The sequence below is a fragment of the Paenibacillus tengchongensis genome (assembly GCF_008973665.1).
Classification (GTDB): domain Bacteria; phylum Bacillota; class Bacilli; order Paenibacillales; family Paenibacillaceae; genus Paenibacillus_AQ; species Paenibacillus_AQ tengchongensis.
The window spans coordinates 71,423-129,093 of sequence record NZ_WACP01000008.1 but is presented as its reverse complement, the minus strand read 5'-3'; the positions used below and the strand labels follow the sequence as shown (position 1 = coordinate 129,093).

Genomic DNA, 57,671 nt, shown 5'->3' with positions numbered 1-57,671 from the left:
CCGGCGATATCCGCGAGGAGACGGAGAAGCGCTGGGAGGAACGCCTGCGGGCGGCCGCCCCATCCATTCCCTGGTCGGTCAAGAACCAGGCCAGAATGCATACCGTCAATGATGTGGCCCCCTATACCTCTTCTACAGACGGCATGTCCAAATTCCCTGAAACGGCAACCGCCCTCGGCTTGTCTCTGGACTCCAGCGGACAGCTTGTGCTGGCAGCTCCGCACGGGGCCAAGGATTGCATCGAAATACGGGTAAGCCCGACGCCCGTAGTCCTGGCAAGCCGGAAGATGCATCCGGTCTATGAAATGCGTGTCGCCAAGAAAAACTGGCCGGCCATTTGGCCGCAGTTGAAAGTGATCCCTATTTCCGGCTCTTCTGCCGACAATATCTGACTCTTGCGGGTGGATCTCTCCACCCGCGAAATCCAACTAACACACGGGTTAGCTTTACTCTAAATGACAGTGTCAGCTTACAAATGAACATCGGCAAAAAATGACTTTTAAATTTCACAAACTCGCTGCAACTAACCCCTTTTTCGACAAAATACTGCTAAACCTCTCATTTTATATTTTACCCCTCTGTCTTATACTTTGTATTGCTCCCTAATAACAAGACTTGATTTGAGGTGAGAATGCCGGCTGCTGATCCATGTGAGAAGTTCAATGCCTATTTTAGCCACCAGGAAGGATGAACCCATTTGATTGAATTGATGAACCAAGCGATGGAGAGGTATGATGATGCTTTCTTCAAAATTGATAAAGTCGAGCAAACAGAGAATGATCTTTCTGTTACTTTATCTTTGTATAAGGATGTGCGCGGGATAACTGCCGGAAGATACCATCAATGGCTGATTACCTGCAGAGGTGTACAGGAGAGCAGCCTCAATCTCCAAAATACATTTTTTTATGTGAAGCAGCTCCAGGATCATCCGGTATTGTTTAAATACCACAAGCCTTTCTTTATGATTGAGGGTCCCATACAGGCTTACAAAAATTCATCCGTTTATGGTAAACTGCTGATCGAATTGCAAACGTTTGCGCAAAACTACGGTTCGAGCGCGTTCGCCGCTGAATTTCTGCCTGACCTGGAAACCTACACCGACGAGTGGGTCTACCTCACCAATGGCCCTCAAGAGATCCTGGATATCTACACCCAGGTATTTGAGACCGAATCAATGAAGGTGACCGCCTCCCCTTATGGATGCTTCTACAGCGATACCGGGCAGGAGCAGATTCTGTTATTCGGCCCGTCACATTACGTTGTAGCAGAGAGATTCGAAGTAAATCTATTGGAACTGTAACAGCAACAATAACACTAAGAACAGGAGATTTCGCATGCTTAAGAGAAGAGCAGTTCAAATTGTATCCGGCGTGTTAGCGTTTATCTTCTTCTTCAACCTCAGTTTTACGACATTTGCCGAAGGGACGGCAGGCGGTGCCGATTCCGGAGTTCCGCTTAACATTGAATATCCGGCGGGGTTTAAATTTTTCGCACCGGAAGAGGGCTTCAGCGCGGATCTGGAGGAAAGTGTACCTTCAGCTGCAGAAATCGATCTCCAGAACAAGGAGATATATAACAGCCTGTCCCCGGAGGCACAGAATGTCTTTGTAAACTACATAGCCGAACAGGATAGCGAACTGTCAGCTTATCAAGAGGGAACTATTGCCCCCGGAAGCCTCTCAGGATACGTATCCAGCGACTATTCTGTATCCGCTTCCATAACTGCTGCACTGGATGTTCTTTCCGTCTCCCTCAAGAAGCTTAAGATCCCCAAGTTAGCCCGTTACGCCTTTATGGCCATCGGATCTTCTATGGCGGTGGCGAGCGCCGACGGACCGCTTCCCGTAGGAGATATTATTGCTGTAGTCATCGATATAGGTGCGTCCATTGTCATTAGCTACTATTGGAATGATATTAAGGCTCAATGGCCCGGAATTGTCGATGCATTTAAGAAAGCATTTGTCAGCTTCTCCTCAGCAATCACAGGAGCCTTTGGTGATATTAAGCTGCAGGTGGAAACCGGCAAAATACTTAAAAAGCTTAATAAATGGAAAAAAGCTTCCCGCACTCTTGCACATGTGTCTGCCACCGTTATCGCAAGTTGCATCGGAAAAAAAGATCCTTTAGAAATGTATAGTTCTTCTGAACATAATGATTTAATGTTTATCTATAAATTTGAGCCTAACCAAACCGGAGCAATCTCGAATACGCTCGACAAATATAATGAATTCAGTTATGTTACCAAGCAATTGGGAGGGCGCTATCTGATCGTACTCTATGATCTTAACCGCAACGTCCTATACCACGCCCATGTCAGGCAAACCAAAGACCTGGCGAAAGACAGGGAAAAAATGCGCTATCAGAAACAATTAAACATTAGGATTCTGCCTTCGCCAGGCAGGGATGACCGGTATCTGAATAATAAAATTGAGATCAATGTAGGCACCACAACACAATAACAAGACTTCAAAGGTTTATATAATGGTCAAGAAAGGAATCCGGTATGCACATTAGACGAATAGGCATAGTTATTCTTGCACTTTTATTTTCACAGATCGGTATACTGCAGAATTTGGCGTATGCTGAGACAAACCCGGAGATTCTTCAGCAGGTTACCGATTCAGCCGCCGCTGTAAGCAAGAAGTACATCGTTAAATATAAGAATTATGAACTGTCTGCGCCGTCCAAATCGAACGCAATGAGAGGTGCGGCTGTAGAGGCAACCTACGGGTGGGATGAGGCTCCAACAGCGTTTATGAACAGGATCGGAGCCGTCGCGCTGGAACTTACAGATTCGGAAGCAGCCCAGTTACAGTCCTCCGGCGATGTAGAGTACATTGAAGAGGACACCTCCTTCACAACGGACTTTGCCCCGACACAAGAAACCGATTCCTACCGCTACATGAATCTGGACAGTCAGAATCATCCGTGGGGCTTCAACGCAATCGGGGGAAATACGGCAGCTCCCGCCGGTTACAAGGGAGCCGGCATCAAAATTGCGGTTCTGGATACAGGCATCTCCCCCCATCCCGATTTATCCATTGCAGGCGGGGTCTCCTTTGTTGAAGGCACTTCCAGCTATGCGGATGACTATGGCCACGGGACCCATGTTGCCGGAACCATCGCTGCCCTCGATAACACCATCGGCACCATAGGCGTCGCTTCGCAAGCAAGCATTTATGCCGTAAAGGTGCTTGACCAAAATGGAAACGGTTACGCCAGCGGAATTATTCAAGGCATAGAATGGGCTATCCAGAATAACATGAATATTATTTCGATGAGCTTCGGAGCCTCGAACTATAATCAGGCCTTGCATGAGGCCGTTCAAGATGCAGCAGCTCACGGGATCCTGCTTATCGCCTCTGCAGGGAATCGCGGAATGGGCGATGAAACAGAGAACTATCCGGCCCGATATCCGGAAGTTATCTCCGTGGGTGCGGTAAATAAAAATCATCAGCGCGCCGCATTCTCCAGCACCGGCAGTGAATTGGATCTCGTTGCTCCGGGAACGGATATTGTCAGTACTACCAACACCAATAATTATGGTGCAGCTTCCGGCACGTCCATGGCTGCCCCACACGTAACCGGAGCAGCCGCCGTGATCTGGGCCCGCAACCGTCAGCTAAGTGCCGCTCAAGTTAAAGATGCGCTGCAGCTTTCGGCCACCTCCCTGGGAGCACTCAAGGAATACGGTTCCGGAATCGTCAATTTGCCGAAATCGCTGGGATTAAGCCAGAGCAGCATACCGCCCATCGGAGAAGTGGATATGAACAATACTTCTCCGCTGATCGATCCCCTGACCGGAGATACCTATTCAGTCTCTTTAACCTTGGCAGGAGCCGTTGCCGATCTGACAACGCCTGTACCTACTCCGAATCCTGCTAACGGTAACTGGAGAAAAGTATGCACAGCCGTCACGGATCCCAATAACAGTGATATCTATTTACCAAATAACTGTCAATTACATGACGGTTCCACAGTCAATCTGAAACAAAACTCGAGTTTCACCTATAAATGGTCGATTCCGTCAAGCGCAGTCCTGGGTACCTATAAGGTCAGATACACCTTCTGTACTGCCAGTGAGTGTTCCCGTAATGTAGGCCCCAATACCTTTACAGTGACGGTACCCCAGCCGGATAATGTGAAGGCCGTACTGAATCAGAATCAAATCAAGGTTTCATGGACCCCCTTGGATTCAAAATACGGAGTCATGTATTATAACGTCAACGTCAATGGCAGTACAACCAAAGTGCCTCAATCGGAGTACACGTTCACCGGTGACCCCGGAAACAAATACACGATATCGGTGGCAGGGCGCAAAGACAATGTGGATGGCACGTACTCTAGCCCTGTAGCGGTTACCGTCCCGTCGGCGCCGGCCAAACCGAACAGTCCGGGGAATTTATCCAGAAGCAGTTATACACCAACCAGTATTACGCTTAGCTGGAGTAATGTTACCGGGGCCACAGCCTACCTGGTGCGCAAGAATGGACAAGAAGTCGCCCAGGTTCAGCCGAATGCCGGCGGAACTACTACTTATCAATTTACCGGTCTGGAAGAGGCCACTTCCTACAATTTTTCTGTAGCCAGTTACAGCAGCGCTACGCAAACCAGCAGTGATTATTCGCCGATCACCTCTTCGACCGCCGATTATGGAAGTACGCCGGCCACAGCCTTCCTGGTAGAAGGGCTGAGTCTTGGAAGCAGCATCAGCTGGGGAGGGAAGATCCAAAGCTCAGGGGATTATGATCTGTTCCGGTTCAGACCCAGAGAATCCGGGAAATACGAATTCACAACCTCCGGTTCACTGGATGCCTTCGGCGCTTTGTACAACGCATCCTACCAGTTGCTTGAGGAAAATGACGACAGTGGAGACGCCAATATCAGGCTGCTCTACGATCTGCAGGCCGGCACAGATTATTATCTCGAAATTTCAAGCTTCAACGATATTTCTATTGGCTCTTACCGTATCAATGTCTATTCCTACATCGACGATTACAGAGGCTATGCCGACGCTTCTGCAGCCCAATTGCCCCTGAATACAACGAAAACAGGATTGATTAATTATTCAGGCGATACCGACATGTTCCGTTTCACCGCAAGCCAGACCGGAATCTACCGGTTCACCAGCGCAGGTTCAACAGACGTTGTGGGCACGCTGCTGGACCAGGAAGGCATTTTCATTGAACAAAACGACGATGCCAATGGAACGCTGAACTTCCAAATCGAAGCCCGGATTTCCCAGGGTGAAACCGTTTATTTAAAGGTCAAACATTACTATCCGCAATCCACCGGAGCCTATAGTGTCAGTGCGGCACTGCTGAATTCATTAACCGATACAACGCCTCCCGCTGCTCCTGCGTTCTCATTATCAGCAGATAAGGTACTCACCATTAATTATTCGGCCGATTCAGCAATCCGTTTGTACAGCGTAGGCGAGTCCGGAGAATTTTTTGACTACAGTGCGCCATTCTCTTTGGCGATTGATACGAAGGTGTACACTATCGCTATCGACAATTCCGGCAACGCCACCGAGACTGTGTATCCGGGTTATGCTAAGGATACTGTTAAGCCTACTGTTCCCGGAGGCCTTTCCGTGGTCTCCAAGACGCCTACTTCGGTAACTATAAAATGGAGTCCGTCCACGGACAATGTGGCTGTGACCGGGTACGGGGTCTATAATGGCTCCACTTTAGTGACTACAGTCAACGCTCTCAGCACAACGATAAGCGGATTGGTTCCGAATACTGCGTATTCATTCAAGGTTAACGCCAAGGATGCCGAGAATAACACCTCGGACTTCAGCACGCCGTTAAGCGTGACTACCGAGCGGGATGTGACGCCTCCGTCCGCCCCTTCCATCAGCCTGAGCCATACCCAGCTGACGAATTCCGATGTGACGGTAACCATCGCTGCGGGAACCGACAGTGAATCAGCCATTGCCAGAACAGAATATAAATTAGGCACAGCCGGAACGTGGCAAACGTATAGCAAACCGTTTATCATCAGCCAAAACGGAAACCTGGTTGTATTTGCCCGGACTATCGATCAGGCCGGGAATATCAGCGCCGAAAGCTCGGCAACCGTAAAAATTGATAAGGTCGCCCCTGCTCTCCCGACGGTTAATCCCATATACTATCCTTCCACCATGGTTACCGGGACAGCAGAAAGCGGTACAGCTGTATACGTTAAATCGTCAACAACTACTTATGGTTCTGCCATAGCATCTTCAGGCACTTTCACTGTCAAAATTCCCCCTCTGTCCAGCGGCACAGAGCTATTCGTCAGTGCCACGGATGCTGCGGGGAACTCAAGCGCTTCTCAGAAGATCACAGTCGCTACGGATACCGTCGCGCCGTCCATACCGGGGGGATTAACGGCTTCTTCCATTACTTGTTCGACTGCCGTGCTGACATGGACCCCTTCCACGGATAACGCCGGTGTTCAGAGCTATGAAATTTATAGCGGGACAACGCTCTTAACGAAGGCTACAGGCAGCACTGTAAACGTGACAGGCTTAAAGCCGCTGACTTCCTATACGCTTACTGTAAAAGCGAAGGATGCCGCAGGCAACCTTTCCTCGTCCAGCAACAGCGTTACAGTCACGACGCTCAAAGATACACAGGCTCCTTCCGCGCCAACCGGCTTATCTTTAATCAGTAAAGGCACCAGCCATATCGTTCTCAGCTGGACGCCTTCAACAGATGACAGCGGAATCAAAGAATACCAAGTCTGGCGTTACTTTGGAAACAGCGGCAAATTGGCAGGTACGGCTTCAATCAGCAATCTCTTTTTATCGGATATTGGATCGTATCCCAGTTCCCAGACCTTTTTTGTCAAAGCCGTTGACTGGGGAGGAAATATCTCTAACGCGAGCGATTTCTTCAGCGTAACCATTGACACGACTGCGCCTACCGCTCCTACCGGCCTAATCTTATCCAGTCTGGCAACACCGACAGCAGTATTAAGCTGGAATCCGGCTGCTGATGCCAGCGGAATCGAGAGATACAATATTACCAGCAATGGAGCATCGGTCGGTTCGACAACCGGAACAAGCGTGACCTTAACGGGCCTTAAGCCAGCAACTACTTATAAATTTGTTGTAAGGGCAACCGATACATGGGGGAATTATGCGGAATCCAGCTACACGGTTACAACGTACGATACGGTCCCGCCAACGCCTCCCGGTAATATAACCGTGGCTTCAAAGACTTCGGACAGCGTAACCTTGAATTGGACGGCTTCCACCGATAATGTCCGGATTCTTTATTACGACATTCTGGTGGATGGCGTTTATAAAGGAACCTCTACCACTACCACGTATACTGTAACGGGTCTTGCTCTGAACAAAGCTTACAAAATTACGGTAAAGGCCAATGATGGATCGGGCAATACAGCTTCCGCCGATATTTCCGTCACACTTACTCCTTAATCCGAAACAAAAATAAAAGGCGTCCCCTTCTCGAGAGGGGACGCCTTTTGACATTATTAAGGGGTCTCTACACCGCCAAATCAATTCCCACTACGCCGACCACCTCTCCGCGGCTGTCGCGGATCGCCCGCGACAGCGTGATGCAGGAGCGCTTGGTGATGGCCGAGACATAAGGCTGCGACACATACTGCCCCTGGCTCATCGCTCCGCTCCACCAGTCCCGCCGCTTGGCGTTCAGCAGCCCGGCCGCCGGCTCGGAGAAGATAAACGTGCCGTCCGTGCGGTTGGACCAGATGGCCTGCACATCCGGCGTCTGCTGCAGGCAGGCGGTCAGTACGCGGCCGTGTCCGGCGCTGTCCGGATTCACCAGCTCTTCGCTGGCGGCAATCTCAGCCAGAAGCCCCTGCATTTCGTCAAGCCGGGCGGCGTACCGCTCCAGATTGACGGCTTCCCGCCCGGCAATGCTGTTTACCGATTGCTGCAGCGCCTGCGATTCCTCCAGCATGCTCGCGCTGATTCCGTTCAGCTCGCCGATCTGCGCCCGCTGCCGGGTCACCTGCTCCAGCGTGGAATCGACATTGGCAATCGTCTCATTGACGATCGCCACCGCACCGCGCAGCTCGCCCGTCACTTCACCGATCAGCGCGCTCTGGCGCGCAGCGGCGTCTACGGTATCGGCTACAGCTGCGCCCACCTCTTCGATCCGGCCGGAAATGTCGGCCAGCCGCTGCTTCACCGTAGCTACCTCGCCGACCCCCTGCTGCACGGCCGCCTGCTCTTTGGCTACAGACTCCAGCACCTGGCGGACTCCTGCATTAATATCGAGCAGGACGCCAGAGGAACGCTCGACAGAGCTGCGGCTCTGGTCAGCCAGCTGTCTGATCCGGCCGGCCACCACGGCAAAGCCCCTTCCCTGCTCTCCGGCTCTGGCCGCTTCAATAGATGCATTCAGCGCAAGCAGGGAGGTTTCGTTGACGATCCCCACCAGCAGCGAGTTGATCTCCTCAACCATGGCTATACGCCCACTCAGCACCGCGAACTTACTCTGCATATCCCCGCTCTGCTCCTGAAGCTCCGCCATGACCGCATCGGTATTCTTAAGGGAAGCTAGCATATCATCCATCCCCTGCCGGGTCGCTGACATAGTCCAGCCAAGCCGCTTTGTCAGCTCTTCAATATGTCTTGTTACAGCAGACACACCCTCCATCGCTCCAAAGGCATCCTCGATGTTAGCCTTTGCTTCATTGCTGCGGGCCTGCAGACCGACTTCATAAGCATGGGAGTAGTCCGCTGTCTGCTGCAGACTCTCCGTGTGGCGGTTGATCTCCTCCAGCGCCCCATGCAGCCGGTCCGAGGTGACTACCATCTCGTTGCCGAGCCGCTGCACCTTATCCTCCGCTTCCGCCAGCGCAAGCTCCCTCCGCTCTCCTCTGCGGTACGCAGCGTAAGCTGTCCCTGCAAGGCCGAGCATTAAGAGCAAATACACCAGCTTATGGAGAAGCAGCATATCAATCCACCATCCATACAGACCCAGCAGCAGCAACAGCACGATCCAGACAGCCTTCCCCCGGCGAACACGCATTTTCGTCCACTCCACTCTATCACGTTATAATTCCTAACATTATATCAGCCGATTTCGATAAAGGAAATGATATCCTGCGCAAAAAATGACGAAAAAAAGAACTGTCCGCACCAAATTTGGCACTTTGACAGTTCTCTTGTCATATTTATTCCCGGCAGCTCTTAGTGTACAGCAACCTGGCCGGCCACACGCTCGGCCATCTTACGCGCAACCCAGACCCCGGCCGCTCCCGCCTGGGCCAGCCCGCGGGTAATGCCTGCGCCGTCCCCGCCGCAGTACAGGCCGGAAATTTCCGTCTCCAGCGTCTCGGCCAGCTTCGGACGGGCGGAATAGAATTTCGCTTCTACACCGTAGAAAAGCGTGTGCTCAGAGGCAATGCCCGGTGTCACCTTCTCCAGCGCTTCCACCATCTCGATCAGACTCTTCATGGTGATATAAGGCAGGACAAGACCCAGATCTCCGGGGACCGCCTCTTTCAGTGTCGGCTCCAGGAAGCCTTCCTTGATCCGCGTCTCCGTGGAGCGTCTGCCGCGCAGAATATCGCCGTACTTCTGCACAATGACGCCGCCGCTGGACAAGTCGTTGGCCCGTTTGCAGATCTCACGGGCGTATTCATTGGGCTTGTCGAACGGCTCGGTGAACGTATGCGAGACCAGAAGCGCAAAGTTGGTGTTCTTCGACCCGAGCGCAGGGTCTTTATAGGAATGGCCGTTGGCCGCCATAATGCCGCTGTGGTTCTCGACGACGACATGTCCCGAAGGATTGCTGCAGAAGGTACGCACTCTGGTGCCGACAGATGTATTGAAGATGAACTTGCCTTCATAAAGATGCTCGTTGATTTCACGCATGACGACATCCGAGGTCTCGACTCTTACGCCGACATCCACCTGGTTGTTGTACATTTTGAGGCGCCGCTTCTTCAGCACCTCGGTCAGCCACGCCGAACCGTCACGCCCCGGAGCGATCATCACCATTTCCGCCTCATGGCTGTCCCCGTTCTTCAGCGTAATTCCTGTAATCCGGTGCTTGCCGTCCTCTTTGACGGTGATGATATCGGCAACCTCACTCTTGAACAGCATGTCGATGCGGGTCCGCAGGTGTTCATATATCGATTTGAGAATCTCCAGGTTCTGCTCCGTGCCGAGATGGCGCACTTGCGCCCGCAGCAGCTTCAGCCCGGCAGCATATCCGCGCTGCTCAATATCGCGGATACGGCCCGTGGTCGGATCGGTGATGACCGGTGTTGCTCCGTGCTCCAGGTTGATGGAGTCGACGTATTCAATCAGCTCCAGCACCTTGGAAGGAGCCAGATAATCGTTCAACCAGCCGCCGAATTCCGTAGTTATATTAAATTTGCCATCACTGTAGGCCCCGGCGCCGCCGAAGCCGGCGGTAATGGAGCAGGCGGGCAGACAGCCGGCAAATTCCTTGCGCCCGGATGCGGGCGGGCATAGTTTGATTTTTTCTTCCAGAATCGGGCAGCTGCGGCGGTAGATACCATGACCCTTGTCCACCAGCAGCACCTTCAGTTCCGGTGCTTTGCGGCTCAGTTCATAGCAGGCGAAGATTCCGGCCGGCCCGGCACCAACGACAATCACATCATATTTGCTCATAGCTTCTCTGTTCCTCCCGTTAGGTAACCCCACAAGGCGGGGGCCTGTTTATGGATAAGTATTTATACCTGGTCTCGACACGACACAAAAAAATCCCGGCTGCTTCATAGGTATGCAAAATGCACCCTATCCGTAGCCAGGAATTTACGGTTCCCTGTAGAAACCCCCAAACCTTATCTTTGAGGATATACGAACAGTTTCATCTGTTTGATTGAGCCAATAAGAATAATATCGAAGGTTGACGAATATGTCAATAAAATCGTTATTAATAATTCGTATTTTAGAGAAAAAGGATATCTTTTCGCCAATTTTTGATTATTTTCATCACCAAAACACGAACATTAACCCAAAGGCTCGCTCTAGCAGGGAATAAAGACCCATTGTCGAATATATTAGGACATACAAAGATCTATCGCCACTCTGAAAAGAGGAAAGCTCATGCACCCACCACCGTTGACTCCCCGCCAAACCTATTGGAACCGCGTGCTGCTCAATGCCTTCTGGACCGTTCTGCTGGTTTATCTGGCAAGCCAGCTGTTCGTCTCCCTCTCCATGTGGGGACAGCTCGCCCAGTTCTCCGGAAGCCGGTACTTCATCTACCATGTCCTGATACCGGACTCGCTGATCGGTTTGCTGATTCTGGCTCTGGAGCTTATTCACAAGTATTTACCGCAGCATGCGGAATTTGCTATTATTGTCGCCAGCCATGTGTACGCCTTCTTAATGATCGGAAATCTCAGCGGGGATTATCATGTGAAGCCGCTGATTATGCTGCTTCCGCTGCTGGTCGCCATGATTTATGTGAATAAATCCTACATGACGGCCTCATCCCTGGTTTGTCTGCTTTACCTTATCCTTTTGTTCATAAATACCTCGCGCTATGACTATGCGCTGCGCATTGAACATATCATCACTGCTGTTATCTTTGCCGGCACGGCATTGGCGGGCTTCGGCATCATCGCCCGGGGACGGGATCTCATGCAGTCGCTGGCCAGCTCGGTCAAAGCCGAGCAGGAACTGAGGATACAGAATATTATTATGGACCGCCTGTCCAAAATCGACCCGCTGACCGATTTGTATAATCATAAGACCTTTCACGAATATCTCGGCTGGCTGATCGAGCATCAGCAGGGCAATCCGTTTCCCATGCAGCTGGCGGTGCTCGATATCGACAATTTCAAGCAGGTCAACGACCGTTACGGGCACTGGGTAGGAGATATCGTCCTTAAGCAGGTGGCTGCCGTTCTTCTGAAGCAGATCGGCACCGATGATTTCGCCGCGCGCTATGGCGGAGAGGAGTTTGTAGTCATCCTGACCGCCAAGACACTGAAGGAATCCCGGGAGATGATGCAGCGGGTACTTGAAGGCATCGCTCAGGCTCCCGTAGCCGAAATGGACGGCCGTTCCGTCACGGTAAGCATAGGGATGCATAATTATGACGGAGCCGATTCCAAGAGCTCCACGTTTCAGCGGGCCGACGATGCCCTGTATGAAGCCAAGAAGACCGGGAAGAATAAAATCGTCATTCTGTAGCTTTATCATTGCTCAGCAAATAACAGCAAGCGGGCCCGGAGAACTTCAAGTTCCCGGGCCCGCTTGCTGTTATTTGGAATGAATATCGCCTTAAGCTTCGAAATCCCCGGATAGCCCGTAGCGTGTGCGGGCTTCCAGCAGCCCGGTCACCTCACGCTGCGGCACCGGGCGGCTGACGAAATAACCCTGCACCTTATCGCAGCCCGCCTCCTTGAGGAAAGCCCACTGATCGGCACTCTCCACCCCTTCGGCTACGACGTCCAGCCCGATTTTGTGGCCGAGCAGAATAATCGTCTGAATGAACGATTGGCTGAACTCCTTGTCCTCCAGCGAGTCGATAAAAATCTTGTCCATCTTGAGCGTGGAAATCGGCAGCTGCTGTAAATAACTAAGCGAGGAATAGCCGGTGCCGAAATCATCCAGCGCGATGCGGATTCCCCGGGACCTGAGAAACTCCAGCTTGATCGCCGTGGTCTCGAAGGACTCCATGAAGATGGACTCCGTTATCTCCAGTTCAAGACAATTCGGTGCAAGCCCGCTCTCCTCAAGGCTGTCCAGCACCATATCTACGAAGTCCTCCTGCAGCAGCTGAATGATAGAAATGTTCACCGATATTTTATAAGGGATACCGGTAAGGTCATGAATGCTCTTCATAAAGCTGACCGATTCCCGCAGCACCCATTCCCCGATATAGATAATCAGCCGCGAATCCTCTGCGATCTTAATGAAGGACAACGGTGACACAAAACCCAGCACCGGACTGTTCCAGCGGATCAGCGCTTCGAATCCGGAGATCAGGCCGGTGGACATATCCACCTGCGGCTGGTAATGCAGCTCGAATTCATTGTTGTTCATCGCGCTGCGTAAATGCTTTTCAATGTTCATCCGTTCGTTAAAAGGGGCGTGCATCGATTTGTCGTATACGATATAAGTGCTCTTGCCCTCTTCTTTGGCCCGGTACATCGCCACGTCGGCATTCTTCAGCATTTCCTCTGTCGTCTCGCCGTCTTCGGGATAGAAGGAAATGCCGATGCTGACCGACACATACAGATAGCTCTCCCCGATCAGGAAGGACTTGCGGAACGCCCGCATAATGTTATCGGCAAGGCTCAGCACATCCTTGCGGTTATGGGCGTCCTTAACGAAGACAACAAATTCGTCCCCGCCCAGGCGGGACAGCATCGCTCCCTCGCCGACCAGCGACTGCAGCCGCTCACTGGCCTTGCGGATCAGGATATCGCCTGATTTATGTCCGAGCGTGTCGTTAATATACTTGAAGTTGTCGGTGTCGACGAACAGCAGCGCCGCTTTGGCGCCCGGCTTCCGGAAATACTGCTCCATAGCTTCCAGCAGACAGATCCGGTTCGGGAGGTTACTCAGAGAATCCATATAGGCCAGGCGGTGCATATTCTTCTGGCTCTCCAGCAGCATTTCGTACTGCTCCACAAGCTCCTGCTGTGTCGCCGTTAATTGCTCGTAGGTGGCCTCCAGTTCCTGATAGCTGTTATTCAGCTTGACCTCGGCCTGCTTGCGCGTACTGATATCAATCAGCGAGCCCAGAAACAGGGTGGCCTTGGTCCTGGAATTCACGGTGGCCTTGCCTCTGACTTCAAACCATATGTAGCGGTGATCCTTGGTGCGCATGCGGTATTCGGTCTCGTAAATCGGAACCAGGCCGGCCAGATGTTCCCTTCTTGCAATACTAGCCTGCTCCTGATCGTCCGGATGAATGATGCTGAGCACACCGCCTTCAAAAGAGTTGATCTCCTCTTCCGTATACCCCATCACTTCATACCAGCGGTCGGAGAGCTTATACAAGCCGGTTTCCCAGTCCAGCTCCCACATATATGCCCCGGAGCCTTCGGAAGCCAGCCGGAAGCGCCGCTCGCTGATTTCCAACTTGGCCAGCTGATCCTGCAGCTCAACCTCCGCCGCAGACAGCTCTTCATAGGTGGCTTCCAGTTCCTCATAGCTCTGCTGCAGCTTCAGCTCATTCTGCTTGCGTTCATCGATATCCGTTCCCAGCAGCACATAAATATCTTCAGCCCGGGAGTCCATCCCTTTGATAAGGGTCGTGCGGAAGGAGAAATACCGTGCTCCCGGGGCCTGCTCCGGAAGCCTCAGCTCCACATTGGCGGTATAGTCCTGATAAATGGCCCGCTTCAGCAAATCCCTGAGCGCAGCGGCGCTGCCCTCAAGCTCCGGCAAATCGTCGAGGCTGCGGCCGAGCACCTCTTTCTCCTTCAGCCCGGTGACAGTCTCGGCATAACGGTTGAAGCGGATAACCCGCATGTCTCCCGTTACCGCCCAGACAATCATTCCGGTATGCCCGATGACATCCACGAAGAACTCCTGCTCCGCATGAATGACCCGGCGCAGGCGCCGGATATACATCCGCGCCGAAACGATGCCGAATACCGCCAGACAGAGAACGATTCCGGCCCCGTACATGATTCTGTTGCGCCTCATCGACGAGTAGTAATCGGAATGCGTGAAGAAATATTTCTGATACAGCTCCTCAAAAGCTCCCGACCGCTGAAGCCGGTTCAGCCGGGCATTAATATATGTAACCAGCTCCGGCGATGATTTACTGATGCCGAATGCCGCATTTTCCGGGAATAGATTGCCCATCTTGCGGACAATCGTACCGGTGAGCCCCTGCTCCACAATCAGGTGATCGACCACACCCTGATTCTCGAACAGCAGATCGATCTCGCCCAGCTGCAGGGCTCTCAGCGCCTCCGGCACCGTAGCATACTCTATGTATTGTGTGATTCCGGCTTTGTTCCGGAGCACACTTTCCGTATATTGGCCTTTGCCGACGCCGATGGTGTAATCCTTCAGGGTGTGCAGCTTGACTTCCTCTTTAAGCGCCTGCCGGGAATAGACCGAGATGTAATCCTTGAATACCGGCTTGGAGAAGAGGACTTCGCGTTTGCGCTCCTCGGTAACCACCATCAGACCGGCTGTGTCGATTTCACCTTTCAGCAGACGGTCGTACGTATTCTCCCAGTCACCGGTGCTGTACTGGATGCTATAGTCCTGTTTCTCAAAGATCAGGCTCGTCAGATCAATGTCAAACCCCGTCAGATATCCGTTCTGCATATATTTATAAGGCGGATAGTCCAGCTCTGCCTGGTAGTCAATCTCCTGTCTTTCAGCATAAGCGGCGGCAGGAAATGCAAGCGTACAAATAACGCCGATCAGAAGCAAAAGTTTACACCGCTGCATCGTAATTCTCCTTTTTCTCTGCAAAGCACCCTGCAAAGTGTGGCTGTCGCCTGACCTTTCCGGTACTTTGCGGGGACCCGATTTATACTTATGGTGCTGTGAAAAATCGGACTTGAGCTTATTTTACAGGTTTATTCGACAAAATATGGTAAGGTTCCTGCTTATCCTCCCGGTAATTGCGGCAAAATGTAGAACTATCCGGCTAGATGCGGGAAGAAAAAAAGTAAGAACCTTTAATTATATCTTGCTTTTTGCCAGTAAAATGTGGATAATAACAATAACGATAACAACTGATAATGATTATCATTATTGAGATAAAGGAGAATGAACAACCATGAACCCTGCCACTACCCGTACCGCGCTGCAGGTTGACGATTATCTGGATCTGCTCAATCTCGCTGTAAAAGTTGGAGATCTGAAATGGCAAAAAGAAATTAAATCGCGACTGCAATACATTCTCTGCCTGCAAACGCGCTAACCAAAATACAGTCATACCGCTCCATAATGAAGCCGTGCTCCTCAAAGAGGAACGCGGCTTTTTGTTTCTTGAGATGCATACGAAAGCTGCATTTTCGGATACCGTAAGGTTTAATGGTATAGTATAACTAAATCCTGATCCGGCTGATCCGGATCTTTCGGGCCATTTCCCAAGATTGGAGCGTGCCGCTTTGAGAAAATATTTCAGCCTGTTTCTGTTGCTCAGTCTCTTATGGATCCCGGCAGCCTATGCCGCAGACATTCCCGCCCGGCAAGGCTTAATAACCGACACTGCAGGGATGCTCACCCGCCAGGAAAGGACGGCTCTCGAAGCCGCAGCCTCCGGCGAACATTACACCGTTCATGTTCTCACCGTCGACAGTCTGAACGGGAGGTCCCCCGCAGATTATGCCGGTGATGCCGCCGAAGCCTGGAACCTCGGCGGGCGGGATGTACTCCTGCTTATCTCGGCCGGCGACAGCTCGGTGGAGCTGAATGTCGACAACAATTCGCTACTTCAGTCCGGAATTAATGCCTGGGCGCGGGCCAACGGCGGAACCGCGGGAAGCGACGCCATTACCCGGCTGCTCGATACGTATTTCATTCCTTATGCCCGGGAAGGAGACTTCGCCGGAGGCATCTCTTCGCTTATGGAGAAGCTGCAGACGTTTGGCAGCGGAAACCAAAGCAGCCCGGGCACAAGCACCGGAACTGCCAACGGGAGCAGCTCAAGGGGCGGCTCCGCGCTGCCGATGCTCGGGATAGGAGCAGGCGTCCTGATACTCGGCGGAGTGCTGTTCATTGCAATCACCGGCCTGCGCCGGCGCAAGGAGCTTGACGCCAAGCAGGAGCAGTTGGGCGACCTGCTGGTACGTGTGAACCGGGCGCTGGAATCGCTGCAGCCGTTCCAGGGCATTGTACAGGGCGAGACCGGGAAGCGGGTCGAGCAGATTTCCGGCCGGCTGTCGGCACAGCTGGTAGAGATTTCGGCGCTGCAGGGCCAGGCCGTGCGGCCGCAGTTCTACCAGCTCGGTGCACTGAAGACAGCCATAGCAGAGCTTGAGCAGACCGAAAGCGGGCACCGCTCGCGGATAGAAGAGGAGGAACGGCAAATCGCCGTTATCAGTGAAGCTGACCGCAACGTGAAGCAGCGGATCACCGAGCTGAAGCAGGATGCTCCTGAACTGGACAGCGGCTTGCAGGCTGCAGTTAAAGAGACCGGCTATGAGCTGCAGGACATTGCCGAGGATCTGCAGGAACTCGCCGCAGAGACGGCCAAAGCGGATCAGCTCGAGCTGTTCGACCCCATTGCCGCGCAGGAGGTTACCGCCGGGGCACAGGCGCTGCAGGAGCGGATTGAGCAGGATCTGCGCGATGTTGAGCCGTATGCCGACAAGCTGGCTGCGTTCCCCGGCACACTTGAGGCCGCCCGCAGCCGGATCGCCGGCATTATTGAGCAGAATTCCCTGCACAATATGAAGGCCGACCCGTATGCGCTGCTGGAGCAGGCCCGGGCGGCGGCTGGCGGCCTGCAGGCGCCGCTGCGCAGCGGCGACATGGATGAAGTGCGCGGCATCGCCGCACAGACGGATACGCTGCTGGCCGAAGCCGTAGCGCTGGCCGAGCGCCAGGCCCAGATCCGCCAGAGCAACCGGCGGGATCTGGAGGCGGTGCGCGGAGCCTGGGGCGCGCTGCAGGAGCGCCGGTCCGGGCTGCAGGGCCGGATAGACGCGGCGAGGGGGCGCTTCGCGGCAGCGCATTTAAGCCCGCTGCAGGCGAAGCTTGAAGCAGCGGAGACCGCGCTGCGGCAGGGCGCGGCTGAAGTGCCGCAGCTGGAGGCCTGGAGCAGCGACGAGCGGGGCGAATACGAGAAGGCGCGCAGCGGGCTCGACCGGCTGCTGACGCTGCAGGAGGACGCTTCGCGGCAATTCGCAGAGACCGCCGAGGCGCTGGACGGGCTGGAGGAGCGCCTACAGCGGGTGAAGCACCTGTTCACCGCCGGGCAGGAACAGGCGTATTCGGCCCAGCAGCTGCTGAGGAGCCGCGGCCTGTCCGCCGGCCGCTTCGAGCCGGCCGCACTGCCGGAGCACGCCCAGCTCGAGCAGCGGCTGGCTGCCCCTCCCTACAGCCTGGATGAGCTGGAGAGCATCGGGCGCTCCTACAGTGCGCAGATCGCCGCCTTCGCGGATGAAGCCGCCCGGCTGATCCGCCAGAAGGAGGAGGCGGAACGCCAGGCGCAGCTGGCGATGCTGCGCGAGCAGCAGCGGCGCGAAGCCGCGCGCCGGCGCAATTCCGGCGGCGGCCCCGGCGGCTTCGGCGGCGGGGGCTTCGGCGGGGGCGGCCGGCCTGGCGGGGGTGGACGCTCCTCCGGCGGATCGTCCTGGGGCGGCGGCGGGCGCTCCTCCGGCGGGTCCTCCTGGGGCGGCGGAGGCAAGTCCGGCCGCAATTCCGGCGGCTCCAAATGGTAGCCGCCACACCACGCAAAGACTCCTTGTCCGGACCGGACAAGGAGTCTTTGTTGTAGAACCTATCCCGTAGCCCTGCTTAGCACCTGACCAACCGGCGCCCCTAAGGCCCGGCTACTCAGGTGCTTTGCCGGCTACGGCTCCAGCATCTCAGCGATGAATGCACTGAGCGCACGGGTCAGCTTGCGTTCCTTGCGGTAAATGAGCTGGATATAGAAATTCTCCCTCCCGCTGGCGAACGGTATGCCGGTAAGACTGCCGCTTGCCAGCTCCTCCTCTACAGCATACCTGGGCAAGAATGCAGCGCCCCACCGATGCTTCACCGCCTGCTTAATACCCTCCAGATTGCCGAATTCCATATCAATTCTGGGAGCGATGCCATGGCGCTTCAGTTCCTGCAGCAGCAATTGCCTGTAAGTGCAACTCTCTTCCGTCAGTACAAGTGCTTCGCCCGCCAGAAGCGATGGCGTAATATCCGGCATCTGAGCCAGAGGATGCTCCGGGTGAAGTATGACCAGCAGCGGCTCCTCCCGCAGCTGAATGACTTCCAGCTCCTCATCGGTGTACGGGCTATCAAAGATCAGCCCGAAATCGGCGTCCTTGCTCTTTACCGCCGCTATAATCCGGGTTTCGGAACCGGGGGTTACCTTCAGCTGCATCTGCGGATAACGCTGCCTGTAGCGGTGCAGCCGGTGAGGGAGATAATAGGCAGCCAGCGTCTCGATCGAGCCGATATTCAGGATGCCCTGCTCACCCCCGGACACTACCGCCTTCGCCTCCTCGCTGAGCGCCAGCATCTGCCGGGCATACGGCAGCAGGTTCTTCCCGGCAAAGGTGACGCTCATTCCCCGCCCCGACCGCTCCAGCAGAACCGCCCCGTACATCTCCTCCAGCCTGGATATCTGCGCCGTGACACTGGACTGGGAGTACCCCAGCCGCTCCGCCGCCCGCGTATAACTCCCGCTGGCGACGACTTCGCAGAAGGTTTTCAAGTAGGTCAACTCCATATCCGCTCTCCCGTAATATCAAAAATTTCGATATTTATTATGAATAACTATAGATAACTATAATTATACCGGTGTTTTATACTGATACCAACCCGAATCCATTCCCACCCGTCCAAGGAGGAGTATCGATGAAAAGCCAGCCCAAATCACAAGTTCTGTCAACGCCCGCTGCCGCACCCGCCGCTGCGGCGGCCTATTTCGCAGCCAAAGGCGCTTATGAAACCGACGTAGCCGATGTCGCCTATGATCTGCAGGCAGGATTATCAGGTTTCCTGCTTGTCGACGTACGCGATGCCCGCGCCTATGAAGAAGCGCATCTGCCCGGAGCAGTCTCGCTGCCCGGGGGCCGGCTTAGCGCCACCCTTCCGGAGGCGCTTGCGCCTGGCACGGTGCTGGTGCTGTACTGCTGGGGGCCCGCCTGCAACGGCGCCACTAAAGCGGCAGCCAGACTAGCTGCCCGGGGCTATACAGTGAAGGAGATGCTCGGCGGCATTGAATACTGGCGCAAGGAAGGCGGCGCCCTGGAAGGGACGCTGCGCGAGGCCGCCCCGCTGTACTGGAGCATGTGCTGAGGGGCCTGTCTCCTGACCAGGCCAGACTAAAGCCTTCACGCGCAAAGGCAATTTTTAATTACAGTAAAGTATATCTCCACTTTCTGCTCACACGTTATATGCAGCGTTAAGTTATACAGCGGTCAGCTGACCTCAATGCAACCAAGGTGCCAGTTGGATTTTCGCCGCTTATTTGCGCACACACTGTACCATACTTCGACTTTAGATGGATTTCCGCCATCTATTTTGACGAAAATACGCTCCCGTCATCACTTCTCCAACAATTAAGTGGCGATTGTCGAACTAGACTACAGCTAACCAGGACAAGGGGACGATTGAAGTGGCGGAAATCCACTAACCCTAAACGAAAAATACACCGCTTCCGTGAGGAAGCGGTGCAGAGCTGTAGGCCCGGCTCCGGGCATGCCCGCCGCAGGCCGAGCACACACGATCAATGCTCCCCGTCATCGAGGAACGGCTTGTTGACATAGTAATACATGACGCCCATTAGCACGCCTCCGCCGATCAGATTGCCGAGGGTCACCGGCACCAGATTGTGCACCACCCCGCCCCACGAGATCGTACCGGGATGATCCAGCACCAGCGCGATGGCAAAGGTACACATATTGGCGATACTGTGCTCATAGCCGGAGATAAAAAAGCAGAAGACGAACAGCATCATGGCGAACATTTTAGCGCCGTCGCCTTTCATGGACATGGGTACGAAAAAGGCCAGACATACGAGCCAGTTACAGAGAATCGCCCGGAAGAACAGCTCCATGGCGGGAGCCTCCATCTTGTGGGCCACTACATTAAGCAGAAACCCGTTGACGCTGGAGTCATAGAACAGACCCGTCAGGAAGATCAGCAGCGCAAACGCCGATGCTCCGAGAATGTTGCCGATGTAGCTGACACCCCACATTTTGACCACTTCAAGCCACCGCAGCTTCTTCCGCAAGGCCGCATAGGAATAATAGAAAGTATCCCCTGTAAAAAGATCGCCCCCGCCATAGGAGATCAGGATAATCGCCGCGCCGAAAGTAATGGCCGCCATCGGGTAGGTCAGCGGCGACTGCTCCATATAGAAGAAATTGCCCGTCTTGAACGCCACTATAACCCCGAAGCCGATAAACATGCTGGCCAGCATAGCTCTGGCAATATAACGGAAGATGCTTTGCCGGTAAATCTTCTGTTTCTTTAGCGCTAATTTCTCTACCTGCAGCAGTGCCTCGTTCTCCATATGACCTCCGTCTTTCGCTCCTCATGCCCAGCGATTGTTATAGGAATAATAAACCTTGTATATTCCGGTTATTATACCCAATAAACCGCCGCTAATTGCTTGAACCACAGAGTATCGTCAATTTATGGGCTATTCCCTCTCCACGGGCACCTTAGAACGCACCCGTTCTTCTTCACAGCTGGACCGCTCAGCCAGCCCGGCAAGATCTTCAGCCCTGCCAAGGCTGGCGGCAATAATCAGCGCTGCGATCAGGCATCCGACAATCATCCCGCGCTCCCCCGCCTCCCGATATGCCGTCAGTTGTTATGACCACATATATGAGAGAGAGGCTGCAGATATGACCCGGTTCAGCCCAGCCTGCCCAGCTCCCTGCAGATTCCGGCGATCTCTTCTTTGCTGTTCCGGCGGTCGGTGAGGATTTGGAAGCAAGACCGGCCTGCGGCATCGATAGCCGCCAGCAGCTCGCTGATGGCCTGGTTAGCCGCCTCCAGCGAGGCGGCAGGCTTGGCTAGCAGCGCCTCCGCCCGCTCGGGCGCCCCCGCCAGCAGCCGTGCGTTCTCTATGACCGCACCGCTTGCGTCCTCAGGTACCCAATGACCATGCTCCCGGTCGGCCAGGGACATGGCGATCATTGCGGACAAGGTGACGAGGCCGGAGGTTTTGTCAATTACGTTGTTAACCGAATCAAGCAGCCTTTCTCCGTCTGCTTCGATTTGCTCCGCAGCAGCGTTTACCCGCCGGAGCAGGGCCGCTTGCTCCTCCAGCGCCTGAATCCGCGCCGCAGTCTTGCCGTACTCATGCTCCAAAGCATCCTTGTGCAGCGGACTATCGGGTCTGGCCAGCTCGTTCTCACAGATTTGCAGCAGGTTGCGGCCGAAGGTGATTCCGGCCTCCAGACGCCCGATCTCCTCGCGCACGGTCTCATTCAGCCGGCGGATTCCCACAGCGCCCGTCTCCAGCTTCTCGCGTTCTTCACGCAGTTGAGTCACAGTGTCGTCGATGCTGCAGCGCACCCTATGGTAGGCATTCACATAGTGCTTCAGCGGATTGCGGCGCAGAATCCGGCCCATCAGCCCGATATGCTGGCTTTGGCTCAGCATGCCGCATTCCGCGCGCAGCTTGAGCGTCAACTCGGGCAATTCAGCCCACTGCTCCGGCAATTCACCGGAAATATGCTCAAACGGTCCGAGGAGCACCTCCGCCCCTTGCGCAGATGCCTCCGGCTTAACAGTCTCCTCCATCCAGTCTTTAAGTGCCGATCCGCCCGACTGCAGGCTTCTCTCCAGCCACAGCTTGGCATTGCCGGCCGCTCTCTGTTCATCTTCCAGATTGAGCTCACTTACCTGCATGGACATGTTTCTCCTCCTGTAATTTGCGGACTGCCGTAACGCTGAACCATACAACCCGGCGGGAAGGGACCGTAACCGGTTTCGGCGTACCTAACAGACGCGCTCCTATTCAAACTTACGTTTCTCTACAGTTCTCTATTTATATTATGACGCGGATTTTCACAAAAAGTTGTTCACCCGTTTCTGGACCCCTGCGTTTCCAATAAACGAAAAGCCGCCCCAAAGGGGCGGCCCGCAAACAAAAACATGAACGGTCAGGCTTGTCTGTCCGCTTCTTTCTTGCGCTTCGCCGAGCTGTACAGCATCGTTCCGGCGAATACGGCAATCAGCACCGTAAAGAAGATGGCGTGCGGCAGCTCGTAGCCGAAAGCACCGGCCAGCATTTTGCCCGCAATAAGCGCAATCAGGATAAAGGCGGCCTGCTCCAGCTCGGGGAATCTGCCGATTAGCTTGAGGAAGACCTGCGCCACCCCGCGCATCATCAGCACGCCGAGGATGCCCCCGAGGAACAGCACCCAGACCTTGTCGCTTAAACCGAAGGCAGCAATGACACTGTCAATACTGAAGGCGATATCCATCAGCTCGACCATCAGCACCGTTTTCCAGAAGGAAGCGCCCTTGGCCTCCGTATGCGAGTCCGCTTCGGGATGGCGTCTGAACAAACCGTTGTAGGCGATGTAGAAAAGATAAAGCGCCCCCAGCACCTTCACCAGCGTAAACTTAATCAGATACGTCCCCAGCCCGATCGCCAGAAACCGGAAGATATACGCACCGAGGATGCCGTAGAACAGCGCCTTCTTCTGCTGCTCCTTCGGCAGATGCTTGACCATCACGGCCAGAACCAGCGCATTGTCCGCCGAGAGCAAGCCCTCCAGCAGCACCAGACTGCCGATAATTCCCCAGCTTACCGGATCGGACAAGGTGGCCGCAATATCGCCCCAGGAAAAAAAGTGCCCGTAATTCTCGCTGATGCTCTCGATAAATCTGCTCAACCAATCCATCTGACCATGCGCCTCCAACTGATAAATAAACGAAAGGAAACGGCACCGCCCGTCAGGGCGGCAGCCGTTTCTGCATCAACATGATTCGTCCCAATGCCACCAGGCAGTTCGGACGCTATTCGGCTATATGAACCCGGATCGTTTACGTTTCGTCCATCCGGCATTAGCTACTCTATCTACTATACTCTAATCAGTTGCAATATTCTATATGTTGAATCATTCTGAAATTCACATGGAATTGGTTCGTAACTGCGGGGAATGTTTGGACTTCCGGCCGCTGTTGTCTCCAGATTTCTTAATTCAACCCGCTCTTAGCGGATGAAATCCGGAGACAAAGGCGAACGCTATTCGCTCCTACAGTTCCAAACTTCCTCCGCCTCACAGCACCTTGGACAGGAACTCCCGGGTCCGCTCATGCGACGGGCTGCCGAAGAGCTGCTCCGGCTTGCCTTCCTCGACGATCAGGCCCTGCTCCATGAAGATGACCCGGTCGCCGACTTCGCGGGCAAAGCCCATCTCGTGGGTCACCACAACCATGGTCATCCCTTCACGGGCCAGGTCCTTCATGACGGCCAGCACCTCGCCGACCATCTCCGGGTCAAGGGCCGAGGTCGGCTCATCGAACAGCATGATCTTCGGCTCCATCGCCAGCGCCCGGGCAATCGCCACCCGCTGGGCCTGTCCGCCGGACAGGGAGGCCGGGTAAGCCTCCGCCTTCTCGCTCAGCCCGACCTTCTGCAGCAGCTCCAGTGCTTTGCGGCGCGCCTGCTCCTCCGGCCACTTGCGGACCTGAACAGGGGCGAGCATGATGTTCTCGATTACTTTTTTGTGCGGAAACAGGTTGAATTGCTGAAAGACCATCCCTACATCCTTGCGTATATCGTTAATCTTCGTGTCCTTCGACAGCAAAGAAATGCCTTCGATCCTAATCTCGCCTTCCTGCGGCTGCTCCAGCAGATTGAGGCAGCGCAGAAAGGTGGACTTGCCCGAGCCCGAAGGCCCTATGACCACCACCACCTCACGGCTGTGAATGTCCACGTTAATATCCGTCAGCACCTTATGGGCGCCGAACGACTTCTGTAAATTCCGGACCGTAATGATTGGCTCCATATGCGGTTACACCCTCCGTTCAATATAGTTAAGCAGCTTGCTGAGCGAGTAGGTGAGGATGAAATAGATGACGGCTGCAGTCAAATACGGCTCCCAGATCCGCAGGTACTGCCCTTTCATCGTGTTGCTCCAGTACATAATCTCCGGGGCGGCGACCAGCGCCAGCAGCGAGGAATCCTTCACCAGCACGATAAACTCATTGCCGAAGGCCGGAATCATCCGCTTGATGGCCTGCGGCAGAATGACGAACCGCATCGCCTGCCCTTTAGTCATCCCCAGTGACAAGGCGGCCTCCCGTTGACCCGGGTCGATGGACTGAATGCCGGCGCGGAAGATTTCAGCGGAGTATGCGGCAGAATTGAGCGAAAGCGCCACAAAAGCGGTAATCAGCGCATTGGTCTTGCCGTAAATCGGCGGAATCAGCCCGAAGTGGACGATCAGAATCTGCACATAGAGCGGAGTGCCGCGGAAAAAGTTGATATACGAATGAAACGGCCAGCGCAAATAGGCTTTCGGCGCCATTTTGCCAAGACCGAGACCCAGCCCCAGAATCGATCCCAGCAGGATGGAGGCAATCGATACGCCAATCGTGAACAAGGTTCCTTTAAGCAATACCGGTAAATAATGAACAATGATGTCGAATCTGAAATCCATACCATTCTTCCCTTCTCTTCTGCTTCTCTTCTCTCTGGTTCTTCTTCAAAAAAAGAAGCATGCGCAATAGCTATCATTACGCATGCTTGGGCGTTCATCCGTGCTGCTTACTCCGCACTCAGCAGGGTTGCCGTATCCGGCTCCTCGCCGAACCACTCTTTGTAGATTTCCGCATACTTTCCGTTCTCGATGACCGCCTTGATGGCCGGGTCAAGCTTGGCTTTCAGCTCACTGCCCTTCGGATACAGGATGCCGTAATATTCAGAACCGAAATTCTCTTTATCGATAATGCCCTTCAGCTTCTCCTTCGGGTTGTTCTTGATGTATTCGTTGACGATGGCAATGTCGGCCACCACCGCGTCGGCTCCGCCGCCGTTCAGCTCCATTAATGCTACTGCATTGCTGTCAAAACGCTTCAGGTTCCCGTTGTCCACGCCCATAATGCCGCTCATCAGCTCATCGGCCGTCGTCGCGCCTTGCACGGCAACCTTCTTATCTTTCAAATCAAGCGCGCTCTGAATATCGCTGTCTTCCTTGACCATAATCATATTGGTAGATTCAAAATAAGGGATCGAGTAATCGTAAGTTTCCTTACGCTCGTCGGTAATTGAAACAGATGAGAGGCCGGCATCATATTCCGAGCCCTGTTGCACACTGGTAAGCATCGTATCCCAGCCGGTGTTGGTCACCGTATAATCCAGACCCGCTTCTTCCATAACCGCCTGAATGAAATCAATATCGAAGCCCTTGACCTTGTCGGTATCCATGTACTCCATCGGTGCGTAGCTCGCGTCAGTCGCGAATTTGATCGTCTCACCGGACGCTTCGCTGCCGGATGCATTGTTATTATTCGACCCGCAGCCTACCAGTGCCAATACCAGCATCGCCGACATAGCTGACACAGCCCATTTCTTTCTGTTCCCCATTCTCCAATCCCCCTACCTTTTTATAAAATACTTAAAGAGATTTTATCAGATTAAAGCGACAGTGACAATTATATTTCCTCAATTGTGTCATGTTATATAACATAATTATCGAAGGTTTGTAACATTTACAATAAAAAAAGACAGCCCCCGCTCTGGAGACTGCCTTTCACTGCTTATTTACTGATTTGTTTCAGAGGCTCTACCGCATAGAACGATTAGAACGTGAGGTCACCGTCATAGGAGGCGATCAGACGATACAGTTCCGGTCTGCGGTCGCGGAAGACGCCCCACTCGATGCGGCCGACTTCCAGGGCATCAAGGTCGAATTCGCTGACCAGCACCGCCTGCTCGTCGCGTCCCGCTTCGACAATCTTGTTGCCCTGCGGTCCGGCGATGAACGAGGAGCCGTAGAAGTTGATGCTCGACTCTTCATCGCTCTCTTCGCCGATCCGGTTGGAGGCTACGACCGGAATCAGGTTCGCCGCGGCATGGCCGAGCATGCAGGTCTGCCAGTGATCCTTGGAATCAATGCTGCCATCCTGCGGCTCCGAGCCAATCGCGGTTGGGTAGAACAGAATCTCAGCGCCCATCAGGCTCATAACACGCGCCGCTTCCGGATACCACTGGTCCCAGCAGACGCCGACGCCGATCTTGGCGTAGCGGGTGTTCCATACCTTGAATCCGGTATCTCCGGGATTGAAGTAGAATTTCTCTTCATAGCCGGGTCCGTCCGGAATATGGCTCTTGCGGTATTTGCCCAGCACCGTGCCGTCGGCGTCGATCACCGCGAGCGAGTTGTAGCGGGCGTAGTTCTTTTTCTCATAGAAGCTGATCGGCAGCACTACCTGCAGTTCCTTGGCGATCTCCTTAAAGTGGTTCACGGCCTTGTTCTGCTCAAGCTCGGTAGCATAGCTGTAATAATCGGATTTCTCCTTCTGGCAGAAGTAAGGGGTCTCGAACAGCTCCTGCAGCAGAATAATCTGTGCGCCCTGTGCGGCCGCTTCCCGTACCAGTGTCTCTGCCTTGCGGATATTCTCATCAATGTTGCCGGAGCAGCTCATTTGCGTCGCGGCTACTTTTACGTTTCTCAATGATTGTTCCTCCTTGCTGTTAGGTTAGTTAACCGAAGGCATCTGCTGGGTCGTGCAATGCACATTGCCGCCTTCGCCGATCACGGCCATGCCGTTCACGGTACGGATTCTGCGGTCCGGGAACAGCTCAGCCAGCTTCGCTGCGGCCAGCTTATCCGTCTCTTCGGCGGCACCGCCGAACACCGGCAGGATAATGCCCCCGTTTACAAAATAGAAATTCAGGTAACTGAGTGTCAGACGGCTGCCCTCATATTCTCTGTAAGGCGGCTGCTGCAGCTTCACAATCTCCAGCTTGCGGCCCTTGGCATCCACCGCCGCCTCCAGAATGCGCAGGTTCTCCTGCGTAATGGCATAGTTCTCGTCCTGCGGGTCATCGCACACCTGGATAATGACTTTGCCCGGCGCGGCGAAGCAGGCGATATTGTCGACATGCCCGTCGGTCTCATCACCGCTGAGACCCCGCTTCAGCCAGATGATCGACTCTGTGCCGGTAAACTGGCGCACGTAGCCTTCGATCTGTTCGCGGCTCAGCTCCGGGTTGCGGTTGACGTTCAGCAGACATTCCTCGGTGGTAATCAGCGTGCCTTCACCGTCGGTATGAATCGAGCCGCCTTCCATCACCAGCGGAGCATCCAGCTGCTTAACCCCGTAGTGTCCCAGAATCTGCGGTGCCACCGCATCATCGAGGTCAAACGGCACATATTTGCCGCCCCAGGCGTTGAACTTCCAGTTCACTCCGGCCAGCTTGCCTTCCTTGTCCACAACGAAGGTCGGCCCGTTGTCGCGCAGCCAGGCGTCGTTATGACGGATTGGCAGCAAGGTTACATTGTCGCCGAGGTTCAGCTTCGCCACCTGCTCTTCTTCCTCCGGGTTGACGATCACCGTCACCGGCTCAAACTCGGCCATAGCGCGGATGATCTCCGCGTATCCGGCGCTCACGGACGGATAATTGTCCGGATAGACCATCGAGGCCTGCACCGGCCAGGAGATGAAGGTCCGCTCATGCTTCGCCCACTCCGCCGGCATTCTATATTGCAAATCCTTAAGATTCATGTGTTGGTTACCTCTGCGAATGAAATTAGAGCTTTCATCAAATAAAAAGCTCCTCACTCATCATACAATAAGTTGGGGACAGGCTCAATGTCAGACAGCAAAACAGAGAACTGCCTAATTTTAGACAGGGATGCGATAATTAAGGTATATTATGTATTTTTATGTATTATTTCAATATTATTCATTATGTTCCATATTACATATTAACAATTAAAGTTATCGGACTAAAACGATTGTTCATTTGTTTAGTCCTTAGCTTGTTACTGCTTAGTGTCGGGTGCGCACAGAATACGAAAGAAGAAGCAAAGCCAACGTCTGTAAGCGTACCTACGGATAAAATGATATTCATACCTTGGAATGAAGGTTGGTCACTCGCAGTCAGTATCACCCCGGGCATCCCATTGAACTACGCGGCAGTGATGAAGTCATTTATGAAATATCTGGCTATACGAACTACTTAATCGTGTATTCTGAGGAAAAACTCGAAAGTATGAGCAAGGGGGGGACCCGCAAGTACGCGGATGAGCTTTTCTACTGGACCCCATTCTTCGGGAATTCTCCAGTGCAACCCACCAACATCGGAACCTCATGGATCCGCATTGTCCGAAAACAGGACGGCTATACGATTGTTTTAGTTCTGATCAAGATACAATCTTAGGCGGGCAAGAAAGCGAACGGTGTCAGAAGTGTGACCTTTAAAGCAGATATCATGGCAAGGGAAGAGTTTATTTGATCAAGGACTTACCCAGCAGCCATCGTTATCTATAAAGGCGTAGACAAAAAGGAACGCCTCCAGCATTCAGATAAGCTTGCGCTGTGCCAATATCGGCTATTCCTTATGCTTGTTGGGGAGAATCAAGACACTAATCTACATCAGTACTTTTAAAGTACATCGGATCTGTATGATCTTTCGTAATGAGTGTACCGTTTATGGTCGTTAAATCCCTGCTGATATCAATCGACATTGGCCTAAGTACTTGATTGCTATCCTTATCGTAATATATCTCAGTCAGTCTATAGGGTCGTTGCTTAAACTTTTCAGTGATTTGGTTAACACTAATTAATTTCGTATAAAAGTCATTGCTAACCTGATATGCAGTACCTTGAATCATTACACTTCCACTAACTTTATTTTCTGTAAATAATCTTCTGCTAATTTGGAGATTGGCTTCTATCTCGATCATTTGCACTTCTGCACCTTTCTGTATTTCGGCCGAGTATAGCTTCTGTATATCCCGGGGTCTTTGATAAATAATAAGGAAAATGATCAGAATTATAGCAATCAGCAGCCCCATCATTAGTTTACTCTTCATCCCATCCCAACCTTTCAACGAGTATTGTCTCACAACGCATAATTTTTAATCATATTCTGAGAGTGAGTTCATGTGAAAAATGTAAAAATTATTATGTTAGTGATAGATGTAAAATAGAGCTGAGGAAACCTCAGCTCTCCTTTTTGATTATTTATTTCCAGCGAGGTTTCGCACTTCATTTAACAATCGTAATCTGTCTTTATTAAAAGTTCTCATTGAAATTAATAATAACATCTCCATTGTATTTAAATTTATAGTCACCTGTAATATCCCAAACAATATAATTATAAAGCCAAGCATGTTCTGCCTTCTCAAGCAACCATGTGTAATCGTTCCAATGTGCAGCATAAACTGTACCTTGCTTAGTTGAAGTGGCTCTCTTCATTTGGTTCAAATCGGCATTATAGTACCACATATCATCGTAAGAGTTCCAAGTGACATACTCAGTGGAAACACAAGTTAAGTAATCTTCGTAAAAATCATCATATACCTGAATGTATTTTCTGGTCCAATTAGCACCAACTTCAATATCATATGTTTCAGATGCGCTATAACCGATGCTATCATAGTCGATTCCAAAAGCACCAAGTGCAGTCCATAAATATAAATAGTTTGGTATTAATGATGTCACAACACCGTATGTCTTACTTACGATATCATTTAATTTATTATTGTAGGGCCACCCAGAGTATTTTTTGTAAACATCATAAGTACCAAGTTTGCTCATGATTGGATCATAATCAGCGTAAATATAGAGGCTTCGCCAGTCTAAATCAGTAGCTGCTGTGGTTACATTAGTTGTAAGCGAGCTATCTTTGGATGGTACTGAAATTGGTGTGGTATCGCTTTCATAAACATATAATGTATATGTTGTTGGCTTTTCCGTCGCCTCATCTCTGAACAGATCATCTAGGTTAGTATTTAAAACTTTTTCAACCTCTTCATGATTAGTTTCATTTACTTCATAAATCTCAAAACCCTTTGCTTTAAGTTCGTTGTCTCCTTTATCAATGATGACGTTACTTTGTGATTTAAAAAGAGCTTGAAAAGGGGTGTTTCTCCGAGCCTCGGCTATTTCTTTATTTCTCTGCATTATTACAGATTCCATAACTTCATCAGCTGCTTTCATATTATCAACAACTTTTTGATTTTCGTAATTATTATTTGCGGCGCTAGCAATAGATGTTGGAAGTATGGATACTACCATTGATAAGGCTAAAATAGGAGCTAGTTTCTTTAACTGTTTCACATTAAACATATTAAATCCCTCCATTTTTTATTGGCTTGACATGAGCTTGTAGTGCTATTAACTTGTTCTTCCTATAATTTCAACTATAATTTATCTTAAGGGATCCTCCTTTCTTTAATGATTATTAAAGCAGGACGATTATGGAGAATAATCACCTGATAAAACAAAATAGGAAAAAAAGATTTAAGTCTCTGAGCATGATCCTTATAGATTGGAATTTGATTTAATTTTCATTAAGGACATAATTCGTTATATAACCCTCTTATTTACTTTTATGGGATAATGTTATCCAAAACAGTAGCATAGTTCAATGTAAATTATTCCGTTATTATGTATTAACATGTCGAATGTATTTAATATTGTGTGAACTAATAGATTAGATTTCATTTCCTCCGCACACTCTCTATCTTTTGAAGAAGATTAGTTTGCAAGTTTTTGGCTCAGGTCATATGGTTCTTACCAATTTAGCATTAACCTGAATCCGATCCGTGATATGCACTCTTGAAAAGTTAATAAAAACAGCCTTTGATGGAGTAAAATGAATAAAATGGGAGTAAACTCCTTTTTCGGTATTTAGCTGGGAGGTGCACGAATAAACCCTATCGGTTTTTAAGTGGACCAATCGGTCGAACTACTCACGGCTCATTCCGGTCTGGCGCGCATCGGGCGCTGTTTTATGACACTCGGATTGCCAAGCGCCTCATTCTCTTTCATTGCCTGGTGCCCCACACCCGGATGTGCTATGTCCCTATCTGGGGCTACTGTGTCAAGGTAAAAGTGACTTCGATTAGATCGAACACTTTCGTGAGGATCGTTTCTTTGCCAAATCCCTCAGTCTAATACATGCCCCCTCCTCTCCCATCCTTCGCCAGCTACTGGATATGACCGCTGCTCACAGCTACGACTGTCAGACGAATTTACTGGAAACCAGCAGATTTACTGCGCGCTCTGCATGCACCAGGCTACATTTCCCGAGAGGAGAACACAGTCCTCACTACCGCTGGGCCTGGGGGTCTCCCCATTTGACAATAGCCATATGAAGAAGGAAGGCATGTCACTGACGTTTAAAAAGTTGGACGGCTATGCATCATTCTTTGCCTAGCTTCGTAGGAAGGCTACAGAGTGAATGAGCGATTATTCGTAAGGCAGCATGCATCTGCAAAAAGAAGCCTCCGCGTTTCTTTTACATAGCCTGGGCTTTATCCGCCACACTACCGATGTACCCCTGCTGGTGTGAATCGCCGCGGGGAAAGATGCGATTGAGAACTTGAATGGGTGTGTCTGAGCGAAACGTCGATTTATCGTCAAACGCAATCTAAACCGGGAGCCCCCGGAAAAATGGGTACTATCGTGAAACATGACTCTTGTGCACGAAGAACGAGAAAGCAAAAGCGTGTATATCGGTTCCATAGAATGGATTGAGAAGAAACTGGAACGTCCGATTCCTGCAGTATACCAAATAATCGAGCGAACGATAGAGGCACATGGTCATCTCTTGCTGGTTCTCCTGATAGGCGCTCAGGTCTTTCACAACACTGACTTGTTCGCCTAGGCAAGTGATTTGACTCTACCGTGACCACCTGACGAGCGAACAGTTTAAAACGAACTAAATCGATCTGAACCTGGAGGAGAAATCCGCAACGAATGACCTGATTCACTGTGCAGGCTTAGTAGCCTATAATCTAATGCGAGCATTGGGCAGATTTCGCTGCAAGAGCCTGATGCTCCGATGCAAACGAAGATTATCTGCAGACGTGTAAACCGTATTTAAAGTCGATTAACCATTTTATTGCTATCGCACTATTTGATACATAAATATCAATTTGTAATAAAATATAAATATTACCTAGTGGTCATCAGGTCACCTTCAGTCGGTGATAATAGAGCCGTCTCCATTTCCAACGGAGCTTCTAGACATTCGATGACGAATTGCTCTAGAACATGCGGCGCTACTGCAGCATCAATAACAAACGGCACATATAAGTCATTCCAGCCATTGAACTTCCAGCAGACCCCGGCCAGCTTCCTTCCACATGCACGACAAGTGTCGGTCCCATGGTCGTTCAGCTAAGCGTCATTATGCCGGATTGGCGGCAGTGTCACATTGCCGCCAAGGTCATACAATAAGTTGGGGATAGGCTCAATGTCAGACAGCAAAACAGAGAACTGCCTAATTTTAGACAGGGATGCGATAATTAAGGTATATTATGTATTTTTATGTATTATTTCATTGGGAGGGAGGGTGTTCCTTGAAACACGGGACTACGATTGTAGCTGAGCTTGAAAGCTATCTCCGGAGAGAACATTTAACTATATCCAAATTTGCCGAGCTGTCCGGCCTGCATTCCGGCACACTCAGCAACATTATCAATGGCCAGCGTCCGATTGCCATGAAGCAGCTGGATCAGATGACCGAGGCTATGAATCAGCCGGAGGGCTATTATTACGAGCTCTTCGTCGAGAATTACATTATGAATCGGGCTGCAGATTGGCGCCGGATCGGACCGCTGTTAAAGCGCTGCGCGGAGTTGGAGAAGCACATGCTGATCCGCCAAGTCGTAAATCATAGTATGGAGAATCTGGCGTATGCCACCCTGCTGTTTGAAGCAGCGGAAGAATTATTCGCTGAAGGCTATAAAGCAGCCGCAGCGGTCATTTATGAATGCGTGGCCGAAGGGGAGCGCCTGCAGCATTCCGAACGTCTGGCGTTGTGCCGGTATAGACTGTTCACGATTGCGTTAAGCGATAATCATCAGTCTAACCTTCATGCCGCCAATCAGTTCGACCCGTATATTGAGCGGCTGGATGAAGTGGATCAATTGGATGCCATTAAGCTGATCATCGACGTGTACGGCTCGCTGCACCAGTGGGACCGAATGGAATATTGGGCGGAGCAGCTGGAGCGAAAAGGAAAAGCTCAGTATCTGTATATTTCCCAAAAGTCTTCACATAAACGTCCCATCCGGGAGGTAATATACTATATTCTTTACTCGTATTTAATGCGGGGGCAGGTATGGGAAGAACGCGGTGATTTTGTACAGGCACAATATTATAATACACTTACTGCGGATTTCAGTTGGATCAGAACTCCGTACAGCGATACAGAGATTATTGTGATGGAGCAATTCAAGGAATGGAGTATAGCCAATGATTATCTGTTCCGTATGTTATCCGGAGAAGTTGAAATTATTCCGGCTTATATAGAATTCGTGGAGAACTTAGAGAATGAGATCGCTCCTGCGCTGTTCTATATCACGCAAGCGGCTAATCGTTTTGATCTGAATATTGATGGACTGCTTGAACGTTTCAAAGACCGGCTCTATTACCACAATCCGCAGAGCCGGATAGGAGGCTTTAATTCACAGTTGATTGATGATAAGAACACCCGCTTCTTAGCCGAATTGGCCCTTTACCATTTACGCAGAGAACGCTTCGATACGGGATTCTGTTACTTACAGGAAAGCTTTGAATCCTCCGTGCGGACACAAAGCAATGATAACATGATGCGCTGTATTGCCTTATTTGAACGGTATCGTTCTCTCGCTTCCTCCGGGCAGAAACAACAATTTTTCGCCGATAACTTTCTGTCCTACGATTCCTGGTATTGGGGTGTAAAGTCATCGTAATTACTTCTGTTAAATACCCGAATCAGAAAGAAGGTCTTCTCTTGAACCATGGGACTACGATTGTAGCTGAGCTTGAAAGCTATCTCAGGAGAGAACATCTAACCATATCTAAATTTGCCGAGCTGTCCGGCCTGCACTCCGGCACACTCAGCAACATCATCAATGGCCAGCGGCCGATTTCCATGAAGCAACTGGATCAGATGACTGAGGGTATGGGGCTCAAGAAAGGGCACTATTATGACCAATATATTACCGATTACATTATCAACGGGTCTGCGGATTGGCGCCGCACAGGTCCCCTGCTGCAGCAATGTGCCGAACTGGGTGACCTTGAGGCAATAAGGCGAGTGGTTAACAACATTTTGGACAACCTTACTTATTTGCCAATGCTATTCGACGCAGCTGAGAGTTTATTCGATCAAGGACTCTACTCAGCAGCCAGCATTATCTATAAAGGCGTAGCCGAAGGGGAACGTTTCCAGCATTCCGAACGGCTAGCGTTGTGCCAATATCGGCTATTCCATATGCAGCTTGGTGAGAAGCAGGACTCCAACCTCCAAGCGGCTAATCAATTTGAGCCTTATGTGGAACGGCTGGATGAGGCCGATCAACTCGATGCGATTAAGCAGTTGGCGGATGTTTACGCATCACTGCATCGCTGGGATAAGGTTGAGGAATGGGCGGAAACTATGGAGCGTAAAGCTACTCTGCAATATCAATATCCCAATGATAAAACCGTGTCACCACAGAAACCTACTCGTCCTTATATTTACTATATTCTCTACTCTTTTTTGTCCAGATCTGGAGTTTATGATGAACGTGGAGATTATGAAAAAGCACTTTATTACGCCTCACTATACTCGGATATCATTTGGGTAAAGGTTCCTTTAAGTGCAACCGAACTTCTAGTTATAGAACAGTTTAACGAATGGGCGACCATCAATAAGTATTTATATCATTTAATGTCTGGACAAGCAGATAGCCTTCCAGCTCTGGTTAGCTACTTGAAGGAGCGCGAAAATGAGATTTTTCCAGCCTTATTTAAGATTATGCAAGCGGCTAATAGATTTAACATCAATGTCGATAAAGTTCTCACTTGTTTCATAAGCCACTTGTCTTATAGAGAGCAGCGCAGTCGTCTAGGAAATTTCACACGACAAATAACCGAGGACAGGTATACACGTTTTTTAGCTGAATTAGCAGTTTACCATTTACGAATGGAACGTTACGATCAGGGATTCGATTACTTATCACAGAGCTTTGAATCCTCCAGGCGAACCCAGAGCAACGATAATATGATGCGCTGTGTCGGACTATTTGAAAGGTACAGGACTCTCGCTTCTCCCGAGCAGAAAGAAAAATTCTTTACCGACAATTTTCTTTCATACGATTTCTGGTATTGGGGTATAAAATAATCGAATGACAACCAAATGCAAACTAGCATAGACCACTTCCTATATAGTGGTCTTTTTAATTTATTTATAAATAATTTCGTCTAAATAAAAATAAATTCACAATTCATTCATGTGTAAATATTGACCAATGGTTCATTTTGTATAATACTGGAATAAATATAATCTTTCTGATAATTTAAGTATTGTTTGGAGAGGAGGTCTTGTTTTGAACCCTGGAGCCACGATATTAACCGAAATAGAAGATTACATAGAACGAGAGAATTTAACTATATCCAAATTTGCTGAACGCTCTGGAATGCATTCCGGAACCCTAAGCAACATTATTAACGGAAATCGCCCTATTGCCATGCAGCAGCTAGACAAGATTACGCAAGCTATGGGGATGAACGATGGTTATTTTTATGATCTGTACATAGAATGTTATATCATTAATGGTGCAGCAGATTGGCGCCGAATTGGGCCTCTCCTGCTGCGATGTGCGGAATTAAATAAATTGGAGGCAATTCATCGGGTAGTCAGCAATATTCTGGACAATTTGTTCTACTTGCCAATGTTGTTTGATACAGCCGAGGAATTATTCACACAGCAGAAATATACCGCTGCAGAAATCATTTATAAAAGTGTGGCCGAAGGAGAACGGTTTCAGCATTCTGAACGTCTGGCCTTGTGCCACTATCGTTTATTTCATATTGCGCTAGGGGATAATCAGGAAACTAATTTACATGCAGCCAATCAATTTCAGCCTTATGTGGAACGACTCGATGAAGCTGATCAATTGGATGCGATTAAGCAATTAGTAGATGTATACGCTTCACTTCATCAATGGAATAAAGCGGAATGTCTAGCGGAGCTTATGAGGCAAAAAGCAACAATTCAGTATCAATATTATAATAAAAAAGATACTGCGCAGAAACAACCGTCAAGAACTTTAATTTTCTATATATTATATGCTTTCTTAATGCAATCACTCATAGCAGATGAAACCGGAAAATTTGATAGGGCGATGTATTTTGCTTCATTATATGCTGATATGAGTTGGGTAAAAACTCCATACAGTGATGATGAAATAGTAGTTATGGAACAGTTTAAGGAATGGTCTGTAGCCAATATGTACTTATATAGATTAATGGCAGGAGATCAAGAGGTCATTCCAGAGTATATCGGTTACGTGGAAACAAGAAAAAATGAAATATCACATGCGTTATACAGAATTATACAGGCTGCCAATCGATATTACTTTAATGTGGATGACATACTTGAAAAATTCAGCAGACATTTATCATACGGTGAACAGGTTAGCCGATTAGGTAAGTATAAGGGACAACAAGTCACCCAGGAGAGACGCATTAGGTTTTTTAAAGAGTTAGCAGTATATCATTTTAACCAAGAAAAATTTGACCTAGCATTCAAATATTTATTAGAAAGCTTGGAGTCTTCTGTTAAAATATGTAGTGAAACAAATATCCTAAAATGCGTCGGGTTATTTGAAAAATACAGATATGCAGCATTGCCAGAGTATGTTAAGAAGTATACAAACTCAATAAGCGAGGTGCAAAAAATTAATGAAGAAGGTAACTTCTTGGCTAGTAAATACTAGTGCCACTTTACTTATAACAAGTCTTTTAGTTGGAGTCAGTGTTGAGAGTATATTGGCAGCAGTTCAATTAATGACTCACGGCGGAGGAGCATGAGCATACATAATTAAACTTATAGAGCCGCGCCTCCCGCGCCGCTCTTTTTCTTTTCCCGGCACATTGTCGTGCCCTCCTACTTTTGACATATTATACTAATCTACTACATAAGGAGGGAATACCATGCCAAATTACCAAGACAATCTGCGGATGAGAGTAGAAAAGGCCCGGAGAAAGCTGTATCAGACCCAGCAGCGGTACGGCCATCTGACCCATCCCAAGGTGATTGAACAGTCTGTCATCCTTGACGATTTGTTAAACCAGTATACCTACAAACGTCAAGCCCGTTAGTGCTCATATAGAAACAATAGAGGATGAAGCTTGAAGAGGATCGATGTTGCCATACAGCAGTTTTATTGTGTTAAGTGGGTGTGTAGATCACTCATCTCCGCTCCCTGACCAAGGTCATGTGAATAATACAACAGAGTCGGCAGCGCCCAAGGCTTTAAAGAATGTACCTGCGAAAGCAACTCCACTGCCTGACGGTTGTCCGCTACGTTGTCGCAGGCATAAGAAAAAATCAACTCATCTCAACCCAACTCGTTCAACTCACCTTACCTCACTCGAAACTCAAAACCTCAAAACTCTATTTAAACAGAAACGATCCGGGCGAACATAGCTAGATTACTTTAAGGATATGCCGCCCGGGTCAGGAAGTGCCGCACCTCTTACTCCTACAGCGAGATCTGCTTCACCGTATTCCCCGCAAAATCCTTGATCGTAAACACGCCATTCTCCAGAGTGGCGTAGGAGTTCGGGTTGTTCTCCTTAGGCAGGGAAATCGAGCCGGGGTTCAGCAAAAAGACGCCTTCTTTAACGTCAGCCACCGGCAGGTGGGTATGCCCCTGAATGAAGATGTCCCCGGCGGAAAGCGCAGGCAGGTTGTCGATGCTGAAGCCGTGGCCGTGGGTAGCGTAGATTTTGCGGCCCTCATGGAGAATCAGCACGTAGTCGCCCATCATCGGAAATTGCAGCAGCATCTGGTCCACCTCAGCGTCGCAGTTGCCTCTGACGGCCACCAGCGATTTGCCGTAGGCATTGAGTCTGGCCGCTACTCCTTGCGGGTCATAGCCGTCCGGCAGCGGATTCCGCGGGCCGTGGTAGAGGAAGTCTCCCAGAATGACCAGCGTATGCGGCTGCTCCTGCTCCGCCTTCTCCAACGCCTTCTCCAGCCAGTGCAGCGAGCCGTGGATGTCGGAAATAAACATCAATTTCATGTAACCTGCCCCTTCCGGTTTCTAATATGTACATATACTCCTATCATAGAGCTTCCCGCACCCCTAACGCAAAGCGGACGCCCCGGAGGGCGCCCGCCACATGCTATATTGATTATCAAGGCAAATTCGACGAGCCCATCAAATACCGGTCCACCTCGCGCGCTGTCTCGCGGCCCTCGTGGATCGCCCAGACGACCAGGCTCTGGCCGCGGCGCATATCGCCGGCGGCGAAGACACCTTCCACGTTCGTTGCCATGGCTCCAAGCTCCGCCTTGACGTTCGAGCGCTCGTCGCGCTCCAGGCCCAGCTGATCCGGCAGCGTTTCTTCCGGTCCGGTGAAGCCGAGCGCCAGCAATACGAGCTGAGCCGGAATGACTTCCTCGCTGCCCGGCACCTCCTGCATTACCATCCGGCCTTCGGCATTGCGTACCCATTCGATGCGGACTGTGTGCAGCTCCTGCACATGTCCGCCGTCGTCGCCGACGAACCGCTTGGTGGAGACCAGATAACGGCGCGGGTCCTCCTGATAGAGGGCTTCCGCCTCCTGCTGGCCGTAGTCCACCTTTAGCACCTTCGGATATTCTGGCCAAGGGTTGCCGGCCTGACGGCTGAGCGGAGCCTGGGGCATAATCTCCAGTTGGATCACGCTCTTGCAGCCGTGGCGGATCGAAGTGGCCACACAGTCGGTGCCGGTATCGCCGCCGCCGATGACAACCACATCCTTACCCGCCGCAGAGATGTACTCGCCGTCTGCCAGCTCCGAATCAAGCAGGCTCTTCGTATTCAGCGTGAGGAATTCCATCGCCTGATAAATCCCCCGCAGCTCACGGCCTTCGGCCGGCAGGTCGCGCGCCTTGGTCGAACCACCGCAGAGCACCACCGCATCATGCTCTTCCTGAAGCTGAGCAGCCGGGATGTCCTTGCCGATCTCGGTACGCGTAACGAAGGTAACGCCTTCGGCAGCCAGCAAATCCACCCGCCGCTGCACTTTACTCTTGTCGAGCTTCATGTTCGGGATGCCGTAGGTCAGCAGCCCGCCGATCCGGTCGGCCCGTTCGTAGACGGTAACGCTGTGCCCCGCCTTATTCAGCTGTGCCGCGCAGGCGAGACCGGCCGGGCCGGACCCTACAACGGCTACCTTCTTGCCGGTGCGGTGCTGCGGCGGCTCGGGCACAATCCAGCCTTCAGCAAAGCCGCGGTCGACGATCGCCTTCTCAATCGACTTGATCGTGACCGGTTTGCCGTGCAGCCCAACCGTACAGGCGCCTTCACAAGGCGAAGGACAGACGCGTCCTGTAAATTCAGGGAAATTATTCGTCTTATGCAGACGCTTCAAGGCAACCTCCCAGTTGCCCTTATATACCATGTCGTTCCATTCGGGAATCAAATTATGCAGCGGACAGCCGGAAGCCATCCCCGAGAGCATACGCCCCACATGGCAGAACGGAGTCCCGCAGTCCATGCATCGCGCGCCCTGCTCCTTCAGCTTCTCCTCATCCAGCGGCACCGCAAACTCATCCCAGTTCTTAATCCGCTGCAGCGGCTCGCACTCCGCAGGAGTCTGCCGCTGATATTCCAAAAATCCGGTTGCTTTACCCATTCCTGTCATCCTCCGAGTCTCTCTGATTGGCCGCCGGGAACCCCGGAAGGCGGTATTCTTCCCCACAACACCTCCGGGCAAGCAGCACCGGCTGCCGATGCGCTACTGTGAAGCAGCGAAGCAATCGGCTGCCGCAGAACGCGGACAACGTCCCGGACGGGCCCTTTACAAACACGGAATTGGGGAATAAATGCCTTCATATTACCATCTATACCCCGGGCCGGACGTGAGCTATGTCACCTTTTGACGCAGAAAACGTACGCTATTATGAGGATTCTTTCCCTTTGACAATATTATAGAAAGCGCAGAACATCCCGAACAGAATCCCGGTGACGGGGAAGATGACCCAATTGATATGCCATGAGCCAAACACAAACCCGCTGACCAGAAAAATGCAGGTTGCCAGCGGCCAGACCACCGCAGCCGCCGCCCCGATGACCCGTTCTTCCTCCTTCTGTGCCTTGGCGGCCTTCGGCTTCTTCAGCAGGACGGTGTGGCTCTCCCTAATGTTGCCGTAGTAGACGAACAGGAACACGGCCATAGCGATAATCTCCAGCAGGGCGATCACAGCGTAAGAAGTCGCACTGTCGCCAAACGCCGAGGCTGCAAACACCGGAATAACGGACAGGATACATAGACATACGCCCAAGATCAGCGACAACGTATATGTCGGTGCAAAGGCGGCCTGTCTCCGCTCGACTTCCCGCTTCATGTGGTACGGCAGCTCAAAGCCGCCTTGCAGATAGCTGTATTTCTCCTGTTTCATCCCGCTGTAGATGAACAGGCCCACCGCAGGCACCAGCAGCAGGAACATGGCAACCAGCCCCAGCATATCGCCCGCATCCTCGGAAGCGAAGGAACCGAACCTTCCCTCTTCCACCAGTGTATTGAACAGAAGCATCAGCGACACGCCGGTCAGGCAGAGGGCTACGCCGATGCCGGTCAAGAAGCCTGTTCTTTTTTTGACAGACATATATTCTGTGGCTTCTTCCTCAGAGAGCAGCCGGAACAGTTCTGCTTCACCTGCCGGATCAGGAGCAATACCCAGCTCAGCAGCCAGTTCTTCAATGTTGCCGAATTCGGAGATGACGATGCCGACCGCCTCATTTTCGCTTTTGCCTTCCTGCTTCAGTTCGTAATATTTCTCCTCCATGCCGGCCAGCAGATCCTGCTTCAGCTTGAACGTCTGCTCGGTCCTCGGCAACGCGGCGAACATATTATTCAGATAGCTCATAATGGTATCCATCTGCATCACAGCTCCCTTATAAATTTGCTGACAACTTCCTGCGTCAATGTCCACTCCTCGCATTTCTCCCGGTAATAGGCCCGGCCCAGCGGAGTGATGCGGTAGTAGGTGCGTCTCTTTCCGAACGTCTCGTCCATGAAAAAAGAATCAATAAAGCCGTTCTTCTCCAGCCGGGTAAACGCTGAATACAATGTGGTCTCCTTCATGATGTACTTCTCCTCCGACAGCGTCCGGATTCTCTTCGAGATCTCATATCCGTAGGATTCGCCGTCCAGGAGCAGGGAGAGAATCATCGTGTCATTGTAGCCGCGTATGACATCACTGCTGATCAATACGGAACTCCTCCTCAAAGCAACTGTACTACCACAAAATTACTTCATCTGTCGTAGTAACTGCATTGTAGCATAATTACTACGACAGGTGAAGTAGTTACAGGAAAATTAGGCCAGCTATTTATTTCAAAGCCCAACTCCAGTTAAAAAGCCCTGCGATCAGGTGCTGCCTGCCGGCGCTCCCCTGTCCCAGGGCTATCTTTTTCAATTCTATGGTCTGTATAATTACCGTTGTTTCCTGATGTTCCACCATTTATAGCCTTCCGCCGCGATATCGGCCAGTGTGATGATAAGTATAAAGTAAATCAGATTATCCGTTACCGTGTCCCAGATCGTACCTATAGTCTCCAGCGCTTCGCCGCTGGTTACAAGCCCGGTGCTCTGCACCTGAATCAGAAAGTCGGGATTCCAGAAGCCGGGCGTCTGCAGCATAATGGCCGCAAACCCCAGACCCAGAAGGCTATAGATCACATGATAGGCGAATAATCCGGCCGTCCGTCTGCGGACAATGATCTTCCAGATCTCTTTCAGCACACCCAGCGCCCCCAGAATGGCGATGAACGGCAGGAATCTGTCGAGCGCTCCGGGACTAATGAAGGAGACCAGCTGCAGAGGCGAATCCTCGCCATGCCGCAGGTATACTCCGATCAGCTCTGATCCGAACAGGAACACCACCGTGAAGATGATCGTAAAGAAAATGCCCGCCACCGGCTCCGACAGCTTGATACGCTCACGCTGCGAAGGAACCGGGGGCAAATCGCGCGGACTCCATTCCGGCTGCGCTGCAGCCGGGCTTCCCTCCTTGCTGTGCACACTATATTCATAGAGGGCGAATCCCGCCGTCACCCAGAAGAACGCCTGACCCGCCGTAGTAAACAGCGAGACCAGGTACTGCGCAAATTGATCTACGACCGGCTCCTTATCTACTACAATTTCGATGGCGAACACCACCGTCATGGCCAGCAGTGTCGCTGCGATTACCACTTTCAGCGTGGACAGGTAGGAATCGAAATACGCCGGTCCGATCAGATAGCGCTCCCGCCCCCGGTATTTAGCCGCCATACGGGCAGGAGAACCGAGCTGCAGCAGTACCTGCTCTACGTCGCCGGCCGAAGGCTGCCCGCTTTCCAGACGTTCCTCCAGCATATCTTCGATCAAACCCCGCAGCTCCTTGCGGATATCCTCTCTCTGCCCCTCCGGCAGCCGCTGAATTACGGCATAAATATAACGGTCAATCATCTCCATGATTATTATCCCCCTTCATCGCCGATAATGTGCTTCATGCTTGCCGTCAGCGCACGCCACTCCCGGCACAGCCCTTCATATACCTCACAGCCAAAAGAGGTCAGCTGATAATACTTGCGCGGCCGTGCCTCATTCGTATCCCAGCTGCTGCTCAGCAGCTCCTGCTTCTCCAGCCGGCGGAGCAGCGGATAGAGCGTTCCGGGATCGACGGCGATCCCCTTCTCCTCCAGCACCGTTACCAGCGAATACCCGTACTGCGCCTCCGCCAGCTGGCTTAATACGCCGATGATGATCGTTCCCCGTCTCAGCTCGCTTAATATCCCTTGGATCGTTTCTTGTACGTCTGCCATATCATCAACTCCTGCTCTCATAATACTGTACGTCACACACTATTGTAAATAGACCAATATAGTTTTATCCAAAATATTCTTTCCCGTCACAGGGGTATCGTTCAGCAAGCTGCCCGGCAGCAAAAAGGCCAACCAGAACATTCTGGTTGGCCTAAATTGGATTTCCGACTCTCTGGATGGTTTAGGCTAAGACAGCCAATACAACCATACCAATACCGCTTATCTTCAACTTGCCTCCGGAAATTTCCGGTTCCAGCTCTCCCCCGAAGATACACTGCCAGTCTCCAAGTGCAGGCAGTGTCAGCTCGGTGCCGTCCGGATTTGCGTTATACAGGACGTAAAGATGCTGCGCGGTGTCGCCGCCGGCATGGTTGCGCAGCGTATAAGCGATGGCTCCGGCAGGAGCCTGCTCAAACACAAGCGAGCTCTTGATATCCTTGCCGCTGCGCAGACGGAACGCCGGATGGGCGCAGCGCAGCGCGATCAGCGACTTCATATAAGCTACATCCTCGGCATGCCCGGCACAGCGCTCCCAATCCAGCCAATTGACCTCAATCGGCGATTTGTAGCTGTTGTCGATGCCGCCTTTGGTCCGCATAAACTCCTGGCCGGCATGGATGAACGGAATGCCCTGGCTGGTCAGCACCATGGCAGATGCCAGACGGTGCATGGCCCGGCGCTGCGCGTCAGTTGCGCCCGGCGTGGACATGGAAATCTTATCCCACAGCGTATGGTTGTCGTGGCATTCCATATAATTTACGCTCTGCTGCGGCTCCTGCGCGAACTGGGTGGCGGTAATGCCCGCTTTGACAATACGGTCCAGGCCGCCCTTGCCGCTGACGAATCCCGGCTCATTGAAGCGGAAGATATTCCCCTTCACCGCATCGCGGAAGCTGTCGTTGAAATGTCCGATGCGAGGCAAGACCTGCGCGTTGTTCTGGTTGGCCCGGCGGTCCTCCGCAAGCTCGGTCTCCATCACCCAGCCCTCGCCGATCGTAATGAGACTCGGATCGATCTCATCCAGCCGGCGGCGGACCTCCTGCATCGTCTCAACGTCCATCAAGCCCATAAGGTCGAAGCGGAAGCCGTCGAAATGATATTCCTTCGCCCAGTAGACGACCGATTCGACAATAAAGCGCGACAGCATCTTCCGCTCGGTGGCGGCGTCGTTGCCGCAGCCCGAGCCGTTCGAGAGACGGCCGTCCGGAAGATAACGCACATAATAGCCGGGCACAAGCTTGGCGAAATTGACCCGGTAGCCGTCATAGAAATGGTTATATACCACATCCATAATGACACGCAGACCGCGGTCATGGAGCGCCTGGATCAGTGTCTTCAATTCGCGGATACGCGCTTCGGGAGCATACGGGTCGGAGGCATATGAGCCTTCCGGCACATTGTAATTCTTGGGATCGTAACCCCAGTTATATTGCGGTTCATCCAGCCGGGTCTCGTCAACGCTTTCGGTAGCGTAATCATAGACAGGCAGCAGCTGTACATGGGTCACGCCCAGGTCAACAATGTGATCCAGTCCCGTCTTAATGCCGCCCGGTCCGCACGTCCCGTCCTCGGCAAGCCCCAGGTATTGTCCCTTCTGGGAAATCCCGCTGGCCGGATGCAGCGATAAGTCGCGCAGATGCAGCTCATAGATCACCGCATCCACCGGGTCGGCCAGCGGCGGCTTGTCGTCCGTCCAGCGCTGCGGATCGGTCTTGCGCAGATCGAGAATACAGCCTCTGTCGCCGTTGACGGCGACGGCCCGCGCATATGGATCGGCCGCTTCGTTCCACTGCTCTCCGATGCGTACGCGGTAGGTGTAGAGCTTGCCTTCCAGATCGCCGCTAACCGTCAATCTCCAGACTCCCCGCACATCGCGGGTCAGCGGGAGATGCTGTCCTTCCGCCTCATCCCAAGTATTGTAAAGCACCACCTCCGCCTCTTGTGCGGTAGGCGCCCATAAACAAAAAGCGGAACCGGACGGCGAATAGGTTACCCCCAGATCGTCCCCTTCATAACTGAACAGTTCATCAAACGCTTGGTCGAATACGGAAACTCCGCCGGTTGCCGCGGGATCGCCGTAATGAACCGGCTCGTTCATTTCCTTCTGTACTGACAAGGCCATCCGTCTCCTTTACCCTATGATATTAGAAATTATAGCCTTCCCGGGCAGCTTGTGCAAACGTTTGTATTGAATTTATATGGCATTATTATGGCATCATGCCCGGTTCAAGCTACCCCTGTATACATATACACGATCTATGGCAATCAGTATCAGCTTAATTCTATTTAAAAAAACGGCTTCTGCTGCACAGAGTACAACAGAAGCCGCAGGCCAAAGCTTGTCAGGGCCTGGAGGGCGCTCCGATATCCAGACTGACCATGGTGATTATCTCCCGGTTCGGCGTATATAGGGTCCGCCGCTCCTGTCCGGGAACGAAGCCGCCTCCGCGCCGGCGCGCTCCGTTGTCATGAACGACAAATACCGTACCCTGGGCAGTCTCTTCATAACCGACGCCCAGCACCCAGTGGTAATCAAAGACATAATCGCCCCTCCAGCGGAAGGCGGACCATTTGTCGAATTTGAGCGCCACCGGCCGGGCACAGTCGATCTCCGCTTTGTACCGGTCCACATCATTGAACAGCGCGACCGATACAAGCCGCCGCATATCGACTCTGCCTGCAGCGGCGCTGCGTATATACGCCTTGGCTCCTCTGGCAAAGCCGCGCGCACTCATCCCCCACGGAGCACCGCCGTGATAGCGGTAAATATAATTGATATGCGCGGCCTTGGAGGCAAAATGCCCGGCTCCGGGTATAAAGGTCCGGCCTTTGCGCGTATGCCAGTACTCCATCAGCGCAGCCATGGTTGCCGGACCGCAGGCGGAGCCGGGAGATTCAACCTCCGGCTCCCACTGCGTATACGCCTCGGCACTCAGAACGCGCCGCTGCAATGGCCCTTTGACTCCGCTCATAGAGATATCTTTTCACGGCAGGCCTGCAGAACCCGTTCAATCTCCGCAGAAAGGATCGGCTTGCTGATGAAATCCGCCATGCCCACCGCTTTACACCGCTCGCGGTCCTCGTTTCTGGCATAAGCGGTCACGGCCACAATATACGGCCGGTCCGCTTCCGGCAGCCGCTCATTAATCCTGGCGGCCGCCGTCAGTCCGCTCATAACCGGCATCTGCACATCCATGAATATAAGGTCATACCGGTGCTGCACCGCCGCTTCAAGCGCCTGGGCGCCGTTCTCCGCCAGATCTGCGGCATATCCTCTCTTCTCCAGGACAGCCAGCAGCAGCTTCTGATTCACCGGATGATCCTCCGCAACCAGAATCCGCAGCGGTCCATAATAGCCTTTTGGCGTTTCTGTACCGTCCGGCAGCAGCAATCCCCCGCCCGTCCGGTCGTGATAGCCGGCCGGGCGCTCCTCAGGCTGTGCTTCTGTAACGCCCGGATACTCTATGTGCTCTTCCGCCGGCTCCGTGTCGATATCCATCGGCAGGGTGAAATAGAAGTTCGAGCCTTCGCCCTCTTTGCTCTCGACGCCGATGGCGCCGCCCATCAGCTCAACTAAGCGTTTACAGATGGCCAGGCCCAGTCCGGTTCCGCCGTACTTGCGGTTAATGGCGGGATGCAGCTGGGAGAAGGACTGGAACAGCAGCGGCTGCTTCTCCGGCGGGATGCCAATCCCGGTATCGCGCACATTGAATTTCAGTGTCAGCTTGTGCGCATTGGGACAATACCGGGTCTCCACATCAATGACAATCTGCCCCTGCTCGGTAAATTTGACGGCGTTGCTGACCAGATTGACCAGTACCTGCCGCAGACGTGAGCTGTCACCCAGAATCAATTCCGGAACATCCGAAGCTATCTGCCGGGTTAGCGTGATATTCTTTTCGCCCGCACGCGGCAGGAAAAGCTCGCTCACACTGTCCAGCACCTCTTCCACGCTGACCAGCTCATGGACCAGCGTCATTTTTCCGGCTTCGATTTTACTGAAATCGAGGATCTCATTGAGAATGTACAGCAGGGAGGCGCTGCTCTGGCTGATGATTTCCGTGTAACTCCGCTGCTCCTCGTTCAGCTCGGTCTCCGCCAGCAGGTCGGTCATCCCCATGATGCCGTTCATCGGCGTCCGCAGCTCATGGCTCATGATCGCCAGAAATTCCGATTTGGCCTGGTCGGCCTGCTCCGCCAGCTCCTTCGCACGGATAATCTCCTGCTCATTGGTAACATCGCGGAAGACGATGACCGCGCCGACCCGCTCACCCTTGTCAAACAGCGGAGTAACCTGATATTCGGCCAGAAAGCTTGAACCGTCCTTGCGCCACAGCACCGCATCCTTGCTCTTCAGCGATTCCCCGGAGCGTACAGCCCGCAGCAGCGGCGATTCCTCCGGACGGTAATGGGTGCCGTCCAGTGCAGTCTGATGGAAATGCTCCAGATACGGATGGCCCATAATTTCATCATACGGAAACCCAAGCATCTGGGCGCCTGCCGGATTAATGAATTGCACCCGCCCCTCGGTATCTACCCCGAATATCCCTTCGGACACGGCATTCAGAATCAGAGTATAGTCGTTGCTCAGCTTCTCAATCTGCTCTGTATACCGGATACGCTCCGTAATATCGCGGGAGATCCCGTATACCCCCACCACCTGCTTGTCCACAATAATCGGGATATTTACGGTATTGATCTCCACCGGATGGCCATCTTTATGGATCAGGGTCAGATCATAGCTCTGCGGCTCCCCCTTGCCGGCCTGCTCGAAATGATACCGTGTCCTGTCCCTGTCCTTCTTGTGCACAAGCGGTCCGTAATAATGGCCGGTCAGCTCCTCCTTGGAGTAACCGGTCAGCTTTTCCAGATTGGAGTTGAAGGTGATATAATCGCCCTCCAGATTCATGGAATAAACGGCTGAGGGGTTGTATTCGAATAAGGACTTGTACCGCTGCTGGCTCTCCTGCAGCTTCGATTCGATTCTTTTGCGTTCGGAGATATCCCGGCCGACGGCGATAATCTCAACAATCTTTCCCTGCTCGTCAAAAATATACCGGCTCTTCGTCTCGAACCAGATATATGTCCCGTCCTTACGGCGGTAGCGGTAAGCAATCGGAGGAATAAAGCGCTCCTGCTCGCTGCGTTTCATGGTCTCCCGCATTTGCTGCAAATCATCCGGATGGAGGTAGTCATAGGCGCTTGTCCCGACCATTTCCTCCGGCTCGTAGCCCAGCAGCGAGCGGCTCGCCGGAGAACAGTACAGGAAAATGCTGTTCTCAATCGCATGCCGCGAGATCAGATCCAGCGAGTTCTCCGACATGAGCCGGTAATTGCGCTCGCTCTCGCGCAGCTTCTCTTCCATCCGCCGCCGCTCGGTAATATCCTGCATCATGCCGACCAGCCGGAGCGGAACTCCGGAAGGACCCGTAATGACATCCCACTGGCTGTGCACAGTCAGCTTCTGCCCGCCCGGCAGAATAAGCCGGTACTCAGCCTCTCCGGATTGCCCCTCATTCTTGGCCCGATCAACAGCCCGCTGCACCAGCGGCACATCTTCCGGGTGCACCAGGCGGACGAAGGTCAGATAATCGACGTCCCCGGCGTCCACTGCGTTCTCCAGAATCCGGCGCACCTCCTCGGAGAAGGCCAGTGTATCCTTGCTGAGCTCCCAGATCCAGGAGCCGATCCTTGCGATTTTCTGGGCAGCGGCCAGCGCTTCCTCGTTCTTCTTGCGGTCCGTGATATTGCGGCCGACGCCCATGATCCGTGTAACCTCATTGTTCTCGTCGCGGAGAATATGAAAAGAAGTCTCAAACCACAGGTAATGACCGTCTTTATGACGCAGGCGCCGGACAAAGGTGTTGCTTGTCAGCAGACCTTCCGCCCCCTGCATCTCCTTGATATCATCCGCATGGTAAAACTCCAGCCGGTTCCTACCGATCATCTCCTCCGGTGTATAGCCGACAAGTGCCAGCGAAGAAGGAGAGATGAAGGTAAGGATTCCGTCGGGATTGGTAAAAGAGATCATTGTCTGCTCGTTCTTAATAAAGAGATCGTATAAATCGCGGCTGTCCACGGTCAGTTGATCGGCAATCTTGCGGTCTGTTATATCTTGGGCATATATAATGATATGCGGAGAATCCGTTCCTCCCCCGGTGTGCGCGAACGTAAGCGACAGCCAGATCGGGCGGCCCGAATGAGTGATAAATTTATACTCTTGGGTAAGGCTGGCCTGCGGGGATGCGGCAAGCTCATGATAGACCGCCTCCCACGCCTTCCCCGGGTCCTTCCCATGCGTTGTCCGCCAAAGTTGCGACAATAATCCCCCGGCAAGAAACTGGGCTTCCGTGCAGCCGAGAATATCGCAAAAGGCGGGATTGACCTTGACCCACCGCTGTTCCCGGGCTTCCAGCACGGCAATGCCGAGCGGAGACATCCTGAAAGCGTACTCCAGAATCATGCCGTTGACTGCCAGGTTATCCATTAAACAAAGCCTCCTCGTCTCGAGCCGCTGCGTTACTGACTCTCAGTTGTACTTATCCCAGTATACGATAAGTAAACTTAGGAAGAAACGAGGATTACCATTAAAAAAGTTAATTTTAAAAATGCAAATATTGACTGCCGTTGCCGGTTATTTTATAGTTTGGAGGAATAGTTCCTGTAATACGGCGGAAGCACCCGTAACGAAGGCTGAAGAGCCTTTGCTGCGGGTGCTTTTTTTTTGTTATGCCGGAAGCGGGACAACTATAAAGGAGGAGTGCAATGATTAAGCTTAAGCAAGCTATGCTGGCACTGCTGGTCCTATTGGTTGCTACGGGGGGCAGCGCAGGAAAGGCAGCCGCCTCGGGAACAGCTCTGACGCCCTCAATACAGGCTGCCTTTGATTTGACGGCGGCGCAGGCCGACAGCGCAGCAAGAGCCAGGCTGCTGAGCCTGTATCAAGAGCTGACCGGGCTCGAGGCCCAGTACGACAAGCGCGAGGAGGAGATCCGGCGCCTGCATGACGGCAACGCGCAGGCGCTTATCGCCTTGCGGGCCAAGATCAAGGAGCTGGACCAGGCCGCTGTCAGCCGGGCGACCGCAACCGTAGAGACAGCCAAGAAGCGATACCAGCCCTTGTTCGACCAATACAGCGCCTTGAATAAGCAGATCGCGCTGCTCAAGGGGCTGAAGGACAAGGCGCTGAACGCCGCACTCCGCACCCAGGCGGATGCCATGAAGCTGCTTGTGCAGGCCGCCCGGCAGGATATCCGCGAGAAGGAAGCGCAGCTGAAACAAGTGAAGCAGAAGCGTACGGACAAGATGGCATCCGCCCGCAAGACGCTGTCCGGTATTGACAGCCCGCAGTCCTCGATCAAGACACAGAAGAGTGCCGCCTCCGCACTGAACAAGCGGCTGTCCGCCGACTTCAGCGATTTCAAGGCTGCCATCCGTAAGAAGAATGCCCCGCTGGCGTTGCAGTCCCTATCCTCCCTTGTATCCGGCTACAAGCAGATCGCCGTTAACAAGCAGAAGATTGTAGAACTGGAACAAAAAGTCTCCAGTGTTATTGCCGCCGTAAACAAACAGATTGCCGGATAACGCCTCCGCACCGGTGACTCCCGCCCGTAACGCCGCATAAGTTAAGTAGAGGCTATAACCGTCAGCCGGCCGGAGGAGGTATATGTAATGCACATTTGTATTATTGCACCGGAGCAGTTCCCGCTTCCAGGAGACGGGTCGGTAGAGATATGCATTCTGGCAATCGCCAGAAGGGTGGCCCGGCGCCACAAGGTGACCATCCTGAGCCGGAGAACCCCGGGAGCACCTGATTCTGCAGAGGTAGACCAGGTGCGGATTGTCCGTCTGCCGGCGGGCAGCCCGGCCCGCTACCAGGCCTCTGTTCTGGAATTTCTGGAGGAGGAGACCTTCGATCTGATCCAGGTGGATAACCGGCCGCTGCTGATGGCGTCCGTCAAACGGAGACACCCGCATACCCCTGTGCTCCTGTTTCTGCATTCCATGACCTTTGTGCCTGCGGAGCTCCGCATTGCCCGTTGCCTCGCCAGAGCGGACGGCATTGCGGCCAACAGCCGCTCGCTGCAGCTGCGGCTCTGCCGGCGTTTCCCCGGCCTGGAGAAGAAGGTGCGCGTCATTCCGCTGGGCGCCGATCTCTCCCGCTTCACGCCGGCCCCTGCGGCGGAGCGGCTGCGGCTGCGCAAACAATACAACCTGCCGCCTCTCTTCACGGTACTGTTCGTCGGGCGGGTCATACCGCGCAAGGGAGTCCCCGTGCTGCTACGGTCCATGCACCTGCTGAAGCCCAGGCTGCAGGCCCACCTGATCATCGCCGGCCGGGGCAAGCCGGCTTATATGCGGCAGCTCCGGATGCTGGCCCGCAGACTGGGCGTCCGGGTTTCTTTTCTCGGCAATGTGTCGCATGAACATATACATGAGCTGTACCAGGCCGCGGACTGCTTCGTCTGCCCCTCGCAGCGTCACGAGGCCTTCGGGCTGGTCAATGTGGAGGCTATGGCCACCGGCCTGCCGGTCATCGCCTCCAGCAACGGGGGCATCCGCGAGATTATCGACTCCGGGCGTAACGGATTTCTGGTGGAGCGTTACCGCGAGGCGGCGCCTTTTGCCAGGCTGATGCTCAAGATTGCCCGGAATCCGCAGCTGGCGGACAGGATCGGCATGCAGGGACGCAGCGACGCGCTGTATTCATTCGAGTGGCAGCATACCGCAGGGCAGATCGAGGAGCTGTACCGCATGCTTTCGGGCAAATAGGAGGGGAATTCTCCCTCAGCTTGCCCTATTTTTCGTGTGACAATCTGTCATAAAGAATTTGTGAGCTTCGTCGCAGGACCGTGAGGAAGTTAAGTTTATACTCAATTTGTAAGCGTTGCCATTAACAAACGATGTTATTGATTAACCCAACATGAGTTGGCAACCCCCTACAACACATTATTCGCTGTAGAAAGGGTGCATCGGTATGATAATGATTAAAGCGATCATCAGACCGGAGAAAACGGATGAAGTCATGGAGGAATTGATGCTTGCCGGCTTCCCGTCGATCAGCAAGATGGATGTGCTGGGACGCGGCAAACAAAAAGGCATCCAGGTCGGAACGAACTACTACAATCAGATTTCGAAGAAACTGCTGATGATGGTCGTCAATGACGATGAGAAGGATGATGTCATCAGCATCATTATGAGAACGGCAAGAACCGGGGAGAACGGATCCTTCGGCGACGGCAAGATCTTCGTGATGCCTGTTCTTGAGGCCTATACCATCAGCACCGGCAAAAACCAACTGTAACCATTGTCCATATAATACTGAAGAGGCGGTACCCGCATCCGGCCACTCCAAGCCGTTAGATGCAGGTCCCGCCTCTTACATTCGTCCGCGTCGGATCAGATCATCTGAATCAGCGAAAGCACCAGTCCGACGGCGAAGCCGCAGACTGCACCGTTGACGCGGATCCACTGCAGGTCTTTGCCGATCTTCTCCTCCAGCATATTCACCAGAGTGGCATCGTCCATCTGATCGAGATTCTCCTTGACCAGGATACCAATCCGGTAGTGATTGGCCGCCACGAAGGCAATCAGCGAGCCGCGCAGCTTCTCTTCGGAAGCCTGCACCCATGCCTCCTCGGCCGCAATGCGCCGTACCAGCAGGGCATACAGAGCGAACAGCTTGCGGCCTCCGGCCTTCCGGTCTTCCTCGATCAGGCCGGCTGCCTTGTCACGCAGCAGTTCAAGCTGCTCCTGCAGGAAGGCAGCCGTACCTTCCTCCTGCAGGGCGGACACCGCCCATTCCTTGAACATGGCGAGCTTTCCCTCATCGTTGACGAGCTGGAACAAGGCCACGCGGAGCTCGCGGAGAATCTCTTCCCGGTAAGGATTATCCCCGTCCTGAAAATCGCGGATACCGGATTTCAGCATGCCCTGCAGCATCTCGCCGAGCATGTCCTCATCCATAAAACCGACAAAGGCCTGAAAGGCCATCCCTTTGAGTCCGCCGAGCTTAACCTCGGCAAGCTTGCCTGCGGCAAGCCGCCCCAGCATGCTCCGCGTCTCCGGACGCTCGCTCCATTTGGCAATGCCTTCCAGGGCATAGTCCAGAACAGCGGCATCCTTACGGTCATTCATCAGCGAGGTGACGATGCGCTCAGCCGGAGCGGCAAGCTCAGCCTCCCGGACGTAGCCTGCCAGGGCACGCTGCAGATGGGGAACCGCCTGCTCTACCGACAGCCGCCGCACGACATCACCAAGCTGGCGCAGAATCTCTGCTCTTGCCTGCTTCCGGCCCATGAATTTCAGCAGCAGCCCGCTTCCCAGCGAGACAAAGCGGATATTGCGCAGCTTGTTCTCGATGCTGGCTTTGTTCAGCAGCTCATTCTCCATGGCCGAGATCAGGGAGTTAATAATCTTGTCCCGGTTCTTAAGCAGCAGCGAGGTATGCGGTATCTTCAGGCCCAGCGGATGCCGGAACAGCGCGGTAACCGCGAACCAGTCGGCGATCCCCCCGACCAGCCCCGCTTCAAAGGCGCCCCGGAGCAGCTCCACGGACCAATGGTCCGGCAGAAACAGAGTCATTAAGAATCCGCAGGCCATGACGGCCAGCGATATGGTCGCTAAATTTCTGGATTTCATGATCCATCTTCCTCCTAACCTACCCTTCATTGTACCACGGACGCTCAGCGAACCAAAAATCCGCTCCTGCCTTACTTTCATTTCTTTTATTCATTTTCATGAAACTGGTTTTTGGTTTTCGTAAAAATAATGATAAGATACACTCAGGCGGTTGCACCCCGATCAGGGAGAGAACTCACATAAGGAGAACGACAACATGCTGATTGCACTGGATATGGACGGAACGCTGCTGAATGAACAAGGCAGGATCAGCGCGGAGAACCGCGAAGCGATTGTACAGGCGCAAAGTCTTGGCCACATTGTGGCGATCGCCACCGGCCGCTCTTATATGGATGCCGAGCGGCAGCTGCGGCTGGCCGAGCTGGAAATGCCCGTAGTCAGCCTGAACGGGGCGATGATCACGCTGGGTGACGGGGTACTGGCGGCGAGCCAGCCGCTGGACAAGAATGATATTATCCCGGTCCTGCGCTGGATGAATGAAATGCACGAATTATATTATGAGATCTATACGGCAGATAATGTGTATGTCGAACTGGATAAGCGTGTCCGGCTGGAGAAGCTGTCATCCCTGAGCGATGAGGAGGTCCCGGATGAGGTGGGCTGGCTGCTGAAGGCGATGATTAACAAGCAGTTCCAGCAAGCTGCCGTATCTTACGTGGAGAATATGGAAGAGATCTGGAGCAGGGAGGACACGCCGATTTATAAGGCGCTCGCTTTCTCGCTGAACCGCGAGCTGCTTAAGGAAGCCTCTACGCGGTTTGCGGAGGTTCCCGGCCTGATTATAACGGCATCGCATGTCAACAACATCGAGATTAACCACGAGCAGGCCAATAAAGGGGCCGGTGTACGGCTGCTGGCCGAACATTACGGCCTGCCGCCCGAGCAAGTTGCTGTCATGGGCGACAGCTACAACGACCTGCCGATGTTCGAGACAGCCGGCTACCGGATCGCGATGGAGAATGCCGCGCCGATCCTGAAGGAGACGGCCGACTTTATCACGCTGAGCAATGAGAACCATGGCGTGGCCGCCGGGCTGCGGCATTTGCTGGAGAAGGCATAAGCCAGTTCATATGGATATGCAGACAGGCCGGACCCTCCGAAGGGGCTCCGGCCTGTCTATCGTTAATCTTACACGCTGCGTTAATGTCAAAATGTTACCATCAGCAGCTTTTGCCACGCTCCTATACAGACCGGGAAGTACGGTGGTATAGTTGAATTTGGCTAAAATTTAAGCAAGCGCAGGTGCAGTCTATTGAAGCTAAACCCCATAAACCAACTCATGTTTCATAATATACCGCTCGGCGCCGGCGGCGAGCGTATCCCTCAGGCGCAGGTAGCTGCCGCACAGACCAGCCGCGAGACCGTAAAGCCGGAGGACGGCGATGCCGCTTACTTCCGCCGGCTGGAGGAGGGCGGCATGCTGCTGAACCCGCCGCAGATTGCAGCGGTCCGCCATCACCGCGGACCGCTGCTCACGCTGGCCGGAGCCGGGTCCGGCAAGACCTCGGTGCTGGTCGCCCGGACCGGATACCTCCTTGCGGTCCGGGGCATCGCGCCAAGCCGGGTACTGCTGCTTACCTTCTCCAGCAAGGCGGCGGCAGAAATGCGCGAGCGGATTGCCGCGCTGCCCGGAGTGCACCCCGGCTCTGCCGCAGGGCTGCAGGCCCGCACGTTCCACTCCTTCTGCCTGCTGCTGCTGCGGCGACAGGGCTACGGCCAGGAGATCTTCAGCGAGACCCGCCGCCAGCATATTCTGCTGAAGCAGATTATGCGCGAGCTCGGCCTGCCGAAGGATGCTTACCCGCCGGAAACGCTGCTCGCCCTGCTCTCCTCCTGCAAGATGAACCTCGGCGAGCCGGCGCAGCTGCCGGAGAGCACAGTTGCCGATCAGGAGATGAAGGCGGTACTGACACTTTATGAGCAGTGGAAGCTGGAGCATCACAAAATGGACTTTGACGACGTGCTGGTGCTTGCCTACCGGATGCTGCAGGAGCAGCCCGCACTGCTGCAGGCCCTTCAGCAGCAATACCAGTACGTGATGGTCGATGAGTTCCAGGACACCAATGCGCTGCAGTATGAGCTCGTCCGGATGATCGCCCATCCGCAGCAGAATCTGATGGTCGTAGGCGACGACGACCAGACGATCTACTCCTTCAACGGGGCGCGCAGCGAGTTCATCCTCGATTTCGAGCAGCAATATCCGGGTGCCAAGGTCGTTACGCTCGACATTAATTACCGCTCCGGGCCGGCCATCGTCGGACTGGGCAACGGCATTATCCGCCATAACCGCCGACGCCGGTCCAAGACGCTGCAGGCGGCGGTCCGCGGCGGCAGCCAGCCGAAGTATCTCCGGCCGCAGTCTGCGGATGAGGAAGCCGAACAGATTGTCGCGCACATCGAGAACGAAGTGGAGCGCGGGGTGCGGCAATACAGTGATTTCGCCCTGTTATACCGCACCGCCAGCAGCAACCGTGCACTCCTGGAGCTGCTGCTTATGCGCGATATCCCCTATGTTGACTACGGGGAAGGACAGCTGCTGTACGAGCACTGGCTGATTGCTCCGGTGCTGGACCATTTGCGGCTGTCGGTGGACCGCCGCAATTTTGCGGCAATGGAGAGCATTCTCCCTACGCTGTACATCAGCCGCGAGCAGGGGATGGAGCATATCCGCCGCCAGGAGGCGCTGCGGGCCAAGCAGGGACCGCTGATTCACCTGCTCTCCCTCCCCGGCATGCAGGATTTCAAGGAAGCAAAGCTGCGCGAACGGCTGACCCTGATCCGCGAACTCAAGGAAGGGACTCCGGTACAGGCAATCCGCCGGATCCGGATAAGCTTCTATGACCATTTCATCGAAGCCGGCGAGCGGCATCAGGCGACTCTGCACCGCGAGACACTGAAGGAAATGCTCGATGAGCTGGAGTCCTCGGCGGAGCGCTTCGCGGATGTGCCGGGATTTCTCGACTTCATCGACCAGATTACCCGGCGCAACGAGTTGAGCCGCCAGCCCGGCCTCAAGGAGCAGGGCAACCGGATCGCCTTGATGACGATCCATAAATCGAAAGGTCTGGAATTTCCGGTCGTCTTCCTGATCGGCGCCTCGGAAGGCATCCTGCCGCACAGCTCCGCTCTGGAGAGCGAGCGGCTGAAGGACCGCAAAGCCGCCAAAGCACAGCAGGCGGTGCCGGCAGCCACCGGGGCAGCAGAACTGGCGGAGCTGGAGGAAGAGCGCCGGCTCGCCTATGTCGCCGTTACGCGGGCCCGCGAGGAGCTGTTCATCAGCTCCCCGGCCCGCCATCACGGCAAGAAGGCGGAGGTCTCCCGCTTCCTCCTCTCCGCTTTCCGCTCCAGCGTTCCAGCCGCTGCAGCAAGCCCTGCACCGGGCAGGAGCGGAGCGTCCGTCATCCGGACAAGCCCTGCTGCACCGCCGAGGG

General features: G+C 53.0%; 42 protein-coding genes and 1 riboswitch (2 of these 43 running past the window's edge). Of the genes, 17 read left to right on the top strand and 25 right to left on the bottom strand.

Going from position 1 to position 57,671, the window contains the following annotated elements:
• The 4 genes from F1381_RS14820 to F1381_RS14805 all read left to right on the top strand — a co-directional run.
• On the top strand, positions 1 to 392 hold the 3' portion of the coding sequence (locus F1381_RS14820; RefSeq protein ID WP_246188051.1) for a nucleotidyltransferase family protein. The gene continues 148 nt to the left of window position 1, outside the view; only the last 392 of its 540 coding nucleotides appear in the window; the start codon falls outside the window, past its left edge; the stop codon is at positions 390 to 392.
• A gap of 305 nt (positions 393 to 697) precedes the next feature.
• Positions 698 to 1,300, top strand: coding sequence for a hypothetical protein (locus F1381_RS14815; RefSeq protein WP_151735625.1), 603 nt, complete (start codon positions 698 to 700; stop codon positions 1,298 to 1,300).
• Between the two features lie 34 nt (positions 1,301 to 1,334).
• Complete coding sequence (locus F1381_RS14810; protein ID WP_151735624.1) at positions 1,335 to 2,459, top strand: hypothetical protein; 1,125 nt, start codon at positions 1,335 to 1,337, stop codon at positions 2,457 to 2,459.
• Between the two features lie 113 nt (positions 2,460 to 2,572).
• Positions 2,573 to 7,432, top strand: a complete 4,860-nt coding sequence (locus tag F1381_RS14805; RefSeq protein ID WP_187355366.1) for a S8 family serine peptidase — start codon at positions 2,573 to 2,575, stop codon at positions 7,430 to 7,432.
• Positions 7,433 to 7,499: 67 nt separating this feature from the next.
• Here F1381_RS14805 and F1381_RS14800 read toward each other — a convergent pair whose 3' ends face one another.
• Complete coding sequence (locus F1381_RS14800; RefSeq protein WP_151735622.1) at positions 7,500 to 9,014, bottom strand: methyl-accepting chemotaxis protein; 1,515 nt, start codon at positions 9,012 to 9,014, stop codon at positions 7,500 to 7,502.
• A 161-nt stretch (positions 9,015 to 9,175) separates the two neighbouring features.
• The gene (locus F1381_RS14795) at positions 9,176 to 10,627 is read right to left on the bottom strand and encodes an NAD(P)/FAD-dependent oxidoreductase (protein WP_151735621.1); all 1,452 of its coding nucleotides are present in this window, start codon (positions 10,625 to 10,627) and stop codon (positions 9,176 to 9,178) included.
• Between the two features lie 113 nt (positions 10,628 to 10,740).
• A riboswitch (purine riboswitch) is annotated at positions 10,741 to 10,840 on the bottom strand.
• 225 nt (positions 10,841 to 11,065) lie between these two features.
• Here F1381_RS14795 and F1381_RS14790 point away from each other — a divergent pair.
• Positions 11,066 to 12,160, top strand: coding sequence for a GGDEF domain-containing protein (locus F1381_RS14790; protein ID WP_151735620.1), 1,095 nt, complete (start codon positions 11,066 to 11,068; stop codon positions 12,158 to 12,160).
• Between the two features lie 90 nt (positions 12,161 to 12,250).
• Here F1381_RS14790 and F1381_RS14785 read toward each other — a convergent pair whose 3' ends face one another.
• A complete protein-coding gene (locus F1381_RS14785; protein ID WP_151735619.1) occupies positions 12,251 to 15,391 on the bottom strand; it encodes an EAL domain-containing protein in 3,141 nt (1,046 codons plus the stop codon).
• Between the two features lie 334 nt (positions 15,392 to 15,725).
• Between F1381_RS14785 and F1381_RS28320 the strand changes: the two genes are divergently transcribed.
• Both F1381_RS28320 and F1381_RS14780 read left to right on the top strand, forming a co-directional pair.
• Complete coding sequence (locus F1381_RS28320; protein WP_187355365.1) at positions 15,726 to 15,869, top strand: hypothetical protein; 144 nt, start codon at positions 15,726 to 15,728, stop codon at positions 15,867 to 15,869.
• Positions 15,870 to 16,059: 190 nt separating this feature from the next.
• The gene (locus tag F1381_RS14780; RefSeq protein ID WP_151735618.1) at positions 16,060 to 18,336 is read left to right on the top strand and encodes a TPM domain-containing protein; all 2,277 of its coding nucleotides are present in this window, start codon (positions 16,060 to 16,062) and stop codon (positions 18,334 to 18,336) included.
• A gap of 131 nt (positions 18,337 to 18,467) precedes the next feature.
• Here the strand turns inward: F1381_RS14780 and F1381_RS14775 are convergent, their stop codons facing one another.
• Positions 18,468 to 19,340, bottom strand: coding sequence for a LysR family transcriptional regulator (locus tag F1381_RS14775; protein WP_151735617.1), 873 nt, complete (start codon positions 19,338 to 19,340; stop codon positions 18,468 to 18,470).
• Positions 19,341 to 19,468: 128 nt separating this feature from the next.
• Between F1381_RS14775 and F1381_RS14770 the strand changes: the two genes are divergently transcribed.
• Complete coding sequence (locus F1381_RS14770; protein ID WP_151735616.1) at positions 19,469 to 19,912, top strand: rhodanese-like domain-containing protein; 444 nt, start codon at positions 19,469 to 19,471, stop codon at positions 19,910 to 19,912.
• 430 nt (positions 19,913 to 20,342) lie between these two features.
• Here F1381_RS14770 and F1381_RS14765 read toward each other — a convergent pair whose 3' ends face one another.
• The 11 genes from F1381_RS14765 to F1381_RS14720 all read right to left on the bottom strand — a co-directional run bounded on the left by F1381_RS14765 (position 20,343) and on the right by F1381_RS14720 (position 30,886).
• Entirely contained in the window at positions 20,343 to 21,131 is a 789-nt protein-coding gene (locus tag F1381_RS14765) for a formate/nitrite transporter family protein (RefSeq protein WP_151735615.1), read from the bottom strand.
• A gap of 129 nt (positions 21,132 to 21,260) precedes the next feature.
• Complete coding sequence (locus F1381_RS28315) at positions 21,261 to 21,398, bottom strand: hypothetical protein (RefSeq protein ID WP_187355364.1); 138 nt, start codon at positions 21,396 to 21,398, stop codon at positions 21,261 to 21,263.
• Positions 21,399 to 21,478: 80 nt separating this feature from the next.
• Positions 21,479 to 22,486 carry a toxic anion resistance protein gene (locus F1381_RS14760; RefSeq protein ID WP_151735614.1) on the bottom strand — a complete coding sequence of 336 codons (1,008 nt, stop codon included), beginning with the start codon at positions 22,484 to 22,486 and terminating at the stop codon, positions 21,479 to 21,481.
• A 248-nt stretch (positions 22,487 to 22,734) separates the two neighbouring features.
• On the bottom strand, positions 22,735 to 23,481 hold the full coding sequence (locus F1381_RS14755) for a TerC family protein (RefSeq protein WP_151735613.1): 747 nt from the start codon (positions 23,479 to 23,481) through the stop codon (positions 22,735 to 22,737).
• A 378-nt stretch (positions 23,482 to 23,859) separates the two neighbouring features.
• On the bottom strand, positions 23,860 to 24,582 hold the full coding sequence (locus tag F1381_RS14750; RefSeq protein WP_151735778.1) for an amino acid ABC transporter ATP-binding protein: 723 nt from the start codon (positions 24,580 to 24,582) through the stop codon (positions 23,860 to 23,862).
• A 15-nt stretch (positions 24,583 to 24,597) separates the two neighbouring features.
• Positions 24,598 to 25,245, bottom strand: a complete 648-nt coding sequence (locus F1381_RS14745; RefSeq protein ID WP_151735612.1) for an amino acid ABC transporter permease — start codon at positions 25,243 to 25,245, stop codon at positions 24,598 to 24,600.
• 107 nt (positions 25,246 to 25,352) lie between these two features.
• Entirely contained in the window at positions 25,353 to 26,171 is an 819-nt protein-coding gene (locus F1381_RS14740) for a basic amino acid ABC transporter substrate-binding protein (RefSeq protein ID WP_151735611.1), read from the bottom strand.
• A 215-nt stretch (positions 26,172 to 26,386) separates the two neighbouring features.
• Entirely contained in the window at positions 26,387 to 27,262 is an 876-nt protein-coding gene (gene aguB / locus F1381_RS14735) for an N-carbamoylputrescine amidase (RefSeq protein WP_151735610.1), read from the bottom strand.
• Positions 27,263 to 27,286: 24 nt separating this feature from the next.
• Positions 27,287 to 28,315: an agmatine deiminase family protein gene (locus tag F1381_RS14730; protein WP_151735609.1), complete on the bottom strand. Its 1,029-nt coding sequence runs from the start codon at positions 28,313 to 28,315 to the stop codon at positions 27,287 to 27,289.
• An 863-nt stretch (positions 28,316 to 29,178) separates the two neighbouring features.
• On the bottom strand, positions 29,179 to 29,628 hold the full coding sequence (locus F1381_RS14725) for a hypothetical protein (RefSeq protein WP_187355363.1): 450 nt from the start codon (positions 29,626 to 29,628) through the stop codon (positions 29,179 to 29,181).
• Between the two features lie 202 nt (positions 29,629 to 29,830).
• The gene (locus F1381_RS14720) at positions 29,831 to 30,886 is read right to left on the bottom strand and encodes a hypothetical protein (RefSeq protein WP_151735607.1); all 1,056 of its coding nucleotides are present in this window, start codon (positions 30,884 to 30,886) and stop codon (positions 29,831 to 29,833) included.
• Between the two features lie 2,240 nt (positions 30,887 to 33,126).
• Here F1381_RS14720 and F1381_RS14715 point away from each other — a divergent pair.
• The 4 genes from F1381_RS14715 to F1381_RS14700 all read left to right on the top strand — a co-directional run bounded on the left by F1381_RS14715 (position 33,127) and on the right by F1381_RS14700 (position 37,900).
• Positions 33,127 to 34,503, top strand: a complete 1,377-nt coding sequence (locus F1381_RS14715) for a helix-turn-helix domain-containing protein (protein WP_151735606.1) — start codon at positions 33,127 to 33,129, stop codon at positions 34,501 to 34,503.
• Positions 34,504 to 34,544: 41 nt separating this feature from the next.
• A complete protein-coding gene (locus tag F1381_RS14710) occupies positions 34,545 to 35,918 on the top strand; it encodes a helix-turn-helix domain-containing protein (RefSeq protein WP_151735605.1) in 1,374 nt (457 codons plus the stop codon).
• 205 nt (positions 35,919 to 36,123) lie between these two features.
• Positions 36,124 to 37,515, top strand: a complete 1,392-nt coding sequence (locus tag F1381_RS14705; protein ID WP_151735604.1) for a helix-turn-helix domain-containing protein — start codon at positions 36,124 to 36,126, stop codon at positions 37,513 to 37,515.
• A 217-nt stretch (positions 37,516 to 37,732) separates the two neighbouring features.
• Positions 37,733 to 37,900, top strand: a complete 168-nt coding sequence (locus tag F1381_RS14700) for an aspartyl-phosphate phosphatase Spo0E family protein (protein ID WP_150272523.1) — start codon at positions 37,733 to 37,735, stop codon at positions 37,898 to 37,900.
• Between the two features lie 383 nt (positions 37,901 to 38,283).
• On the opposite strand, the gene yfcE is transcribed toward F1381_RS14700, so the two are convergent.
• The 9 genes from yfcE to F1381_RS14655 form a co-directional block, all read right to left on the bottom strand.
• Positions 38,284 to 38,826 carry a phosphodiesterase gene (gene yfcE, locus F1381_RS14695; protein WP_151735603.1) on the bottom strand — a complete coding sequence of 181 codons (543 nt, stop codon included), beginning with the start codon at positions 38,824 to 38,826 and terminating at the stop codon, positions 38,284 to 38,286.
• A 115-nt stretch (positions 38,827 to 38,941) separates the two neighbouring features.
• On the bottom strand, positions 38,942 to 40,426 hold the full coding sequence (locus F1381_RS14690) for a glutamate synthase subunit beta (RefSeq protein ID WP_151735602.1): 1,485 nt from the start codon (positions 40,424 to 40,426) through the stop codon (positions 38,942 to 38,944).
• Between the two features lie 265 nt (positions 40,427 to 40,691).
• Positions 40,692 to 41,672 carry a permease prefix domain 1-containing protein gene (locus F1381_RS14685; protein WP_151735601.1) on the bottom strand — a complete coding sequence of 327 codons (981 nt, stop codon included), beginning with the start codon at positions 41,670 to 41,672 and terminating at the stop codon, positions 40,692 to 40,694.
• A 5-nt stretch (positions 41,673 to 41,677) separates the two neighbouring features.
• On the bottom strand, positions 41,678 to 42,004 hold the full coding sequence (locus F1381_RS14680; protein ID WP_151735600.1) for a PadR family transcriptional regulator: 327 nt from the start codon (positions 42,002 to 42,004) through the stop codon (positions 41,678 to 41,680).
• A 225-nt stretch (positions 42,005 to 42,229) separates the two neighbouring features.
• The gene (locus F1381_RS14675) at positions 42,230 to 43,249 is read right to left on the bottom strand and encodes an HAAS signaling domain-containing protein (RefSeq protein ID WP_151735599.1); all 1,020 of its coding nucleotides are present in this window, start codon (positions 43,247 to 43,249) and stop codon (positions 42,230 to 42,232) included.
• A 5-nt stretch (positions 43,250 to 43,254) separates the two neighbouring features.
• A complete protein-coding gene (locus F1381_RS14670) occupies positions 43,255 to 43,599 on the bottom strand; it encodes a PadR family transcriptional regulator (protein WP_151735598.1) in 345 nt (114 codons plus the stop codon).
• Positions 43,600 to 43,780: 181 nt separating this feature from the next.
• A complete protein-coding gene (gene pulA / locus F1381_RS14665) occupies positions 43,781 to 45,715 on the bottom strand; it encodes a type I pullulanase (protein ID WP_151735597.1) in 1,935 nt (644 codons plus the stop codon).
• Between the two features lie 226 nt (positions 45,716 to 45,941).
• Positions 45,942 to 46,571 carry a C39 family peptidase gene (locus tag F1381_RS14660; RefSeq protein WP_151735596.1) on the bottom strand — a complete coding sequence of 210 codons (630 nt, stop codon included), beginning with the start codon at positions 46,569 to 46,571 and terminating at the stop codon, positions 45,942 to 45,944.
• Positions 46,568 to 50,086 carry a PAS domain S-box protein gene (locus tag F1381_RS14655; RefSeq protein WP_187355362.1) on the bottom strand — a complete coding sequence of 1,173 codons (3,519 nt, stop codon included), beginning with the start codon at positions 50,084 to 50,086 and terminating at the stop codon, positions 46,568 to 46,570. The genes F1381_RS14660 and F1381_RS14655 overlap by 4 nt, the downstream gene beginning before the upstream one ends.
• A gap of 278 nt (positions 50,087 to 50,364) precedes the next feature.
• Here F1381_RS14655 and F1381_RS14650 point away from each other — a divergent pair, with 278 nt between their 5' ends.
• From F1381_RS14650 to F1381_RS14640, 3 genes are all read left to right on the top strand, one after another.
• Complete coding sequence (locus tag F1381_RS14650) at positions 50,365 to 51,183, top strand: hypothetical protein (RefSeq protein ID WP_151735595.1); 819 nt, start codon at positions 50,365 to 50,367, stop codon at positions 51,181 to 51,183.
• A gap of 87 nt (positions 51,184 to 51,270) precedes the next feature.
• Positions 51,271 to 52,371, top strand: a complete 1,101-nt coding sequence (locus F1381_RS14645) for a glycosyltransferase family 4 protein (RefSeq protein WP_151735594.1) — start codon at positions 51,271 to 51,273, stop codon at positions 52,369 to 52,371.
• Positions 52,372 to 52,576: 205 nt separating this feature from the next.
• Positions 52,577 to 52,903 (top strand): P-II family nitrogen regulator, encoded by a 327-nt coding sequence (locus F1381_RS14640; protein WP_151735593.1) that lies wholly within the window; start codon positions 52,577 to 52,579, stop codon positions 52,901 to 52,903.
• 95 nt (positions 52,904 to 52,998) lie between these two features.
• Here the strand turns inward: F1381_RS14640 and F1381_RS14635 are convergent, their stop codons facing one another.
• Entirely contained in the window at positions 52,999 to 54,240 is a 1,242-nt protein-coding gene (locus F1381_RS14635; RefSeq protein WP_151735592.1) for a DUF445 domain-containing protein, read from the bottom strand.
• Between the two features lie 196 nt (positions 54,241 to 54,436).
• Between F1381_RS14635 and F1381_RS14630 the strand changes: the two genes are divergently transcribed.
• Positions 54,437 to 55,300, top strand: coding sequence for a Cof-type HAD-IIB family hydrolase (locus F1381_RS14630; protein WP_151735591.1), 864 nt, complete (start codon positions 54,437 to 54,439; stop codon positions 55,298 to 55,300).
• 219 nt (positions 55,301 to 55,519) lie between these two features.
• Positions 55,520 to 57,671 carry the 5' portion of a UvrD-helicase domain-containing protein gene (locus tag F1381_RS14625; protein ID WP_246188038.1) on the top strand. It continues 161 nt past the right edge of the window, so 2,152 of the gene's 2,313 nt are visible here — the first part of the coding sequence; the start codon lies at positions 55,520 to 55,522; its stop codon lies off the right edge, out of view.

What these genes read in the sequence shown, in the direction of transcription:
- F1381_RS14810 (WP_151735624.1), top strand. Translation starts at nt 1,335, where the DNA reads ATGCTTAAGAGAAGAGCAGTTCAAATTGTATCCGGCGTGTTAGCGTTT.
- F1381_RS14650 (WP_151735595.1), top strand. Translation starts at nt 50,365, where the DNA reads ATGATTAAGCTTAAGCAAGCTATGCTGGCACTGCTGGTCCTATTGGTT.
- F1381_RS14730 (WP_151735609.1), bottom strand. Translation starts at nt 28,315, where the DNA reads ATGAATCTTAAGGATTTGCAATATAGAATGCCGGCGGAGTGGGCGAAG.
- F1381_RS14770 (WP_151735616.1), top strand. Translation starts at nt 19,469, where the DNA reads ATGAAAAGCCAGCCCAAATCACAAGTTCTGTCAACGCCCGCTGCCGCA.
- F1381_RS14675 (WP_151735599.1), bottom strand. Translation starts at nt 43,249, where the DNA reads ATGGAGATGATTGACCGTTATATTTATGCCGTAATTCAGCGGCTGCCG.
- F1381_RS14785 (WP_151735619.1), bottom strand. Translation starts at nt 15,391, where the DNA reads ATGCAGCGGTGTAAACTTTTGCTTCTGATCGGCGTTATTTGTACGCTT.
- F1381_RS14720 (WP_151735607.1), bottom strand. Translation starts at nt 30,886, where the DNA reads ATGTTTAATGTGAAACAGTTAAAGAAACTAGCTCCTATTTTAGCCTTA.
- F1381_RS14655 (WP_187355362.1), bottom strand. Translation starts at nt 50,086, where the DNA reads ATGGATAACCTGGCAGTCAACGGCATGATTCTGGAGTACGCTTTCAGG.
- F1381_RS14790 (WP_151735620.1), top strand. Translation starts at nt 11,066, where the DNA reads ATGCACCCACCACCGTTGACTCCCCGCCAAACCTATTGGAACCGCGTG.
- F1381_RS14630 (WP_151735591.1), top strand. Translation starts at nt 54,437, where the DNA reads ATGCTGATTGCACTGGATATGGACGGAACGCTGCTGAATGAACAAGGC.
- F1381_RS14700 (WP_150272523.1), top strand. Translation starts at nt 37,733, where the DNA reads ATGCCAAATTACCAAGACAATCTGCGGATGAGAGTAGAAAAGGCCCGG.
- F1381_RS14690 (WP_151735602.1), bottom strand. Translation starts at nt 40,426, where the DNA reads ATGGGTAAAGCAACCGGATTTTTGGAATATCAGCGGCAGACTCCTGCG.
- F1381_RS14740 (WP_151735611.1), bottom strand. Translation starts at nt 26,171, where the DNA reads ATGGGGAACAGAAAGAAATGGGCTGTGTCAGCTATGTCGGCGATGCTG.
- F1381_RS14800 (WP_151735622.1), bottom strand. Translation starts at nt 9,014, where the DNA reads ATGCGTGTTCGCCGGGGGAAGGCTGTCTGGATCGTGCTGTTGCTGCTG.
- F1381_RS14745 (WP_151735612.1), bottom strand. Translation starts at nt 25,245, where the DNA reads ATGGATTTCAGATTCGACATCATTGTTCATTATTTACCGGTATTGCTT.
- F1381_RS14670 (WP_151735598.1), bottom strand. Translation starts at nt 43,599, where the DNA reads ATGGCAGACGTACAAGAAACGATCCAAGGGATATTAAGCGAGCTGAGA.
- F1381_RS14775 (WP_151735617.1), bottom strand. Translation starts at nt 19,340, where the DNA reads ATGGAGTTGACCTACTTGAAAACCTTCTGCGAAGTCGTCGCCAGCGGG.
- yfcE (WP_151735603.1), bottom strand. Translation starts at nt 38,826, where the DNA reads ATGAAATTGATGTTTATTTCCGACATCCACGGCTCGCTGCACTGGCTG.
- F1381_RS14725 (WP_187355363.1), bottom strand. Translation starts at nt 29,628, where the DNA reads ATGAAGAGTAAACTAATGATGGGGCTGCTGATTGCTATAATTCTGATC.
- F1381_RS14685 (WP_151735601.1), bottom strand. Translation starts at nt 41,672, where the DNA reads ATGGATACCATTATGAGCTATCTGAATAATATGTTCGCCGCGTTGCCG.
- F1381_RS14760 (WP_151735614.1), bottom strand. Translation starts at nt 22,486, where the DNA reads ATGTCCATGCAGGTAAGTGAGCTCAATCTGGAAGATGAACAGAGAGCG.
- F1381_RS14660 (WP_151735596.1), bottom strand. Translation starts at nt 46,571, where the DNA reads ATGAGCGGAGTCAAAGGGCCATTGCAGCGGCGCGTTCTGAGTGCCGAG.
- F1381_RS14645 (WP_151735594.1), top strand. Translation starts at nt 51,271, where the DNA reads ATGCACATTTGTATTATTGCACCGGAGCAGTTCCCGCTTCCAGGAGAC.
- F1381_RS28315 (WP_187355364.1), bottom strand. Translation starts at nt 21,398, where the DNA reads ATGATTGTCGGATGCCTGATCGCAGCGCTGATTATTGCCGCCAGCCTT.
- F1381_RS14635 (WP_151735592.1), bottom strand. Translation starts at nt 54,240, where the DNA reads ATGAAATCCAGAAATTTAGCGACCATATCGCTGGCCGTCATGGCCTGC.
- F1381_RS14755 (WP_151735613.1), bottom strand. Translation starts at nt 23,481, where the DNA reads ATGGATTGGTTGAGCAGATTTATCGAGAGCATCAGCGAGAATTACGGG.
- F1381_RS28320 (WP_187355365.1), top strand. Translation starts at nt 15,726, where the DNA reads ATGAACCCTGCCACTACCCGTACCGCGCTGCAGGTTGACGATTATCTG.
- F1381_RS14765 (WP_151735615.1), bottom strand. Translation starts at nt 21,131, where the DNA reads ATGGAGAACGAGGCACTGCTGCAGGTAGAGAAATTAGCGCTAAAGAAA.
- F1381_RS14795 (WP_151735621.1), bottom strand. Translation starts at nt 10,627, where the DNA reads ATGAGCAAATATGATGTGATTGTCGTTGGTGCCGGGCCGGCCGGAATC.
- F1381_RS14640 (WP_151735593.1), top strand. Translation starts at nt 52,577, where the DNA reads ATGATAATGATTAAAGCGATCATCAGACCGGAGAAAACGGATGAAGTC.